The organism is Shouchella oshimensis (genome assembly GCF_004375095.1).
Taxonomy (GTDB): domain Bacteria; phylum Bacillota; class Bacilli; order Bacillales; family Bacillaceae_D; genus Shouchella; species Shouchella oshimensis.
On sequence record NZ_SNUX01000004.1, the window covers coordinates 691,260 to 748,930 of the forward strand.

Genomic DNA, 57,671 nt, shown 5'->3' on the forward strand with positions numbered 1-57,671 from the left:
TAATACTTGGTTCGTGAATGAAAGCTCTTGCAGCGGAAGTACGTTGCTTTTGCCCACCAGATAATTCGTTTGGGTATTTGTGGGCTAACTCCTCAATTCCAAGCTGGGTTGCAATTGTTTCAAACCTTGTTGTTGCTTCTTTTTTACTGATTTTCTGTACCGTTAAAGGAAGCAATATATTTTCTTTAACCGTTAATGAATCAAGTAAGTTGTATTCTTGAAAAATAAACCCTAATTCCTTTTTTCTAAACTCCGCAAGATGCTTTTCTTTCAAATGAGTTAGCTCCATCCCGTTAACTAAAATAGAACCACCACTTGCTTGATCAATCGTAGACAAAACGTTTAATAGCGTCGTTTTACCAGAACCAGAAGCACCCATAATGGAGACAAATTCACCTTGTTTAATTTTTAAGTCAATGTTTTTTAATACTTCTTGTTTATTCCATTTACTTCCATAGTTTTTTGTTAATTTGCTTGCCTGTAAAATGTCCATCGTAACACTCCTTCTGTCTTTACTTGTACCTTAAGTATAGGAGCTTCCTCTTTAAGATTCCTGCGAATTGGCGAACAATATACAAAAGCATGTGACAGTTTTGTCACATGCTAGTCAACTCAATGAAAGAATTTCTACGTGGGAAGAGTAGCTGAGCTGTCGTTCCTTCATTTAACGTAGAACGGATGCAAAGCCTAATCGACAACCCATCCGCTACTTTTTGTGCTAAATAAAGACCCATACCTGTAGCGGCTTGTTCATTATGGAGCGTTGTGGATGTAAAGCCTTTTTCAAAGATGCGAGGCAAATCTTGTTCGGCAATTCCTTTACCCTCATCTCTAATTTCAAGCACGGTCTGCTCATTTTTAACATAAGACCGAATGTAAATATTTCCAGAGTGAGTGTACTTTATCGCATTTGACAATAGCTGTCTAACGAGAAAGGAAAGCCACTTACCATCGCTTTGCACCATTAATTCATGTAGTTCAAGCTCAATGCCTATGCCTTTTTGCATACACCAATTTTGAAAGGTTCGAATTTCTTCATACAGTAAGCGCTCTAACTCAACTTTTTCCATATATAGATCATTTTCTATAAATTCCATTCGTTTTTGGTACAATTGTTGATCCAGTAGCAAATGTATACGTAGCCACTCGTTTTGCAACGCCGTCTTTGTTTCCTTGTCATCAAGTCGATCAATGACCAAACTCATCGTCGTTAAGGGGGTTTTCACTTCATGAATCCAAGCCATCATCTCATCTTTATCATGGTCGACTTGACGACGATGTTCAATATATTTCTGCGAAAGATGACTACGCTGTTCTTCAAAAGCTGTCTCGACTACTTCTTCAAATGGAGTTTCACCATCAGGTAAATCTGATAGTTGTTCATACTGATCGTACTGCTCCAACTGCTTATAAAAAGATGTCTCCTTATAATAACGGTAAATAAGAAATCCACAAAAAAGGATAACGGTCATTAATAAAGGATAGCCTACTTGCTCCAAAGACAAGCTTTGATCCAAATAAGCAATAAACAAAATTAATCCATGTACAAACAAAATAAAGCTAATCCATGCGCCTCTCTCTTTAAGATACCGTCTTATCATCATACACCTTCATCAACAGCCATATAACCTTGTCCAACCTTTGTTTCAATAAAGGTTCCTAGACCGATGACTTCTAATTGTTTTCGTAAACGATTCACATTAACCGTCAGTGTATTATCACTTATAAAGCGCTTATCGTCCCACAACTCTTTAATTAATTCATCTCGACTAACAATGTGGTTTCTCTTACTAAGTAAATTTTTCAGGATAAACATCTCGTTTTTTGTTAATTCTACTTTCCCATCGTTAGACGTTACGGTATTGTTTTCAACATTAATGATTGCGCCTTGCCACGTCTGCGTTGTTCTCTGTTCTTCATGATTATAATTATAAACACGACGTAATGTAGCTTGAACTTTCGCAACGAGCACATCCAAGTGAAATGGTTTTTGAATATAATCATCTGCCCCTAACTGCATGGACATCACGTGATCCGTTGGATGTTCACGTGACGATAGGAATAAAATAGGAACAGTAGACTGCGCTCGAATCATTCGACACCAATAAAAGCCATCATACTTTGGTAGTTGAATATCAATTAAGATAAGCTCTGGTTTTATGTGAATAAATGTCTCCATCACTTCTTCCCAATTCTCAATACCATAGACATGGAAATTCCACTGTTGCAACTGCTGCTTTATTTCTTCAAAAAGTGCTCGATCATCTTCAATTAACAAGATTTTAGACATCTTCTCACGACCTTTTACTTACCTCACATATTGCTTTTAGCATAATCTGATTCAAGACCAATTGCAAACAAGCTACAACAGAAAAGAGGCTGGGACATAACGAAAAGTAGTATTTGAAAAGACGAATAGTCTAAAATATGCTGAGTAGCACCGCTACAGGAGAATCCTTCGCTTTCCGGGAACACGGCCTCAGCCTCCTCCGTGGAAAACCGCCACTTCAGAGTCTTCAGACACGTGCTAATCCCTCAGGAGTCTTCGGATTCTCCTTCTGCTCATTTTCAGATAAAACAAACGACGAACGTTCCTATTTTCAGGAATGTTCGTCATTTTGATCTATCTACTTTTGTCCCAGCCTCCTGTTTACTAAGAACTTACACACCAATTCCTACTTGAAATTCAGCTTCAGTTGCTCGTTTCACTTCGTCCAAAGTGACGCCTGGCTGCAGTTCTAACAACGTCATTGCACCAGCTTTATATTCAAATACAGCTAAATCGGTAATGAGTAAATCAACCACACGTTTACCTGTTAACGGTAATGAGCATGCTTTCTTCACCTTTGATTCACCATATTTGTTTGTATGATCCATAATGACGACGGTTTTTTTAGCACCTTGAACAAGATCCATCGCTCCGCCCATCCCCTTGACCATTTTACCTGGTATCATCCAATTCGCTAAATCTCCCGTTTCTGAAACTTCCATTCCACCTAGAATGGCTAGATCAATGTGCCCACCTCTGATCATCGCAAACGATTCTGCACTATCAAAGTACGAGGCACCTTTTTTCGCTGTAACGGTTTCTTTTCCAGCGTTAATTAAGTCAGGATCGACTTCCTCTTCTTTAGGATAACGACCAATACCGAGTAATCCGTTTTCTGACTGAAGCATCACGCTTACTTCATCAGGAATGTGGTTTGCAATTAAGGTTGGCATACCAATTCCTAAGTTTACACACATTCCATCCCTTACTTCCTTTACTGCACGATCAATAATTCGTTTTCTTGATTCGTTCATTTTACGCCCCCTCCTCTAGTACAGTCCGTCGCTCAATTCGTTTTTCATATTCATGACCAACAAACACGTGCTGAACATATACACCTGGTAAGTGAATCTCGTCTGGTGCCAGCTCTCCTATTTCAACAAGTTCTTCTACTTCCACAATCGTCACTTTTCCAGCAGTCGCTACTAAAGGATTAAAATTTCGTGACGTTTTTCTGAACACAAGATTACCGAAACGATCCGCCTTCCATGCCTTAACTAAGGCCACATCACCAACAATGCCTCGCTCCATAATATAACGCTTGCCTTCAAACACTTTTTCTTCTTTCCCTTCAGCAACTGGCGTATCTACACCAGTTGCCGTATAAAATGCCGGAATACCAGCACCACCAGCACGAAGCCGCTCTGCTAATGTACCTTGAGGAACAAGTTCTACCTCAAGTTCTTGACTAAGAAACTGTTGCTCGAATTGTTTATTTTCGCCTACGTAGGAAGAGACCATCTTTTTTATTTGCTTATCCTCTAGCAATAGGCCTAAACCGAAATCATCAACACCACAATTGTTACTCACGACTGTTAATTCTTTAACCCCTTTTGCTTTTACTGCTGCAATTAAATGTTCTGGGATCCCACATAAACCAAATCCACCTACAACAAGTGTTTGCCCGTCCTTAATCTGACTCATGATTGCGTCTAAAGAACCTATGACTTTATCCATCATGTAACCTCCTTCAACTTAAAACAACTTATAAAAGCGCTTTCATATTTATTCTACCAGTTACACACTTTCTTTTCCAATGACGTTAAGGCGTATGCATTTGCAAAACTAGGCGTACCCCTTTTTCTCTTCTGAATAGACTAGTTATTAGCCTAGAAAAAAAGGGGAGTATCTAGATGTCAACCGACGTGAAGGCACTTTTTGGAGCATGGACACAAGCGATTGGCACAGTCATTGCGGCAGTTGCTGATACTCCCTCTGAAGCACTAACACCTGAGCAAATTAACGATCTTGGTCTTTATGGAAACGCACTCCAAGCTACAGGAAATGGCCTTCTTGCAGATACGAATGCATTTGGGTCACTCAATCAAATTGGAAACGCCATTCAAGCAACCGGTAACACGATCATTGTAGGCGCTCTAGCTTTGCCATGGGAAGAAAACCTGGAACAAAATTTAATTATAAAAGGAAATTTATTTCAAGCTGCCGGTGGCTCCGTTTCTTTTAATGAAGATTTAAAAGAAGACGTAAGCATGGCTGCTCTATATGCAGTCATTGGTGATTTTTTACAAGTAGTCGGAAACGGTATTCAAGCCTATGCAGCTATAGCTGATTTCATTGTTGATGATGACGAAGAATTTATTAACGCTGTAGGCAGCTGGATTCAAGCAACGGGCGCTGTTTTATCCGCATTAAGTGTATCAAAATCGTACACAACCTCTACTACAGAAGAACCAAATGCCGAACAACTTGTGAGTGAGAGTTAGCTATAAACGTAAAGTAAAACAATCGATGCGACATAACCTACAGCGACAATGGTTGACGGTAGCCAAAACAATCGACCAAGTTTTTCATTTTTCCATATACCGTATAGCACAACAACCGTTAATACTAGTAGAGCCACCATTGTAATCCAATTACTTAAACTGGCATCTCGAATTAATACACCATCACGATAAAAAAGGTCTGCTAAAGCAAGTAAATTTAAATTAAACATATTACTACCTACGATTAAACCAACAGCAGCACTGAATTGATTTTGTTTAACAGCTAAATAGACAATAGAGACTTCTGGCAAAGATGTAGCACCTGCGATAAGAATCGATCCGACAAAGGATTGACCTAATCCACTTTGAATGGCAATTTGATCTCCTAGAATTGTTAAATAGGAACCCGCTGCTAAAATAACGAGCGCCACAATAATAAAGCGAATGATAGCTCCTTTTAATGTCATTGTGACCTTTTTCGCTACAGGGGGTTCATCAGGCAAAAGATCTTTTTTATTTAAATAATACAACCCACCAAAATACAAGACCACAATTAGTACTACATCAATACCCATGCCAAAAACAGATAAAGGGGATCGTACAATAAGGGAGACGGCAATAATCATTGTTAAGATAAGACCTAAAGCCCCAGGCATCGCGTTTTTAGGCGCTAAATGGGTGTACATTCGTTTACGACGAAACCATAGATCTCCAAAAGCAAGCACTGTCAAATTAAACAAGTTGCTCCCAATTACATTCCCTACTGCTAAGTCCGGACTATTAATGACGCCAGCAGTAATATTTGTTGTTACTTCTGGTAAAGAGGTAGCACCTGCAATTAAGACTGCTCCAGTAAAAAAGCCAGTCATGCCTGTACGTAATTGAATCGTGTCTGCATATGTAGATAGTTTTATTGCTGCAAAAACGGTCACTGCTGCAAGAAGAATAAATAAGATATATAGCATGGTTAACTCCTTTTTTTACTCTATTTGGGTAGAGCACCTTTCAGACTTTTGTCTTCTTACATAGGATGCACAAGAAGCCGTTTTTTACGCTTTACTTGCTACAAGTTTGGAGGTACTTTTATGAACCTGATCAGTCGGTTGAATCAGACCCAGTTGGCACTAACCGAGCAACTGATAACGTATCAGCAAGAGGACGGATCATTTAAACTCTGCTTTGAATCAGGTACGATGACCGATGCATATATGCTCTTACTCTTGTCACATGTTAACCAAGAATACGACTTACAAAAGAAATTAGCTTATCGCCTCTTACGGACACAGTCTGAACATGGCTATTGGAAGCTGTATGAAGACGACTTAGGCCACCTATCGTCAACAATAGAAGCCTATACCGCTCTATATATTTCAGGGTTTGCGAAAAAAAGCGACCCATCTATGAAAGCAGCTGAATCATTTATCGTAAAAAAGGGCGGTGTAGAACAAGCACATATTTCCACAAAGACATTGTTAGCTCTGCATCATTTATACCCTTGGCCAACACTTTTTCCTCTGCCACTTTTTTTAATTCAATTACCAAAATGGATGCCATTCAGCTTCTATCGATATAGTGCCTATGTTAAAACCCATTTTGCAGCGCTACTCATTTTAGGTCATACCCGCTTCCATGTAAAAAGAAAACATAACCGGCACATTCAGCATCTTTATATAAGTTCAAAGCATCTCCAGTTACGCAAACGGAAACGGACAAAGTTGTCTTCGTACACAAAAGCCGCTTTTCAAAAAGCAGAAACCTATCTGTTACACCATATTGAACAAGATGGCACCCTGCACAGTTATTCAAGCGGAACGCTTCTCATGTTCTACGCATTACTTGCGCTGGGCTATAAAAAACAATCGCCTATTATGGAACAAGCTTTAGAGGGGTTGAAGACTCACCTCTATACAGAAGGAAAAGAGGGTCATATTCAAAATTCTCCTTCAACTATCTGGGATACAGCGTTAATTGCAACAGCCATTCAACAAACAAACACAGTTGAGAAGCAAACGACCATTGCTGCATCTGTTCACTATATTCTGGCCAATCAGCAGGAAAATGGCGGATGGGGGTTTTCGACAAGCAATTCAATCAACCCTGACGTAGATGACACACACGCATGCCTACGCTTGTTGTCTTCTTATCTCCATTTGCCCGAAACGAAGCGTGCTTGGCGAGCTGGTTTTTCTTGGCTATTAAGCCGACAGAATCGTGATGGGGGTTGGGCCGCGTTTGAAAAAGATAGCCGAGCTGCTTTGTTCATTCCACTTGAAAATGGAACAGATACCATTATGGATCCATCCTCTCCTGATCTAACTGGTCGAACGCTGGAATGCCTCGGTAACTATGGTCATTTATCCGCTAAACATCCTGCTGTTGAAAAGGCTATTAAGTGGCTTGAAAAACATCAGCAAAAAGATGGAAATTGGCAAGGAAGATGGGGAGTCTCCTATATCTATGGAACATGGGCTGCCGTTACAGGGATGCGTGCTGTTGGTGTACCGATTGAAAATGAAAGCTTACAACATGCTAGACGTTGGTTGGAGTCCATTCAACTACTAGATGGTGGTTGGGGAGAATCCTGTAAAAGTGATGTAGAGCAACGCTTTATTCCGTTGCAATTTTCCACAGTCGTTCATACAGCATGGGCATTAGACGCCCTAATCTCACTCTACGATCGACCGACAAAACAAATGGAGGATGCGCTTACGCTATTAATGGACTGGGTTCGTACTTCTTCAATCCGCTCGACTTACCCAACTGGAGGAGGGCTTCCTGGTCAATTTTACATTCACTATCATAGCTATCCCCTTCTTTGGCCACTTGTCACATTTACGAACTACAAGCACAAATATGTGAAAACAAAGGCGAAATAAGCAAGAAACTAGCCCTGTCCAAAGACTCCTTTGAATCATAAAGTAAAGTAACACACACGTGTTAAACCGACTGATTGATATGAAAGGAGTTCCCATGAGCACAATTGATCCTCAATTAATGCATGCATTTCGCTCTAAAATGAAAAACCCGCGACATTTCCACAATGTGTGCAAAATTTTATGTCGTCAACGACGTGAAGATTTAAAGCAGTACGGTCGTTGTTGTTCGATGATTGATGAATTATCTCATTGCTTAGGTGTACCTATTTCGAGAGAGCAACGAGACCGACATGCAAAATGGCTAATGAATTGCAATGTCGACCCTAGAAACCGTCAACATCGCCATGATATGTGGGGCCTAGTTACAGGTCGTTAACCGCAAAACAAAAAGCGTTTAGGCAAAAAAGCAATAAACCTTACGGAAATTGCCGAACTTGCTTAACGCTTTTTTTCTATTTAGACTGTTTTAACCGCTGTACGGTTGCTAATAGAAGGAATGAAAATAAGATGATGGAAGCCACCCAATAGAGTGCCATTAACGTATTCCCGGTTTCAACCGCTAAATAAATACTAATTGGAATCGTCTGTGTCACCCCAACAATGCTTCCTGCGAACATTAGAGTAGCGCCAAATTCACCAAGAGCGCGTGCAAACCCGAGCGTAAAGCCAGAAGCGAGGGATCGCCACGCCAACGGCAGGCTTACATAGCGTAAAACCGCCCATTCACTCGCACCCATTTGCCTTGCTGCGTCTTCAAGTTCATCGTCAACCGATTCAAATCCATTCATTAACACTTGATAAATTAATGGAAACGCTACTACAGTCGCTGCAATGACCGCAGCAACAACTGTAAACACGATTGGTTGATTAAACAATTGTTCGTACCACTGTCCGATAAGACTCCGTCGACCAAAGAGCACAAGCAAACCAAATCCAATAACAGTCGGAGGTAGGACAAGCGGTAGCATAAGAGTCGTTTCCAGCAGGATTTTTCCTTTGAAAACTCGTTTCTTTAACAGCCAGCTAGCCAGGAGTGCCAATAAGAACGCCAGTACACTCGCTATACTTACAACCTGTACTGAAACAAATATAGGTGTCCAAAACTCAGGGTCCATCATTTATTCACCTTTCTGAAACCCGTACGATTCAAACGTAGCTATAGCCTCATCCTGTTGGAGCCACTCATAGAGGACGGCCGCACTGTCATTCGTCGTTAGCAAGCCAATTGGATAATGGATAGAATCATGGCTATTTGCAGGTGCTTCCGCAACTATGGTTACTGCATCGCCAGCAACTCGTGCGTCCGTTTCATACACGATCCCTACATCAGCATTTCCTGTCTGAACATATGTAAGAACTTGCCGTACATCTTTTCCAACAATAAGCTTGTCCTCGATATCAGCGAAAATCCCCATAGATTCAAGGGCTTGTTTCCCGTATCGACCAGCAGGAACGGTCTCTGTCTCGCCGATCGCGAGCCCTTGATACGTAGCCGTAGTAAGGTCAGCCCAACTCGTCAATGATGGAGCGATTTCTGGCGCTGCAATTAAAACAAGCGTATTTTCTATTAACGTAGTAGAGCTTTCAACTCCTTCTACATCTACTACTTCCTCCATATCGGCGATGGAAGCCGATAAAAACAAGTCTGCGGGTGCACCTTGAAGAATTTGTTGGCGTAGCTGACCAGAAGAGCCATAGTTCACTGTTATATGTACATCGTGATTTTGTTCATAGCTTTCAATTAATTCATCTACAGCATCATTTAAGCTAGCTGCGGCCATGATCATCACTTCCTCTGTTTCATTAGATGAACAACCCGCTAAGATGATCCCAATAGCCGTAACAAGCAGCCCTTTCTTCAAAAAAATCCCTCACATTTTCTCTTTTTCCGTAGTATAAGGGATATCTAGTTCTATGTAAATCTACTAAGTCTCTACACTAGCGACAAAAAGCCGCACACACTAAGGGTACGGCTTTTGTTCCTTTACAGAAGAGGGATAGAAACTATTAACCCTTTATTCAACTGAAAACTGATAAATCGTTTGGTGTTTATAAACATCTTCCGGTTTCAACCAAATAGATGATAATCCTTTATGTTGAAGAGCAGCGGGGTGTCCTTGGGTTTCTAAACATAAGCCAGCATGCTTTTCTATTTTGTTTCCTTCTTTTAACAGCAACTCGTCTTCCAAGCTATTCCCTGTATAAAGGACAACACCTGGCTGTGTCGTTTTCATCTCAAGCTTACGACCAGATTCTTCATCATAAACAACAGCCTTGACCTCTTTAGTATGATCCAACAAAAAATAATGATCATATCCATTCTTTGCTACCTGCAGCTGATGATGTGTTAAATGAATTCTTTCACCAATTCTTTTTTCTGATCTAAAATCAAACGGTGTATAAGCAGTTGAACGAATAAATCCAGTTGGAGCAAGGGTTTCATCTAGCTCTAAAAAACTATCGCTTTCCAGCTGAATAACATGATTCAACACAGACCTTTTTACACTACCTGTAAGATTAAAATACGTATGATTCGTTAGTGTAACAGGCATCATTTCATCTACCGTGGCATGATAATCAATAATCCATTCATTTTCATTTGTAATGATGTATGTAATCGTAGTGGTTAGCTTTCCAGGATAATGATCCATTTCCATTTCTTCCGCTGTTAACATTGCGCCCACTCGATCTTCATGCTGAAAAAGGGTCACGCTAAACAGCTGTTGATGCAAGCCATTCCCTCCACCGTGTAGGTGATGATGGCCATCATTTGCTGATAGTGTATGCCTTGTTCCATTTTTCATAAAACAAGCATCCTTTATCCGACCCGCCACTGGCCCAATTAAAGCGCCAAAATACGGCTTATTTTCTTTATAATGAGAGAGGTCCGCATAAGAAAGGACGACATTTTCACGTACACCTCTCTTATCAGGAACAACCAATTCCGTGACGATGCCTCCAAAGTTAAGAAACGTTAGACACATGCCGTGATCGTTTTCAAGTACGGTTTCGACCCATCCGTTACTCATTTGCTGATTCGTTGCTTTCATGAAAAACCTCTCCTTCAACCTTTAAGGTAGAAATCCCTCTTTACTGATGAAAAGTTGATCTTCTGAAAAATAGTTAAGAAAACGACGTTTTACCTTCCATATGGTATCCCTCTCATACCATTTCTCTAGCCCTAGTTCAGTATAAATAGCAGACATTTTAAGCTTTTCTGTACGCTTGCCTCCTGAACCATCACCCATAAAAAAATCATCTATACAGACACGGTCAACCACATCTGCCAACTGTTCAGGAAACGCTTTTGAACTCGGCAACAGTGGCGCTATTGTTGCTTGGGTTGGAATCCCACCCTCTTTGAGACGTTGTAAAGCTTTTATTCTTCCTTTAATAGGTGGAGCCTGAGGTGCAAACTGCTTTCGAATGTCATCTGAATCAGTTTCAATCGTCATGCTGACACGTACGCGATTCCCTAAACGTTTCAATAAATCCATATCCCTTGTCACAAGGGCACCTCTCGTTTGAATAAATAAGAAGTCTGGTTGTTCCCTTACCATCGCTTCAAGCAATGATCGAGTGACTTGCTCTCGATGTTCAATTGGTTGGTAAGGATCGGTGCTTGAAGACATAAAGATTGTCACCGGCCCATGTTTCTTCGCACGACGTATTTCTTTCTCTAGAAGCTGAGCAATATCCCTTTTTATCGTAACCCAATCGCCCCACTCTTCCTCTTGAAACAGTTGAACTGGCATTTGCCTGACATAGCAATACGAACAAGCAAAGGAGCATCCCACATAAGGGTTTAAAGTGTGAGAATAGCCAGTCAAAAAACCACTCGCTTTTGTTAAAAGTTGCTTTGGATGCGATTCCCTTACAGAAAGGCTCTTCATTGTACTCACCCTCGCTTCCTAGAGAAATCGATTACACAATCGTCTTTCTCTATCACATACGCTTACGATTCCAATCAACCAATAACCCTAGCAAAAGCCCTAAACCAATGTACAGAACGAAAGAATTTGTAAATAAGCCAAACGAAAACCCTACGATCAGACCGATTATAGTTGCGCTACCTAGCCTTAACGGCCTGCGTCTTCTGCCATTCATTCTTTCTTCCCCTTACGTTTTTGTTACATGTAGTCTACCATGGGACGCGTAAACAGAAAAGTAATCCTACTCTTGATTACAGTAGTTGAAAAGCCATTTTCATTATGCTAATATGAGCATATAATCATATATAGAAATGAGGAAAAGCTATGTCAACATCTTATTATGATCTTGATCAAGAGACACTGTTCATTGTTTCTCAAAGCTTTAAAGCCTTAAGCGATCCAACCCGAATTCGAATTCTTCATTTATTAGCAAACAAAGAATGCTCAGTAGGGGAAATCGTTGAACAACTAGAACTAGGACAGTCTACTGTTTCTCATCAACTTCGATTTCTGAAAAATTTAAGACTTGTTAAATCAAGACGTGCTGGAACCACCATTTATTACTCACCTCAAGATGAACACGTACTCGACATTTTAGAAAAGACCATTGAACACGCCACACACGATTGAACAAAGTGAATCCTATTAAATAATAAGGGGGGTATACAATGGGTCATCACCATGGACATAGTCACCACCATTCAACTGGTCAAGCAAATAAACGAAATTTACTCTTTGCTATGCTCATTATTGGTAGCTGGATGTTTATCCAGTTTATTGGTGGGTTGTGGACAGGAAGCTTAGCCCTTTTAGCTGACGCAGTCCACATGTTTAACGATTTTGCTAATCTATTTATTAGCTTTCTTGCCATTACACTTGCAGCAAAAGCGGCAACAAAGACACGAACCTTTGGAAACCACCGCTACGAAGTATTATCCTCATTATTAAACAGCGTCATGTTGCTAGTCATTGCCTTTTTTATTGTTCGTGAAGCCATTGGTCGATTCATTGAACCTGAAGCAGTTATGGGTGGTGGCATGATCATACTAGCGTTTATAGGATTGCTTGCTAACCTTGGAGCCATGTATGTACTCATGCGGGGCGATGTAAAAAATAACTTGAATATGCGCGGCGCTTACTTACACGTTTTGAGTGATACATTAGGATCTGTCGCCGCTGTGATTGCAGGGATCATTATTTTAACAACTGGTTGGTATCTAGCCGATCCCATTTTAAGTATCCTGATTGCTTTTATGATTGCTCTATCAGCAATACGCCTTCTTAAAGACACGATTCACGTACTAATGGAAGGTACGCCATCGCATATTGATATTGACGAAGTGAACGCTGAACTACGTTCCATTGATGGCGTTAAACGTGTTCATGATCTCCACATTTGGACCATTACTTCTGGGATGGATCGCTTAAGTGCTCATGTTATCATTGATGCCGACAGAAAAATCGACTCTCAAGACGTACTTATGCATGCAAATGACTATTTCCGAAAAAAGCTTCATATCGAAAACACGACAATTCAAATTGAGCGTGAATAAGAAAGGAACAGCTAAACGCTGTTCCTTTCTGGCTGTACCTTTACATTGAGCAATGGATTTGGTTCGTACCTTGTCGCAAGCGAGTGGATGAAGAATTGAACTTCATTAAACAGCTTCTCTTCAATTTGATTTCGTTTTTTCTTCGCTTCTTCATCAGGCAAGAAGTGATGCGTGTTTGATGCTTGACACCATAATGGCAGTAGCCGAAACAACGTAGCAGCTTCATGATAAAAGTCAGCTTCGTAATGGGTAAATGGGATATCCAAGTGTAATCCGTCTGTACGTTTGACCATCCACTGTCCATTTACAAAAAGCAACTCTTCATTCTCTAGCTCAAAGACGATTTGAATGGCTTTTTGTCCTAAATGCAAGGTCGTTTTCGTCCCCATTAAATTATAAGTCTTTTTTATGTCATCGACTGCTTCGCCTGCTTGCCTTAATTCTTTTTCTACCGCTTTACACATCGCGATTAGTAAATCTTTATATTCATCATTCTCTGTTAGCTTTTTTTCTATTTGTTTAATCTTTCTCATCTTCATCAGTCGGGGATGTATAAATGCATTGTAAACAAGTAAGAGTAGCAACACAATTCCACTAATCCATATAAGCTCCGTCATGTTTAAACAGCTCCTGAACAGCAAAGTCTATCTTCCTATTATAAGGTATTTGACGAAGCCATGAAAAGGGATAGGAGAAAGGGAATGGTTTACATATAAAAGAGTAGGTAATCCACCTACTCTCCCTTCTTTATTCTCCTTCAATAATGGCCTCATAAACAGAATCAATCGTTTGCATGTTTGCTTGAAACCCATTGTATAACCAGCTACTAGTTCCAGAGCGGTTGTAGATATTCCCTTGGGCTACTGCTGGAATATTCATCCACACAGCTTCTGACTCTAACTTCTCAATTGTTTCCGGATCGCTATCAATTAAGAATAAGTAGTCCGCATCAAGCTCAGCTACCGCTTCCAAGGAAACAGGATTCCAGTGAGCTCCCGCATCTTCTGGTAATTCTGCAATTATGTTTGCAGGCGTGAGCTCTAAATCTTCAAAAAGTACAGCTCCACTCGCAACATCAGGTGCTACAACATAATAGTTACCACCAATTACCCATAAAGCTGCAACTTTGCTATCCCCGATTTCTGCTTGTAACTGTGCCTTTACATCCTCTACATGGGCATCATATTCATCCACTGCAGCCTTTGCTTCACTCTCTTTTTGTAATACATTTCCTAAAAGAGTCAAAGTCGCTCGCCAATCATCTTTTGTTTCATTATCAATAACGTAGGTCGGTGCTATCTTATTATATTGATCATAGCTCCCTCCTGCTGCTGAGTCTTCCCCCCAAGCAAAAATTAAATCAGGATCTGCCTCCATAACAGCTTCTAACGGTAGCGTCGAATCAATCGGTTCAACGCCTTCTAAATGCTCTTCTAAATAAACTTGCGTACTGGCTCTACTGGCAACTGACCATTGACGCACCGGTGTTACGCCGAGTGTGACAAGAGGATCTTCTACATACGAACCTATTATTCTTTCCGGATTAGCTGGGATGGTCACGTCATTTCCAACTTTATCGGTGACCGTTCTAGGTTGCTGTTGTTCTTGTGACTCTCCGTCGGTTGAATTATCGGAACCATCCGAACAAGCCACTAAAAAGGCCATTCCTAATGCAGTAAAAAGCAATGATCGATTCATTCGTTTAACTCCTTCATAGATCTACTACTGTTATAGTATTGATAATGATTTTCATTGTCAATACTATTTTTAGTAAAGCATAAAAAAAAGCCCTCAAATAAGAGAACATCACCATTTGCTAAAAACGTAATGATTCATGCGCATAACTTATATAAACATAAAAGCGATCAGAAAGGTAACCTTACTAGCTACTAGTCTACTCCTTAGTACTACTTAGAAAAAGGGTCTAGTTTAACCCTATTACTTTAGAAAAACAAACTGAGCTTGTTTGGTAAACAGCGTGTTTTTCTATTTTCTTCATTCCTATTGTCCCTTATACTTATCTGTATGACGCCTCTGTAGCTCTAGAAGGGAAGAGCGCCGGAAAACAAATTGTATAAACCGGGTCGCAAGGCAAGGGTTTCAGAAGCACCGAAAAGCAAATTAGCTGAGACAGGTGGAATTCCTGTCGGTGAAATTCCGTAGGGAAGCGTGTTCTCCCCTAGCCTACGCTTACGAAAGGAGTGCGGGTTCGAATCCCGTCAGAGGCTTTCCTATCCACATTTGATGAAATCAAAAAACCATATTTTTTATACCCAAATTCGATTTAACTGTTTTGAATAAAAAGCCAGGGCATTGCGATACTGAAGAATGTTTTGATCATGTGTTGTTTCAATTAAACACGTTAGTAACACTTCCATCCCTTTTTCATGTTCTCGTACGTTATAAAGCGTTAATGAATAGAAGACTTTCAAGGCGTTATCTTCTGGAAATCTAGCTAATCCCAATTCAAATGTTGCTTTAGATTCTTTGTACATTCCCAACGTACGATACGTACTGCCAAGTCCTAAAAAAGCACCTTTAACCTTTTCTTCATCTAAACCAAGCTCAATCGCTTTTTCATAATGAGGATACGCTTTTTTCTCTTCCCCTTTTGAATCATAGGTTGATGCGAGATAGTAGTGAACGTCACCATCATGAGGATTGTCTTTGAGCCAATGATGTAGTTGTTTAAGAGCATCACTATCGTTCCCTTCACGTAAAAACGAGTCAATGGTTTCTATCTGCTGTTGGTTCATAAGAATCTCCTTCACAAATCAATTTTACTCTTGTCTCTACTATAACAGATAAAGCTGATTAATTATCTAAATAAACTGAATTAACATACTTTATGTTGCACGTGAAACAACTGAGTAAATGAAAAATAACCCCTTTGCCCGTAAATCTACTTAATGATTTACGGAAAGGGGTTTTTAATCATTCATGTTCTACGATCATGGATACGTAAACCATTCGGATTCGTATTGAGGCCCGTCTTTTTCATACGTGAAACGGAAAGAAAGGGATTTGTTTTCTACATCAGGTATCATTAAAAACCACCTACCCTCTTCTTGCTGCATGCGCACATTTTCCTGATTCCCATTATTGATTCGATAATGAAGGTCCACATATCGGGCAGGAGAATTCGGCGTAAATGTAATCACTCGGTCTGATTGACTTTGTTCAATCGAAACCGTGAAATCTCCTCGTTCAATGACATTCCCGTCATCTCCTGGCTCTTCCGGCTCCTCTGGTGGATTTGTTGGTGGTGGCCCACTCCCTTCTTGACTGACATAATAACTATTTCCATCTACAGTCGCTTCATGTCCGTCCGAGAACAAGACTGTGCGTGCTTCATCGTCATAATTATAGGCAACATAGACACTTTCACCATCTTTATTAAAGACAGCGTAGGTCGGAATGTTTGCTGTGATTTCTGGATTTACTTGTCCGAGAGAAGCTAAACTTGTAATCCACTGATAGGTCTGTGCTTTTGTACTTCCTCTTTCAATAATCGTTTCATCCCCTGGATCAAACTCTGTGTAGTCATCAATCCTTTGCTCCATTTGTCTCTGGGCATCATTTGGATCGGTTAACGCACGGTAGCTCCAAACCATATTTGACCACCAATTCCAATCCTCTGACCCATTTGTTTGCTTTAACGCTTGATAAGCTCGCTCTACGTATTCAGGGTGATGGCCAAGGTAGAGAGCCCCTCCATGAATGGGTAGCCAGTTAATCGCATACTTTTCTACCGCTCCTGAATTCCACCATGTTGCGTGATCCATTTTTCCGCCCCAATTAATAGTGACAATTTCTGGTCCGTATTCAGGAGGGTGAATTTCATCATACACATCAAAGAAATATTCGTTAATGGCGCTCATTTCAGTTGTATACAAATAAATGGCTCGATCTAACAATTCTTGGTCGTTTGTTGCTTCTGCCCATAAAATAAGGTTGGTCCAAGCATGCATCGCTTCTGAGGAAGATTCTTGGTTATTACCAGAATCAAACGTCGCTAATCCATCTGCCCACGAATGTCCTGAATAAGGGTCAAACATACGTAAATACGGATACATCGGATCTTCACGATCAGCTGCAAAATCTCTTATAAGTTCGTTAACCATTCCTCCCCATTCATCATCTTGTGCCCAATCTGGGTTTGCCCTGGCTACTTCAGCTGCTGCTTTCACAAAATAACCGTAGTGAAAATGATGGTCATTGATTCTTACCGCTGAACCATGCGCTGCATGATAACCTAATAGGGTTCCCCAGTTTTCGTTATAGTAAAAAAGGTTTTCTCCTTTTATCGCATTGTTCTCATCTGTTGATCGTAGCCAATCTTCTAGATGGCCCTGTAATTCTTCTCTAAATTCCTCACCTAACTCCTGCTCACCAAGCTGATCAGCAAGAGGCGCTAAATTTGAAAGCTTTCCTAAATATTTTCCTAGCTCATACGTATCTTGACCAGTCGGATAATCATTTTTAGCTTCATGCAAGTAGCCACTTAGCCTGTCTGTATCAATACCTGCATTCGGTAAACTTGGCAACACCCCCGTATACGTAAGGCTTGTTTCAAACTCACTTCCTTCAATTAGCTTCATATCCCCTCGAATGGTAAACAAATTCATTCCGTCTACAAGATCTCCTGAAGATAAATGTCGGTATTGATGTGGATACAAGGCAAACAGCGTTCCGTTCTCTCCTCCTGCTACTGCTTCTGTGTTCGCAGAGTACGTTGTTTTCACTTCATTCGTCTCATGGTTTACAGCATAATCAGCTCGGGTCTCACGAACAACAGAATAGGCATGCTCGGCAAAAAGCGCCAACGTCTCTGCATCTGTATTTGGCAGTTTGGCTACACTAATAAATTCAGACGGATTCTCCCACTGTTGTCCGTTCGTTTCCCAGTTCGATCCTTCTGGTGCAAAGGCCGCATAATGTTTATTATCATGGGTTGAAAAGCCAATGATATGTCCTTGCTGCGCCCAAACTTGGGGATTTTGTGGAAAATCAATGACAGCATGTCCGCCTGTATATTCAGCGTAGATATATGGAATGCCCACACCGTATGTAAAGGCTAGTGATGCATTATCTTTTTCTGCTAACGATCGAACGTGCCAATCACCATAGTCATCTACTTTCGCATCATTAAAGTTACTTTCATTTGAGTGGCCAATCGTAAAATCAGTGGAAATGGCTCCAACGATATGCCATGTTCCTGCACCACTGTTCTCATGAACAACGACATTATGTGGAGCATCGTAAAAGACGTTCAGTCCCTTTTCGTTTTGTCTGACACTAAATGGATGGGGGTAATGATTATTTGCATACGTATCAACCGCAAGTGAACTCCACCATCGGTTAGTCGGCATTGGTCCTTCTACACGATCCGTTCGATAGATTGTTTCGGGAGGCTCCTTTTGTTGATCCGCGTAACCTGGATCACCGATGTTATCAAAATCAATTGGTGGATACTGTAAAGAAAAGCTTCCTTTCCCTACTTCTTTAACCGCTTGATTGGCGAAACTTGATTGAAACGGAAAGAGTACAATAAGTGCTAAAACGAACCAGAACCATCTTTTTTTCATCTAATTACCTCCAATTTGTTTTTTGTTTCATATCTACCTTCACATCTGCATAAAATGAGCATGTCCCCTTAATCACTTCCCCTACTCTACGCAGAAACCATTTCTGAATCCATCGAAAAACGTCGACCTTCTATTGGGAAATAAAAAAAGAATATACATTAGAAATAGTGACAATAGTGCTTACGATCAAGCAGGATGTGCTACGCTCTCTTACGCTACGACAACAAGCTACAAGAAATGGTTACAAAACACTTATTCTTTCACCAAAGAAGATTGGGAAACAAAAGCTTACTCATTTTATATGTTTTAGAAATTTGTCAAATGTGCTTTAAATACAAAAAAAACTACTCATTCGTTGAGTAGTTTCTTTAATAAAAATTATTGATCAGCTAACCACATGGACAAATTATCCACTTCATCTTCCTCTAATTGGGATTGAGCCGGCATGCTTCCTCGCCCATTTACAATGATCTCTCTAATCTCGTTAGAAGATAAGTTGTTGTTAGCAAGAGCAGGACCCGTCCCACCTTCATTTAAACCAGCATGGCATTGAATACAGCTTTGTTGATACGTCTGTTCAGCTAATGCCTCGTCGTACTCTCCAACTTCACTCGTTTCATCATCGGTTCCATTGTCCGTTTCTGGTGCCTCCGCTTCATCACCATTTCCACCACACGCCGTTAAAAATAACGTTAATCCAGCTAATACCATCCATTTTTTCATACACATTCTCCTTTTATGGTTACGGTTTCACCTTTTTAAAAAACCTGCTTAAAAAATATAAGCTAGTACCATTATTGTTAACCGATTTTTGAAGAAACTAACCTTCTTTTTCAGGGTCTAATGGATTATTTTTCTTTTTCCACCATAAACCGAAGATACGCATCCTCAACTTCTGCATACGTTAATTCGTACAAATGGGTATCTTTATATTTATAAATACCTGCCTTGAGCAGTTTATCAATCATTTTTTCTTGTCTTTTCTTAATAAGATCTTCTTCAACCATACAAACATCACCTGTTCTAAACAATTCTATCTCCATCATACCATATCTCCGTTTAAATTAAATTAATTTTACCTGATTAGTAGGATTTATAGATAAATAAAGTGATGTCATCTCCTTCACTTATCCTCAATCTATGTAGATATAAATATAAAATAACAGTATAAATTTATCAATAATTTAATCTACTTTAAAAAAACACCTCACCTTCTATTAATTGAAGGAATGAGGTGCAGTGTACTTATTTAGCAAAGTAAAGAATTAATCCTCATTAGTCTCTTCATCTACAACTGTAGAGTTTGATTCCTCAGGATCAAAGTTATTAAAGCCATTTATATCAATAAATTGCGCAATAATATCTTTATCTTTATCCGCAACAAGTAGATTAAATTCGGAAATATTAACAAAAATAGCATCTATTTCTTCTTTTGATAGTTTCTTCTCTACAACAAATTGAGTTTGGAATTTTGTATGATAATTTTTGGGAGTTTCTGCAGGAACAAATTCACTCTTTGAACCATTCAATAGCTCATGCAAATCATTAGGGTATTCTAAAGAAAAGTACAGTTCTTGGTAACCATTAGTCAATAGATCGTATAGATCTGTATCTATTTCGTAGCCCATATTAAAAAATAGTTCCACTTCTTCATCAACATAGTCTACGTTAAATGAAGTAATGTTAAATTTTGGAGGCAATATTTTATTTTCTAAAGAAATGGTTGGTTGTGTAGTCTCAGAATCTGTATCGTGATCTCCTTTGACTACACCTTCATTATTTTGACAACCGATTAACAGAAATACAGTAAAAAGTAATGGAATTGTCTTTATAAGCATGTGCACACCCTCCATTCATTCAAGTTACATGATTAATCCCCTCACGTGTCATCAACTTGTATAAATCATCAACCTCTATAGAGAGGGACAACCTTTGTATACGTTTGAAAGTTGGCTTTTTCATCTTCGTCTTTAAAAAAAGTAAGAATCTCTAAATACGTTACCCTCGACAGTTTCTCTTCTAGAAGACTTGTCATTGCCTTATCATTTACTGCTGAAAGTAACATCATATTTCCATAAAACCATTCAAATGCTTTTGAACGGAATCCCTTCTTTTCATTCCATTCGATATACTGGCAAGCACTTTCACTAAACCTGTATTTTTGCTCTATTAATTGCTGGATGACTTCTGATTGTTCCACGAAAAACGTACCCCTTTGTTCTTGCTAGTATCCTTAGTATAAAGGAGCAGACACTTCTAAGGAAATGGGGATTATAGGGAATCAAGGGTACGGTTTTACTTTCTTTCAATGAAGAAAACAATAAGAAACTCGCTTTGACTTTAAGCGAATTCCTATCGTTACAGTACAGCTAAGCCTATGCATTCTTTTTGGTTTTTGCTGTTTTTTTCTTTGCAGGGGCTTTCTTCTTTTTTGTTTTATCAATGGATGCTTGAAGAGCAGACATAATATCCGTTACATTTGAAACTTCCTTCGCTTTTTCTGTTGAGGTGACAACTTCCTCACCAGCCTTTTTCTTTTCAATTAAATCCATAAGTGCGTGCCGATACTCATCTTGATAGTTATCAGGATCAAACGATACCGTAAGTTGATCAATGAGCATTAAGGCTGCATCCAATTCTTTTTTTACGATCTTTTGCTCTTGAGGTACATTTGGAACATCTTCCATTTTCCTTACTTCGTCAGGAAAATGAATCGTTTCCATCATCAACCCATTTTCATATACGCGAACAATAGCGAGCTGTTCTTTAGAACGAATGATTATTTTGGCAACTCCAATCTTTCCCGACTGAACAAGCCCTTCACGTAATAACCCATAAGCTTTATTTCCACCAGAATCAGGTGCTAAGAAATAGCTTTTTTCAAAATAAATCGGATCAATCTCTTCTAATTTAACGAAATCAATAATTTCTACCGCTTTATCCTCTTGTTCTTTTTTGAGCTGTTCTAAATCCTCTGCATCGAGCACAACGAATTTATTTTTTGCATACTCATATGCCTTCACAATATCTTCGTTCTTCACTTCTTCATCGCAATCGGGACAAACTTTTTTATAGTTAATCGGGGTATGACATTTTTTATGAAGTTGTCTTAATTTAATGTCTTTGTTTTCCGTCGCGGTATGGAGCTTAACAGGAATCGTAACGAGACCAAAACTAATGCTCCCTTTCCAAACTGTATGCATGTAGTCACATCCTTTTCACCCTTAATATGGTGGAAAGACTGATAATTTATGTGCCGTTGGAAAAACTAATCTTATGAGGTGAGTTGAATGAAGCCAATGTTAGCTACAGCTGCAGCTACTGTTCCAAAAGGAGACCAATGGTCATATGAGGTAAAATACGATGGATTTCGCTGCTTGCTCCACTGGGACGAGGACGGACCAGCACTATTCAGTCGAAATGAAAAAGAATTATCAAAGGCATTTCCTGAAATAATTCAAGCCTGCCTACAGATTGAAGAGAAAATAAAAAAGCATCTCCCACTTATTATTGATGCAGAGATCGTATCATTAGCGAACCCTTACCAAAGTACTTTCTCTATTGTGCATCGTCGTGCAAAACTTCGCAGCAGCACACAAATTACGAACTATTCCCAACGCTTGCCTGTTTCTCTTATGGCTTTTGATCTATTAATGGAAAAAGGTCGATCTTTGACAGACCTTCCGTTAAAGGAACGTAGACGAAAGTTGAATTTACTTGAAAATCAAACACCAACGTTAGCCATTATTCAAACCTATAAAAACCCTAAAGAGATAGAGACCATTGTGAAGAAATACAACGGAGAAGGCATTGTAGCGAAAAAAAATACAAGCACCTATATTTCTAAACGATCCTCCCAGTGGGTTAAGATAAAGAACTATCGCTATGTTCATGTCATTTTAACCGAGTACGATAAACAAAATAGTTATTTCCAGGGCGCGGTGTATCAACAAGATACATTAGTTCCTATTGTTCAGTTTTCACATGGGTTACATGCTGACAATCGAAAAGCATTAGCCTCTCTTTTTGAGAAGAACGGGGAACGTGTCGGTCAAGAACGATGGACTTTACCTCCTTCTATTTGCGTGGAAGTTGGCTGCATTAGTTTTGATGGCGATCAACTTAGAGAGCCGTTTTTTCACTCGTTTTTATTAGAAGAAAGGGTAGAGGATTGCACGTGGCAAAACCTTCTTTCTCAGCTACAGCCCTTGCCTGCTAACGTGGTAGTTACAAGTGATGATAAACCTATTTGGCCAGCTATACAGTATACGAAAATGGATTATTTACAGTACTTACATGAGGTTGCATCAACTATGCTCCCTTTTTTAACAAATCGGCTGCTAACAACCATTCGTTATCCTCACGGTGCCGAAAGCGAAGCCTTTTATCAAAAAAATTGCCCAGATTATGCACCCGAATTTATCCATACACATAACCGTGACGGCATAAACTATATTGTTTGTAATTCACTTGAATCGCTACTGTGGTTAGGGAATCAGCTCGCACTAGAGTATCATCTTCCTTTTCAGAAAAAAGATCAATCATGCCCCTCAGAAATTGTGTTCGACTTAGATCCGCCTAGTGTGGAACAATTTTCTCTTGCTGTAAAAGCAGCTCTTGCTCTAAAGGAAGTGATTACTTCCTTTGGCTTAATGGTTTACATCAAAACGTCGGGAAATAAAGGCTTACAGCTATACCTGCCTTTACCAGAAGAAACCTTTACTTATCAAGAGACAAGGGTTTTCTGTCAGTTTATTAGTAGGTATGTGGTAGAACAGCATCCAGAACATTTTACACTTGAACGATTGAAGAAAAATCGCGCAAATCGATTATACGTTGATTATTTGCAGCATGACGAGGGAAAAACTCTTATTGCGCCTTATTCACCCCGTGGACATAGTGATGGTCTAGTTGCCACTCCTCTTTATTGGGAAGAGGTGACCAATCAGTTAAGCCCCTCCCTTTTTACACTGACTCATGTTGTAAACCGATTAAAACTGGAGGGAGACCCTTTTCGAACATTTCGAGAAAATGTGCAGGAACAAGGAAAGCGATTTTCAGATGTTCTTTTACATTTACAATCATTACTTTCTTAATCAGAAGACCGAATATAAAAGGAAGCCAACTCTACGTCGGCTTCCTTCCTTTTACTTATTCTTTGTTTGACCCTTTTTTGTTACCTTTTGCATATTTACCTTGTCTACCGTATTCTTTATTCTCTTCTTTTGAACGTTCATCTCCTCGCTTACCCATAACGATCGCCTCCTTAGTGATTTACATACTGAGTACCCGTCAGCGATTGAGCTAAACATCCTATTTGAACGTTTTTTCACAAAGATAGTTGGGCTAGCGTGTATTTGAATTACAAAGTTAGGAATGATTACGATTTACATTATAAAAAAATTTACCAACTTGCTTTTTTCACACCAGGAATTTGACCTTTATGCGCTAGTTCGCGGAAAGCAATTCGTGATAATTCAAAATCCCGGAGTACACCTCTTGGTCTTCCAGTTACGCGACAACGTCTCGTTAACCGTGCTGGAGAAGAATCTCTTGGTAATTTTGCTAGCGCAATATAGTCTCCTTTTTCCTTTAATTCTTTCCGTTTCTGAGCATATTGTTCAACAAGTGCTTGACGTTTCATTTCCTTTGCAACTTTTGATTTCTTAGCCATTTCTTTTACACCTCTTTCTTACAAATCGTAATGATTACGAATTATAGCAGTGTTTTTCTTTTTTGACAACCCTAAAGAGCCAGATACAATGACCTGGCTTATCGTACTTATTTTTTTCGAAACCCTGACAAACCAAAGTTAATAAATTGATGAATTAGCCGCGCCATCTCTTGAGGCGATTCTTTCTTCCCATTCACTAGCCAACTTTCAATTGTATCGACTCCTCCGCTTACAACCAAAAGCGGTATGTATTCGGATAGATCATCACCTAATTGATGTTCTTCCATCCATTTTTTCATAATAAACTCTTGAATAATTCCTATCACTCGTTTTTTAAAGGAGGTATCGCCGTTATCACTTAAAAGAATTTGGCATTGCTCACTCCGCTCTGCAACATATTCTAATATTTTGGTCGACATTTGCAAGACTTCATCCTGTTTTTTATAGTTATATTGATTGAGCGTGGCATACATATCATCAAAAAGCTCTTTTCCAATTTTATCGAGTAGATCATGGGCGTCAATATAGTGGCTATAAAATGTTGAACGGTTAATATTAGCCATTTCACATAATTCTTTTACGGTTACAGATGATATAGGCTTTTCCTTAAGCAGCTTCATTAAAGCCTCTTTTAATACCATTCTCGTAAACTGTTTTCTACGATCAATTTTTTCTGACAACGTGTTCACAACCTTTTCACCAATTTATCCAACATTATGTGTTTATCTGTTGCTCTCCTAACACATTTTATCCAACTGTTTGTTGTATAGACAACACCGTGTAGATATAATGTTAAAAGAATTTACGATATTGTCAATATAGGGTGGGGAAATGGATTGCTTGTTGAAAGAATTATAAAACATAAGAAATCTGTTGTGATGGTTTTTGCTGCGTTAACATTGTTAGCAGTCATTGGGCAATTTTTTGTTTCGACTAACTACAACATGGTTGATTATTTACCTGATGATGCTCCCTCTACAAATGCGCTAGAGGTAATGGAAAATGAATTTACAGCATCAATTCCTAACACAAATGTACTAGTAAAAGACGTCAGTATACAGGAAGCACTGTCCTATAAACATGAATTAGAGAACATGAACGGAGTCGAGGAAGTTCTTTGGCTTGATGACCTTGTTGATTTACAAATTCCACTTGAGATGGTTGACAATGCCATGCTTGAATCGTATTACAAAGACGGAAATGCCTTGTTTTCTTTAACCATTACAACCGGAGAAGAAGTAGAAGCAACAGATGCTATCTACGAACTTATTGGTGAGGATAACGCGATTGCTGGTGAGGCTGTCAATAATGCCACGTCTCAAAATATGGCGGTATCAGAAACCATCTATGCAGCTGCATTACTTGTCCCGGTTATTATCATTATTTTAGTTCTGTCGACTAATTCTTGGGCAGAACCCCTCTTTTTTCTTACTGCCATCGGAGTTTCTGTTTTAATTAACCTAGGTTCTAACATCTTTCTTGGTGAAGTGTCGTTTGTTACACAATCTGTTGCACCGATTTTGCAGCTTGCCGTTTCTCTTGATTATGCCATCTTTTTGCTACATAGCTTTAATGATGAATTAGCCAAAGGGAAGAAGCCTGAACAAGCAATGGCCGCTGCTATGAGAAATTCATTTCCTGTTATTTTCGTAAGTGCGGTTACGACGTTCTTTGGCTTTATGGCTCTAATGTTCATGAACTTTGAGATTGGTGCAGACTTGGGCTTAAACTTAGTTAAAGGAATTGTCTTTAGCTTCATCTCTGTAGTTGTCTTCCTACCTGCTCTTACGTTGTTTTTATACAAGTGGATTGAAAAGACACGTCACAAATCTCTTGTGCCTAGTTTTAAAGGGGTTGGAGCGAAATTACTGAAATTACGTTATCCAGCGCTTATCCTTGTGTTTTTGTTAATTGTTCCAAGCTTCATTGCACAAGGGAGTACCTCCTTTATTTATGGGCTAGGTGATTTACCTGACACAACTCGTGCAGGTGCAGATGCAGCACTGATTGAAGAGACATTTGGTGAATCAACACCACTTGTTGTTCTTGTGCCTAATGATGATATTGCAAAAGAAGCAGAATTGGTAAGTCAGCTTGAAGAGCTTGCTTATGTTGATTCTGTTATGTCTTATACGAACGTTGTCGGTACAGGGATCCCTGCTGAATTTCTTGATGAATCCATTATTAGTGAATTCCAATCAGAACAATTCAGTCGCATAATGGTTTTTACAGATGCAGGCGTTGAAGGCGATATTCCGTTCGGTTTGGTTGAAGATGTGCGTACATTAAGTGAAACGTATTATGGAGATACAGCTTATACACTTGGGGAAAGTGTGACGCTTTATGATATGAAAGAGACTGTCACCGTTGATAACCAAGTCGTTAATACCATTACGGTAGTAACAATTGCCCTTGTATTAATGATTACATTTCGGTCCATCTCCATTCCAATAATTCTGCTTGTTACAATTCAATCAGCTGTTTGGATTAATTTAGCCATCCCTTATATGACAAACGATTCGCTCGTATTTGTAGGCTATTTAGTTGTTAGTACGGTGCAATTAGCTGCAACCATTGATTACGGTATTCTTCTTATGGAAACGTACAAACACCATCGTCAAAAAATGCCAGCATACCCTGCAATGAAAAAAGCCCTTGATGAGAAACTATTTTCTATCATTATCTCAGCGGCGATTCTTTCAAGTGTTGGTCTTATTCTATGGATTACATCTACGAATCCAACGGTTTCTTCTATTGGATTATTGTTAGGTCGAGGTGCCATTTTAGCCTTTATCCTTGTTGTTGTCCTGTTACCGGCACTATTGCTTGTTGGTGATAAACTCGTGAAAAAAACGACGTATCGATCAAACTTTTATGAACAAGAGGAGGAGACGGAACGATGAGAAAAAGATGGACGATTGCCACTGCTGTATGTGTTCTTGTGTTTACACCCCATTCTTACGTTTCAGCAAATACTGAAGCAGATACAGGAACAATTGAAAGCAAAGATGAAGTTGTCTATGCCAATCTATTTGCTAATGGTGGGATCCAGGAACTCTACATCGTAAATGCGCTAACAGTTACTGAAGAAGGTCTTGTTTCTGATTATGGCTCGTACGATACCATTACGAATTTAACGGATTTGTCAGCAATTGAACAAAAGGATGAAGAAATTACATTAAACGCGCCTGTCGGGACCTTTCACTACCAAGGCAATATTCAAAAGGATCCCCAGCTACCTTGGGATATAGAGATTCGCTATCTATTGGATGGCGACCAACTAGACGCTGAGGAGATCGTTGGGGAAAGCGGAACATTTGAGCTTGAAATAGACATTACGCAAAACGATACGATGGATGAAGCCTTTTTTGACCATTACCTCCTACAGGTATCGGTTCCTCTCAATAGCGATCTTTTTACAGCGATTGATGCACCAGACGCGACTATTGCCAATGCAGGTAAGAATAAGCAGCTTGCTTTCACCGTCATGCCAGAAGAAGGAGCCGAACTCCGTCTTTCTGCTGAAGCATCTGCTATTGAACTTGAAAGTATTGAGATTTCAGCATTACCTTCTTCATTTGCAATTGATATACCGGATACGGAAGAATTAACAGGTGAATTTGATTCCTTAACTGGAGCGATTGGTGAGCTTGCTAACGGTGTCGGTGGCCTTAAAAACGGCATTCAAGAATTATCCTCCGGTTTAACAGAGCTGGGGAAAGGTTCTTCACAGTTTCAAACTGGTCTTACCGACCTGTCTTCAAGTGGGAGTGACCTCGTTACGGCTTCCAGTCAGCTGCAAGCTGGTTTAAATGAAGTGAATACCGCATTAAACGGAGCAGAAGATGACCTTAGCTTTGATATGGGTACAGAATTAACAAGCGGCATAGATGAACTTGTTGCAGGCTTACGCGAGCTGGCAGGAGGGCTAGATACACTCGGTGCCCATCATCAAGAAGGCTATCAGGCACTTGAAGAAGCCATGAATCAACTTCCAGCAGCTACACTATCAGAAGAAGCAATCGGTAAGCTATATGAAACGACAGAAGATCGTGAAACCCTTGATGTTTTAGTTGAATCTTACACAGCTGCGCAAACCATTAAAGGTACGTTTGATGCAGTCAAAGAAGCGTTTACCTCTGTCCAACCGGCGTTACAAGAAATGAGTACTTCCGTCAAAGACATGGCTGATGGGTTACATACAATGTCCCAATCCTTGTCTGCAGTCGCCGACTCGTTTGATGCAGATGCTGGCTTAGGTGAATTGACGAACGGCATTTCCCAGCTCGCCAGTCAATATAGCCAGTTTCATGAAGGTCTCGCTTCTTATACTGGCGGCGTATCTAAAGTAGCAAATGAATACAACCAAATCCATCAAGGGATTCAAGAATCTGCTACTGGATCATCACAGTTAGTAGATGGCGGCGCGTCCCTACAGGCAGGAATGAATGAACTGCATGATGCTACTGCAGAAATACCGGAACAAATGCAGCAAGAAATTGATGATATGATCGCCCAATACGATAAATCAGATTTTGAACCTCGATCGTTTGTTCACAAGAACAACAACGACCAAGTCGAGAATGTCCAATTTGTTATTCACACTGAACCTTTAACAAAAGACGAACCATCTCCTGAAGTGGAGGAGGAAGAGGAACTCAGCATCTGGCAACGTTTTTTAAACCTATTCCGCTTTTAAAAGGGACACAAAAAGAAGAGGCTGGGACATACTAAAAGTAGTATTTGAAAAGACGAATAGTCTAAAATATGCTGAGTAGCACCGCTACAGGAGAATCCTTCCGCTAATGTTCATATAAAACAAACGACGAACGTTCCTATTTTCAGGAATGTTCGTCTTTTTGGTCTGTCTATCTACTTTTGTCCCAGCCTCTTTCATTTAAGCTAAATGCTCTTGAGACGGTACGTATGACTCTTCTAGCTGTAAATCTCGAGCTGTCGATGCTTGGATTTCTTTGAATAAACTTGGATGGCTCATTAATAATTTTCCATAGGAAGGAACCATCTCTTTAATTTTTGCCTTCCATCTATCTATTTCTGTCGGAAAACATTTCTCTAAAATTTCAAGCATTACATGGACTGCTGTCGATGCACCTGGTGAAGCACCAAGTAATGCGGCAACAGAACCATCATCTGCTGTGACGACTTCCGTTCCGAACTGAAGTGTTCCCCTTCCCCCTGCTTCTGTATCTTTAATAACCTGCACACGCTGACCAGCAACGATGATTTCCCAGTCTTCACTTTTCGCATTCGGAATAAATTCCTTTAATTCTTCCATTCGCTTCTCATTTGATAACATAACTTGTTGAATTAAATAGCGGGTTAATCCTAATTCTTTAAACCCTGCTCCTAGCATGGTAAAGAGATTATTAGGCTTAACAGAACCAATCAAATCAAAGTATGAGCCGGTCTTAAGAAATTTAGGAGAAAATCCAGCAAACGGACCAAACAATAACGATTTCTTATTATCAATATAACGCGTATCTAAATGCGGAACCGACATTGGAGGAGCTCCTACTTTTGCTTTACCATATACTTTCGCATGATGCTGCTCTACTATTTCGGGGTTGTTACAGACTAGAAATAATCCGCTTACAGGAAATCCTCCAATTCGACGTGATTCAGGTATTCCTGTCTTCTGTAGTAACGGTAAACTACCTCCACCAGCACCAATAAAGACGAATTTAGCTGAATGATTTTCCGTTTCTCCCGTATTGATATTTTGAACTTTTACTTTCCAAGAACCATCGGCTGCTTTCTTCAAATCTTTTACACTATGCTCATAATGAACAGCGACGTTCTCATTTTCTAAATGGGTAAATAACTTACGTGTTAGTGAGCCAAAATTCACATCTGTACCTGTGTCAATTTTCGTTGCCGCAACAGGTCCATCGCCTTCTTCTCGACCTTCCATTACAAGAGGCATCCATTCTTTTAACACATCAGGGTCATCACTAAACGACATTCCTTCAAAAAGAGGGTTGTCTGATAACGCTTCCATACGCTTTTTTAAAAATAAGCCATTCTTTTCACCTTGAACCATACTAATATGTGGAATTGGCATAATAAATTCTTTAGGATTTTCAATTAGCTTTTTTCTTACAAGATAGGACCAAAATTGTCGTGAGAGTTGAAAATGCTCATTAACCTTTACAGCCTTACTTATATCAAGTGATCCGTCCGGCTTTTCCGACGTATAGTTTAATTCGCACAGTGCTGCATGACCTGTACCAGCGTTATTCCATTCATTCGAGCTTTCTTCCCCTGCACTTTTTAACTTTTCGAAAACCGTCACTTTCCAGTCTGGTGCTAACTCTTTTAATAACGTACCTAGCGTCGCGCTCATCACTCCAGCGCCAATTAAAATAACGTCTGACTTAGTTTCTCTATAGCTCATTTCGCTCATCCTTATGTCCATTAGTCATTAGAAAAACCTCTATTATCTAATAATAAACTATTTCTGACAGATAAAAAAGGTGTGAACTACCCAAAGATTGTTTTTTCTCAGAAAAACCCGAAATAACGGTGATTTCCTCTGTTTTCCCAGTATTCCACAACTGCGTTGAATATACACATCATAGTGCTTTTCACTACCATTTGGCAAGTAAAAGTTACACACTGCCTTTTTTCTGTAAAGACAATACGTTGATGGTTTCCTTCTAGTTTATGTCTCTTTGCTTATCCATATTAAAGTGAATTTAGAAGGACAAAGCTTTGACGCATTTGAAGAAAAAACCATATAATGAAATCATTCCAAATTTGTACATAAAGGATTGGTTGGATGAAAAAATTCTTTTTTTCTTTCTCTGCCGGGTTGCTTACTTCCATTACGGTAGTTTCATTAATTCGTTATTTTTTCTGAGATTGCTCAACCCTCACTTTTTAGAGAATAAGAAAGTAAGCGTGACTAAAGGTAGCTTGAAGAAAAAGGACTCCGGCTCGCGTCGGAAAGAAACTTGTGCATTTTTACTGTACAAGTTTTTTTGTATGTGGTTTTATTTTGTATTGCATTTACATACGTATAACGTAGGACAGGGAGGTGAGGCATTGTCAGTGGTTGACGGTCTTTTCTTTTTTTTGACAGTAATATGGGTGTCTGAATTTCTTTTTTTTCGAGGAAAATCAAAGCAAGAGCCTAGTGATTTGAAGGAAAACAAAAGCTTTCATTCGATCTTGGCGTGCACGGTTCTTAGTATTACGAGCTGTGTTCTTTTACATCAAATCGGTTGGACCCTGTTCGATCTTTCGATTCTTTCAAGCTTAGGCGTCGTTCTATATAGCCTTGGTATCGGCTTGCGGTATTGGTCCATGTTTGTCTTAAGGGATCATTTTTCAAGACATGTTCATGTAAAAGCAACAATGGAATTAGTTAGCCATGGCCCTTACCGTCTTATGCGCCATCCGCTATACACAGGCTTATTTCTTTGCGTTCTAGGCATCTCCATTTATCTTGGGACGATCATTGGGATCCTCCTTTCCGTTGTCATTATGACGCATGTACTCAAAAAACGAATGGTAATAGAAGAAAAAATGCTTACAGCAACACTGCCCAAACAGTATGAAGAATGGAAACAAAAACGCTGGATTTTGCTTCCTTGGGTCTATTAATAGAAAAAGGTGTGTGAGATATGATGAAAAAACGAATTGTGATCGTAGGCGGTGGCTTAGGAGGGTTATCGGCGGCAATTAGTTTAGCTTCACAAGGACACGATGTAACAGTGCTTGAAAAGAATGAACGTATAGGCGGCAAATGTAATATTCGCAGCGGTGCGGGCTATCAGTTTGACACTGGTCCATCAATCTTAACGATGCCTTGGGTGTTAGAAGCATTATTTAACCGAGCGGGACGTGACGTTCATGACTATATGGAAATTGAACGAGTTGAACCTCAATGGCGTACCTTTTTCGAAGACGGTGTATCGATTGATTTAAAAGGCGACTTACCTGACATGCTTGATGAAATAAAAAAAGTAGCCCCTGACGATGCTGCTCCTTTTATGAATTACTTAAACTACAGTGCACAAATGTATGAACTGTGCATGAAAAGCTTTTACAACAAAAGCATATCGGGTCTAAGTGAACTTCGTAAGCTTCATTCATTACGAGAGCTTATGGCGTTTGATCCGATGAAGACACTAAACGAAGGTACAGAACGGTACATTAAAGACCCGCATATTAAACAGTTTATTAATTTTCTCGTCATGTATGTTGGTTCGTCTCCTTATCAAGCGCCAGCTGTCTTGTCTCAGCTTGCATATGTTCAGTTCGGTCTTGGTAATTTCTACGTAAAAGGTGGCATGTACAACATTGTACGGGGAATGGAGCAATTGCTAACAGAACTAAACGTAACAATTCGTACAGAAACGCCGGTAAAAGGAATTATTCAAGTCGATTCCGTTGCAAAAGGGGTGCGCTTAGAGTGCGGTGAAGAAGTACATGCCGACATCGTCGTGTCAAATCTCGAAGCGATTCCAACCTATCGCCAGTTGTTAAAGGAGCATCCACAGCATAAGACACAGGCAAAGAAGCTAGAAAAGTTCGAACCTAGTGTGTCTGGACTTGTTCTCTTGCTCGGGTTAAAGCGAGAATACTCGCAACTCGCCCATCATAACTTTTTCTTTTCAAAAGATCCAGAAGAAGAATTTAAACAAATTTTTGAAGAAAAACGTCCTGCTGACGATCCAACTGTCTATATTGGCATTTCGTCTAAATCAGATCCTAGTCAAGCGCCAGAAGGGAAAGAGAATCATTTTGTTCTGACTCATGTTCCCCCACTCAAAGAAGGCGAGACTTGGGAAAAATATAAAACGAGCTATCGAGAAACGGTTATTAGCAAATTAGAGCGGAATGGACTAACCACTATAAGAGAGGATATTGAGTTTGAAATGACCTTTACACCAGATGACCTACAGTCTTTGTATGGCGCAAATGGGGGTTCCATTTACGGTGTTGTGGCAAACAAAAAGAAAAATGGTGGCTTTAAGATTCCTAGTAAAAGCGAGCTCATTTCTCAACTCTATTTTGTCGGTGGTTCCACCCATCCAGGCGGCGGTGTTCCAATGGTCACCCTCTCAGGTCAGCTTACAGCAGACTTAATTGCAGAAGAACTAACCATTCAGCAAAAAACAGCTGTTCGATGACAAAATAAAAAAGAAGAGGAACCGGCAACGACGTAGTTCGGTTCCTTTTTTATTAATAATCAATAAACAAATAACTAAAAACAGACAGACATAGAGATAGAAAGAGAATACTAGCAATGACAATCATATGTCGTTTTCGCTGCAATGCTACAATCGCAATGTATTCTCGCACCATCGCATTTGGCCAATAATAAAAAGCCGTTTTACTCCCAATTCCTTGGCTCTTTAAGCCTGCTTTTCTCGCATACAGACCTGCACGAAAGAGATGGAAATTATTTGTCGTAAATATGCTTTCGTAGTCGCCATCAGGACGTAACTGATCCATTCGTACTTTTGAGAACGCCATATTTTGATACGTGTTCAATGATTCGTTTTCTTGAAGCGTGTCCTCGGCAGGAATACCATGTTGTATCGCATATTCTTCCATTGCTTCAGCTTCAGATCGATTCTCATCTGATCCTTGTCCACCTGAAAAAATAATCTTAGGCGGGGTCGTTACCTTCTTCTGTTTATAATAAAAACCAATCGCTCTATTGATTCTACTTGCCAATAGTGGTGGTACACCATCGTTAACTAATCCACTTCCTAATACGATAATAAAATCTTGATTACGTTTTGGTCGATTAAATTGATACAAAACGTAAGCAGTAAAAAAATTCAATAAATGAATAAAAAAGTAGAAAGCAATCACGTACACACTACTAAACAAAGGTTGTAAATGTACAGAGACATATTGAGATAAATCCAGTCTATTTAAAAGAAACAAAAAGATTAATCCAAGACCAGTGAGTAATGTTAATGAGTTGGAACGTTTTTTCCCTTCTCGCTTTATTAAAAGTTTTGCATTGTATAAGAGACCAGCTACTAAAGCAACACTACCAAAAGGAATCAAAATGACTAGCGCAACGGCCGGAAACAAAATGAGATAATTTGAATACGGATAGTCCGTCCGCAGTACAAGCACAACACAAAACAATAAAAAAGAAAAAATACTCGAATTAAACAAAAAACCATTGATCATTCTTCTAGGATCTCTCTTGTATGAAAACAGAAACAAAAGAAACAATAAGGCAGAAAAAGCGCCTATCCATAGCATATAAACACCTCCTACTCGTTTTATAATGTATGGTAGCGATTAGCTCTGACGCGCCCAATCGGCAATCGCTTCAATATCTTCAGGCTTTGTCCTACAACAACCACCTATTACCCTAGCTCCTGCTTCATACCAGCTTTTTGCACTAGTAGAGAATGATTGACTTGGCATAACTTCGTTCCACTGCTTACTCGATGCATCATAGACTTCACCTGAATTTGGATAAACAATGATCGGTTTGGCCGTTTCATTCTTTATTTCATGTATCAGTGAATGAATAAAAGCCGGGGCGGAACAGTTTATACCAATTGCTGCTACTTGCTCCTCTTTTGCTAGCCATTGTGCACAATCTGCTATTCTTTCTCCGCTACTAATATGAACTCCATCTTGTGCACTAAAACTAACCCACGCATAAATGTGTGGAAATTCCTTTAATACCCTTATGAGAGCCTTCGCTTCTTTCAGACATGGAATCGTCTCACAAGCTAAAATTTCAGCACCAGCTTCACTGAACATACGAATCCGCTCTCTGTGAAACGAAACTAATTGATCTTCGCTTACTTGATAATCACCTCGATATTCAGAGCCATCTGCTAAATACGCACCGTAAGGACCTACTGATGCAGCCACTATAGGTTTAGGTCTTCCATATCGATTATCTTCATTGCTCCAAAAGTCATCACGAGCTTTAACCGCAATGTGAACAGATTCTTTAAGTAAACGAATTGCCTCAACTTCACTTAAGCCCCTATCCTTATACCCCTCTACTGTAGCTTGATAGCTAGCGGTAATGGCACAATCTGCACCCGCAGCAAAGTAATTTGTATGTACTTGCTTAATTAAAGTAGGCTCCTCCATTAACACTTTTGCGGACCATAATGGATCGTTTAAATGACACCCGTGGGTTTCAAGTTCCGTCGCCAAAGCACCATCTAAAATCATCATTGGAAAGTCAGTTAGAATTTTCTCGATTGGATTCATGTGATATCCTTCCTTTCTCATTAGATTGTTCTTGAAACTGGTTGTTGAACTATCTTAGTCCGAGTGTAAAGTTTTACATTTCAAATGATTGTGGATCATTTACAAGCATGATGTCTGCATTGAAAAAAAGCAGATAGAAAAAAGTATACCATTAATCAAAATGTTCCTCATTTTGTTTTTAGCAGCTTCAGGTAATTCTTCCGCAGTGGCTCCACCTGTAGCACAAAGTGGTTCTCATAGTTTGAAAAATCCTATCAACGATTAGTGTAATTGAAAAAAATTTAGCGCAAACGTTTGCTCTAGATTGATCAACCAGTGCTACATAAATTGTATTAAACGTATTTTAGTCCTAACGACCTATTTACGAACACAGTGTCCATAAGATATTAATAAATGAACAGCATATTTTCACCAATTTAAGGGCAATGCTTTTGGTTTTTTACAAACAACCCCGTCTTTTTATCTTAAAAGGCGGGGTTGTTTTATTTTATATACGTTTTATCACAATTTGTTGGAGGAGGAATAGAGTTGAACGATTTAAATGATCTTTTGAAAACGATTTCATTAAGCTTTATCTTTTTCTTGCTTCTTTCTTTACCTACTGTTGCGGAGGCTGACGTAACAAACAAAGTCAATTACTCAAAAGATGTGATTTACCAGGTTGTTACCGATCGATTCTCTGACGGGAATCCTGGCAACAATCCTTCAGGCGCTATCTTTAGTCAAAACTGTATAGATCTCCATAAGTATTGTGGTGGGGACTGGCAAGGGATTATAGACAAAATCAATGACGGTTACTTAACTGATTTAGGCATTACGGCACTATGGATTTCTCAGCCAGTCGAAAACGTTTACGCCCTACACCCAAGTGGCTATACCTCCTACCATGGATATTGGGCTCGAGATTACAAAAAGACAAACCCTTACTATGGGAATTTTGATGACTTTGATCGTTTAATGAGTACCGCACATAGCAATGGGATAAAGGTAATCATGGATTTCACGCCAAATCATTCATCACCGGCACTTGAAACGAACCCTAACTATGTTGAAAATGGGGCGATATATGATAATGGCGCATTATTAGGTAACTATTCAAATGATCAACAAAACCTCTTTCACCACAATGGCGGAACAGATTTCTCTTCATATGAAGATAGCATTTACAGAAACTTATATGATCTGGCAGACTATGATTTAAACAACACAGCCATGGATCAATATTTAAAAGAGTCGATTAAGTTCTGGTTAGATAAAGGGATTGATGGCATTCGCGTAGATGCCGTTAAGCATATGTCAGAAGGGTGGCAAACCTCTTTAATGAGCGAAATCTATTCGCATAAACCTGTTTTCACATTTGGAGAATGGTTTTTAGGGTCAGGAGAAGTTGATCCCCAAAACCATCACTTCGCTAATGAAAGTGGTATGAGTTTATTAGATTTCCAATTTGGTCAAACCATTCGTAACGTCTTAAAAGATCGCACAAGCAACTGGTATGATTTTAATGAAATGATTACCAGTACAGAAAAAGAATATAACGAGGTCATTGATCAAGTAACCTTTATTGATAATCACGACATGAGTCGTTTTTCGGTAGGATCATCTTCAAACCGTCAGACAGATATGGCCCTAGCTGTCTTGCTTACTTCTCGTGGTGTACCGACAATTTACTACGGGACAGAGCAGTATGTAACAGGTGGCAACGACCCTGAAAATCGCAAACCATTGAAAACATTTGATCGGTCTACCAACTCCTATCAAATCATCAGTAAACTTGCTTCACTACGCCAAACAAATTCCGCCTTAGGCTATGGCACTACAACTGAACGTTGGCTGAACGAAGACATTTATATTTATGAAAGAACGTTTGGCAATAGTATTGTATTAACTGCTGTAAATAGCAGTAATAGTAACCAGACGATCACTAATTTAAACACCTCTTTACCTCAAGGGAACTATACAGATGAACTACAGCAACGTTTAGATGGAAACACAATTACTGTTAACGCCAATGGCGCCGTAAATTCCTTTCAATTACGAGCAAATAGCGTAGCGGTTTGGCAAGTAAGCAACCCCTCTACGTCTCCTCTAATCGGCCAAGTAGGTCCTATGATGGGTAAGGCCGGGAATACCATAACAGTAAGCGGTGAAGGATTTGGTGATGAGAGAGGAAGCGTTCTCTTTGATTCAACCTCTTCTGAAATTATTTCTTGGTCAAATACAGAAATAAGCGCAAAGGTGCCTAATGTAGCAGGCGGTTATTATGATCTATCCGTCGTAACTGCAGCAAACATAAAAAGCCCTACTTACAAAGAGTTTGAAGTATTGTCAGGCAATCAAGTCAGTGTCCGCTTTGGTGTTAACAATGCCACAACGAGCCCAGGAACCAATTTATATATCGTTGGGAATGTGAGCGAGCTGGGGAATTGGGATGCTGATAAAGCAATTGGACCTATGTTTAACCAAGTGATGTACCAATACCCAACGTGGTACTATGATATTAGCGTTCCTGCCGGAAAAAACCTTGAATACAAATACATTAAAAAAGATCAGAACGGTAACGTTGTCTGGCAAAGTGGCAATAATCGAACCTATACGTCACCTACTACCGGAACAGATACGGTTATGATTAATTGGTAACAAAAGAGTAGATACAACCCCATTTTCTACAATTGAAAATGGGGTTGATTGATAGAGAAAATCCTATAAAACTTCCCCTCTTTAATCAAACCATTTTATTGAGTTGCGTAGATGTTGATAAAAAGTTCATTTTGCCAAAACCAATTGAAGGAAAATAATAGTACGTTACAATAATAAGTAGCAATTAGAGACTCTCATAAAAGAGGCTGGGACATAACGAAAAGTAGTAGTTGAAAAGACGAATAGTCTAAAATATGCTGAGTAGCACCGCTACAGGAGAATCCTTCGCTTTCCGGGGACACGGCCTCAGCCTCCTCCGTGGAAAACCGCCACTTCAGAGTCTTCAGACACGTGCTGATCCCCCAGGAGTCTTGGATTCTCCTTCCGCTAATGTTCATATAAAACAAACGACGAACGTTCCTATTTTCAGGAATGTTCGTCATTTTGGTCTATCTATCTACTTTTGTCCCAGCCTCTTTTAAAGATTGTTATTAACTAATAATGGTTCAATTATGCGATAAAGATCGCACGTTCATTCTTACTAAATTTTATAAATAGTTAATGATTAAATGCAATTATATAGTTAGCCGAATCAAATTGCTAATACTTCAAGGTATAGTTACTTAGTTAAAAACACCTTTTGCTACCTGAAGAAATTCTTTTACAGCAGGAGAAGCATTCACTATAGATTGACAAGCAAGTGCTACTTCACGACAGTTTTCTATGTTCAATTTATTTATTTTTATGTTTTGCTGCGTCTTCAAAAATAACTCTGGACCAATAGTCACTCCGAGTCCTTCTTGCACCATGTTGGCAATCGTTGTACAATCGTGCACTTCAAAACGAATAGAAGGCCTCAAATCCGCTTCATGGAATAACTCATTCACATGTGATTGATACATTCCAGTAGGCATAATAAACGGTTCATCAATTAGATCTTCCATACTAACTATTTCTTTAGAATGAAATCTGTGCTTTGTATGATATGCCACTACCATATTATCCTTTATCAAAGGAATTAAATCAAAATTGGACTCTACTTTTCTTTTCACAACAAATCCTATATCAACAATCCCCGACTTTAGCCACTCTGTAATTTCTTCATAACTTCCTTCAAACTATTTTGGGGTGTCTCTTTTGAAATGTTGCTAGCAATTTGGGTAACAGACAAGAAGAGGCACTTGCAAATGTACCGATAATGTCTTGTTTGTGGCTATGAAGGACTTGAAGAACCACCTTATGATGCGCTAGGAAATAGTAGCTTTGAAATTTGTAGTTGTTGTGGGTTTCAGTTCGGTCTAGATGATGAAGATAGGGATTATAGCAAAGAGGAACTATATAAAAGTTATCGTGAGGACTGGATTAAAGATGGATCTAAACCTTTTTCCGAATCCTTCCCAAACCATTTAATTGATTTCAATGGTTCTTTAAAAGCCCCTGTCCTCCATGAACAACTTAAAAACCTCGAAATGATCCCATGAAATTAAGCGTTCAATTCCGTTAAAGCACAACAGAATACATTTTTGTTGTGCTCTTTACCTTTCCTAAAACCTCATTTACTTATGGTACGGTTCTCTGTAACGTTGGATAGGTTAAAATAATAACAGTTTATAAAAATAAGGATGGCAGTTATTATGACTGATACCCTGTCAATGCGCCAAACCATATTTCCAATAGTTTCTTACATGTCCTCTATGCCTTTGATATCAAAGGATAAGGGGCATTTATATTATTTCTAGTGACCTTCGGTTATCGGATGTTTTCAGTAGTATGTGACTAGTTTTTCGTTGTAGTAAAGTTATTACATCAATAATCTCTACGCTAAACATTTCCATCATTATAAACTACAAAACTTGCAAATGTAGCTTCTTCGTTATTTTGCCCATAAAATATAATAACGCCTCCCATCATGCCATTGATAAACAAAGTGTAATTAAATTGTCTCAGTAGATTCGAAAATCTTCATTGGCTACTAGATTGATTATGAAAGTTCAAGATATAACAATATATCCATAGACTTTTATAAATTATACTTTACTCCTTTGTCTAAAATATCTGGAATTGGCCTTATCTGTTAAGTAATAATAGGTGCGAACGCCAGCTTGTCCATTTTCTCTTTTTCTTATAACCAAATCGGAACTCTCTAGTTTGTCAACTACTCTTCTTATTTTTTGCGCAGTACAATCCAGTTCCTGTGCTAATTGTGTTGCGTACTGTGGTTGTGATATTCTCAATGAATTCAAAGTAAGTAGGTCTATTTCTGGTAGTAAAATATCATGTTTCTCGCTTGGTATTCCAACGCTAACATGTTCTACATTACACTTCCCTTTTTTACATTTTGGACAAAGCATATCATAAAACTCTAACATCGAAAGTGCGTCCATTGGATATGTTTCTTCACAAGTGTTACATTTAATTTCCTTAGCTTTATTAAGGAATCCTTCTATGACTTCATTATAATTAAACCTTCTTTGTATAACATACTTCCTATCACTGCCTCTGCCATATGCAATATCCTCTTTCATACAAAGACCATAATTTAGACTAAAGAATGACATTAAGCTTTTGCTTTCTTGGTCTTTCTGCTCATTGTACTTTGTAATAAAAAAGTTTAATTCTAAAGTTTGAACTAATTCCTCATATTTATTCTTACTGATGTAAAAATGGCTTGTTGGAGGGTTACTACGGTCCTTTTTCCATATTTTTGCATCTGACATTTTTATTGCCGATTTATTTTTTCTAGCCTCAATTATTATGTCCTTTAATAAGTTATACAAATGGAATTTACTTAACTTTTCATTGAAGCTTTCTCTCATATATCGATTTTGTGTAAAAAAGGTTTCAATTGAGTCGGTATAATAACGCTCCGATGCTTGTTCAAGGTCACGAATAGTTATACCTCTTCCTTTTGAAACACTTTGTTGATTTGCATACCATAAAATCCAACCGATATTTCGTGGGACGTTTGACGTCGTTCGAAAAAGCGTAGCATGAAATTCATCATTAGATTGCTTACTATCAATAAAATGTTCAAACCTTATATTACAAAAATAGTTACTTCTTTTATCCAGCAATCTTTTAATATTATCTGCTGCCGCTTGTTCAGTTTCCGTGACTCGACTTGTTCGGTATAAATCGTAGTAATCCAACTTTATTTGGTCAATTTTAGTAGGGTCAATATCTCCCAAGTAGTACCTTCCCGGATATGCTGATATTTTAAATTTGAAGAATTCATCTGACCAGTTATTAAGCGGAGCAATAATAGTATCAACAAATACTTTCATTGCATTTTCGTCAATTTCAGAAAAATCATCTAAACAAATAAACACATATTTTATACCAATCTTTTGCAATATTGATTTTATCTTTTCAATGATTTCTGTTAAATTAAAGTATCTTAAAAAAACTTCTGCAAAAGCTTCTTGCTTGCTATCATTCTGGGATAGCTCCATAGAATGTTCATAATCTCCTTCTATACCTATTGAAGGATTATGACTTATTTTTGCTTTTGTACTAACTTTTGCCCTCTCAGTTTCCTTTTTTCCATCATCGAAATTATTAATTAACTGTTTGCTTTTAAGTAATGTAATATCCTGATAATTATCATGACCTAATGATTCAAAAATATTGTCTACTTCGGATTCAAACTTTGTTTTATCAGGACCAAAAAGACTAATAATTTTTGCCAACTTAAAACGTAGTGAATTGGTTTTTACTTCTTCTTTAATCTGTTTTAGAATGTACGATAAAAAAGATTTAGCAACCAAATACCTTTCTAAATCATCATTTTCCATTACACCTTTATATTCATTCACGTTATATGTAAAAGTTTTCGACTGTTCATATACGTTCTTAACATCAATATATAACGATAATTTGTCATTTGTTTTACGCACCTCATGCTGTAGTCTAGCTATGACCGTAGACTTCCCTGTACCCTTTCTTCCAACTAAAATAGTAGTATTCGGTTTCATACATGTTGAAAAAACCAATTGATTATGCAAAGGGTCAGAGTATAGTTTTTCAATAATTCTATCATCACTATTTATATCTGATAAATCAGCTCTACGGCTTTTCTTCAAAGAATCAACCATCTCAAAAAAGCTTGTTCGTAGCTCCTCGGGAAACATATAATCACCTCTAATAATTTATTATGTAATATAATTTCATACTCGCATCTATAGCTAAATAGCCTCTATACTTTATATAGTATCAAAAATCAGGATAAATTAACTACTATTCTTATTAATCCTCTTCATCTATTATTTCAGTTTACTTATATTGTCCAACCCATGCCTTCAGTGCAAAATAAATACGAGAGGGTGCAAGGTTTCATTAATTGTAATCTCATGTTCACTATTTAATGAGTTTATAGTGCAAGAGATTTTTGCTTGGTAATTTTGTTTAAATCTATAGCAAACAAAGCAATGAATGATTATCACAACAACATTCATAAGCAAGATATAAAGGAAGTTAAAAAACCAGACGAGACGGAGGAGAACTTAGCCTAATGAGGAAAAATTGCACAAAAAATATTTCAACTTGCCAACCAAGGATATGGGTATAAAAAAATAACAGGAATCATCAATCGTAAAAGATATAAAACGAAAAAAGGAAATGAGTTCTCCATTGCTACAGTTAAGGGAATATTAGACAATCCTATGTATATTGGAAAGCTCCGATTCAATTAACATGAAAATTGGGCTAAAAAAGAAGGCAAGGGAAAAACAAAGAACCTATCATAGTTGATAAGAATACACGAGCCCATTATCGATAAAGAATTATGAGATAGTGTACAACTAAAACGACAAGGACGCTCATATAAATCTGTACAGTCCTCCAAACTCTATTTTCTGTCCAGACTTATACGTTGCCCACAATGTGGTGCTGGAATGGTATTTGCAAAGTCCAAAGGTAGAACTAAAACATATCGTTATTTTGTATGTGGCAACTTCCATAACAAAGGTGCATCCGTATGCTCATCAAATAGTATTAACGCAGACATTGCTGAGGCACAAGTACTAGATGAAATTAAACGCATTGTAACGGACTCTAGTTTCATTAAACAACTGGTTGCAAAGCTCAACTAGGAAAGAGAACATGCCATTGAACCGTTAATTAAACAAAAGGAATGTATTGAATCAAGAATAAAACAAAATGAGACCTATATTACAAATACTACTGATAAGCTAATGAAAGACCCGATTTAGTTTCTTCCTTTGCAGAAAGATTAAAAGAGCAACGAAGTGAGAAAATGTCTAACCAAAAACAATTAGAGGAAGTTCAGGAAGAGCTTGCTAACATCAATACAAAACCAATTGATTTAATGGCGCTTCACCATCTAATTAAAAATATTGATGAAATACTAGAAAAAGTGAGTGGCGAAAAAAAGAAAGAACTTTTACGTATGATTGTGGAACAAATTGAGATTACGCCTACGGCTGAGAAAAGGAATCATGGCAGACAAAAAGGACGAGAGGTTACCAATATTAAGTTATACTTTGACTTTACTCCTGAAGCAGAAAAAAAGTTAAAAGGCCTGCTCCTAAAGATGGCAAGCTAGGCCCCTGATAAAAGTATTGATTTGTCACCCTTAAATAAAGTGAATCCGACAGAAAAAGAGCTAAGGGACACATTGAGGTCCCTTTCAGTTTTACCCTCACTTATGATAAGGCTCACCTCTATTAATCCGAAAACTCCTATAAACCTGCTCCAGCAAAACGAGCTTCATCAACTGATGAGGGAACGTCATTTTAGAAAAAGAAAGCAACTCATCCGCTCGCGCATAGACATCTTCAGAAAGTCCGAGTGACCCGCCAATCACAAAAGCGATTTTACTTTTGCCATATATACCGAGCTGCTCAATGCTTTTAGCAAGCTGCTCGCTTGTCTTCATTTTTCCTTCGATGGCTAGTGCGATGACGTACGTATCTGCATCCATTTTTCCAAGGATCCGTTCTCCTTCTTTCTTCTTGACGATACGCATGTCTTCTTCGCTTAAATGCTCTGGTGCTTTTTCATCTGCTACTTCAATCTCTTGGATTTTAGCGTAGGCGCTAAGTCTTTTTTTGTATTCGTCGATCCCTGAACGTAAATATTTTTCCTTCAGCTTCCCAACAGTAATGACACTGATATTCACTTGTGTATAACTTCCTTTCCTATTTCCTTTCTCCTGTTATCCTCTGTGTATAACACAAAAACGAAGAGGGTAACACTTATCCACATGATTTATCCACATATCAACAATGTGGGTATCTGATTATTTTGTTAGTGTATAGACTGCTTTTTCTTCGCAAAATTGGCATGTTCGTGGTTCTTTTGCTTGTTCGACAATGGGTGCCGTTTCCCATTCATCCACAGCGACATCCAACGCTAGTTCAATATGCTCTTCACATGCTGCTATCATCGTGCACGTCCTTCCATTTTTCGTTCTTTCAGTATAGCATTTTGTTATCCACAGTCCAAAGCGTTCTTGCAAAAAAAAGAACCCCTTTCGTTATGAAAGAGGTTCACTTACCGTCTTATACATCTGGTTGCTCCGTTAGTGTCACATCAACGGTTTCTTCTGTACCGCCACGATAAAGGGTAACAGAGATCGTATCACCAATAGTATTTTCACGATAGAGCATATGTCTTAAATCTTGTGCATTTTCAATGGTTTCACCATCAATACCAACAATGACATCTTGCTCTTGGATACCTGCGTTTGCAGCCGGGCTACCAGGGGAAACGTTCACTACCACAATTCCTTCGGTTACATCTTCAGGTAAGCCAAGGGATTCCTGCAGTGCAGCTGTTGGAAATTCATTTAAATTACGTAAGGTAATGCCTAGAGACGGTCGTCTTACCTCTCCTGTTGTCTCTAATTCTTCAATAACAGGCTGGACAATCGCAGATGGAATGGCAAAGCCTAATCCTTCCGCAACACCGGAAATTTTCATTGAATTAATGCCAATCACTTCACCATTTATATTAATTAATGCACCACCACTGTTACCAGGGTTTATGGCTGCATCTGTTTGCAGTACTTCGGCATTCCAATCAGCTTGACCGTTTCCAGTCGTATCAATTGGAATACTTCTTTCTGTTGCGCTAATAATCCCTTGGGTAACGCTACCAGCAAATTCTAGGCCCAGTGGGTTTCCAATTGCAATCGCTGGCTCACCAACGCTTAATGAATCGGAGTCACCGAATGAAGCAACTGTATCAACATCATCTGAACTAATTCGTAGTACAGCTAAATCTGTCAATTCGTCTTCACCAATCACTTCTGCTTCTACTCTCGTGCCATCGGTTAAGGCTACTTCTACTTCCGTAGCACCATCAATGACGTGTTGATTTGTTACGATGTATGCGTATTCCCCTTCTGCTTTATAAATCACACCTGATCCAGTACCACTCTCGCTTGCATCACCTTCACCGAATAAATCGGATTGCTGAAGATTAATGACACCAACAACCGCATCGGAAACTTCATTAACAATATCCGTTACAGCGGAATTGACATCTAAATTAATGACATTTGAATCGACTTGTTCCGTTTGAGGTTCAGCAATGGTATCTGTATTTTCTTCAACATTGTCATCGAATGGAGCTAGGTTTGACAATAATGGTGAAGCAATCAATACAAGCGCTGCACCGATAATTGCCCCGCCAAAAGCAGAAAATCCTGCAACTTTACCATTACTCGTTCCTTGCTTCGGTTCCTTATAGCGAGAATCATTTCCATCGTAATAACCCATTGCCCTTTACCCCTTCCATTTCAGCTCTCTAACCATTTTCCTACATTATACCCATTTAACCTAATTCTTCTAGGTTAAAACCGGGAATTAAATGATTTTTGTAGTTCTTTTAACATTTGTTTAGAAAGAGAGGCTAATCATGAGAAATAAACAAATTTTGTATGGTCTATTACGTAACTATTTACGTTTTTCGTTGCTTTTAAACCACGCATAATGCGGTTGGGCTATATGGGTCGGTATCATGAAGATGAATGGATTTCCCTACTTGATGACCTTCTTGTTCAAGCACTTGTTTAACGGTCATTCGTGCTAAGTCTTTCATATTGTTATCTAAACTTAAATGAGCAAGATACACATGAATCGGCGTATTATCGGCAATATCATGTAATGCAAGAGCTGCATCTTCATTTGACACATGCCCCATATCGCTTAAAATGCGACGTTTTACATTCCAAGGATATCTTCCGACTCGTAACATATTTAAATCGTGGTTCGATTCAAATACGTATGAGTTTGCACCCGCAATGGTTTTTGTTATCCGTTCGCTTACATAGCCCATGTCTGTTGCAATCACTAGTTTCCGTCCTTCATGACGGAAACAGTAAAACATCGGGTCAGCAGCATCGTGGGACACACCAAATGATTCTACTTCAAGGTCACCGAATTGTTTAACTGTTTCCTGGTTAAAATGGAATTTTTGATCGGTGGTTAACTGACCGATTTGTTTTTCCATCGCTTTCCACGTTTTTTCGTTTGCGTAGATTGGCAAGTTGTGTTTGCGGGCAAATATGCCTGCACCTTTTATATGGTCACTATGTTCGTGGGTCACAAGTAAGGCATCTAGTTGTTTTGGATCGCGATCAATCTTTTTAAAGAGCTCATCCATCTTCTTTCCAGTTAACCCTGCATCCACTAAAATTTTTTGCGATGCAGTCTCCACATACATCGCATTTCCGGTACTTCCACTTGCAAGCACACTGAAACGCATAGCCATCTTACGTCCTCCTTGGTTCTATTACTCTCTCAAAAAGAGGATCACTCACTTAACTCATCTTCAATTTCTTCATTTGTTTGTGATTCGTCTGGATACCACTGGTGCTGTTCTGACAGGATGGCATTCACTAGGTAAATTCTCATATCCTTTTCTTCTGCGTCAGCACCCGAACGATCGACCGTTACTGCCCACATAGGGGAGAAAAAGCGCGGCGTCTGATCAGATAAGCTATAATAGCCAAATTCGATACGTTCTATCGTATTATTCATTGATAAGTAGTGGTTATCTAATAGTACTCGTATCGCTGTCATATACGGGGTCATATCCCGTTCGTCTCGATTCTCACTGAAGCTATAGCGTTGTTGTTCATAGCCAATTACTTCATCATCGTCATTTAGTTCTACCGTTAATGCTTCATCATTATCGATGTACGTTTCTACTTGATTATAGAGTTGATTAAAATGAAGAAAATGGCCTTCTCGTCTAGAAAAGACGTATTCTTCACCATAAAGAACGTGCTCTGCTAATAAGGGTGCAAATGCTTCTTCTGTATTCGCATTTAAAAGTTGGCTAATGTTCATCGGCTCTTCTAACTCAACCCGAATCACATTTGAAGACTGACCAATCGTTTCCACTGAATGGCCGTTATTTTCTAGCTGTTCAATTTCCTCATCTGTAAAGCTTACTCTCGAACCCTCAAGCACGACCCCTCTTGCATCAGATGTATTTACATCTTCATCTGGGAGGGTAATGTTGTTATCGTCAAGACGCTCGACAATTTCAGGCGCTTGTTCAATACTTTGCAATTGACCTTCCAACACACGATCGACAAACTGCCAGCCTAAGAAGATATTTAACAGCAAGAATACTACAATAAAAATAGATTTTGTTCGATTCCAATTCATTCTGTTAACTCCTCGTCAGATCTAACAACAGCTTCCCATTCACCGTCCAGTTGATAAAACCACGTTGGGGTTAAGTCGGCACGCTTACTACTTGTCATCGTGGCTTTATAGCCTAAGCGAATATCGGTTACATCTTCCCATAAGATGGTTGAGCTTTTTTTTATCTGATTCACAGCATCTAAACCAGACGAAACTTCTCTCTCTTGCTCTGTATACCGATCTTCAAGCTGGAATAGAGGTCGCCCCATGCTCACAACCTGTGTACCTGCTCGGGTGACGTACATCTTCATACGATCTTGGTCACTACTCGTTGTGGTTAAACGGTGCTCAAATACTGGTAGATGATTCACATATAAACGAAATTCAGCTTGGTCCGTTGCATCTTTTTTATTCACTTGATCAATGGCATATTGATCTGTCCATCCACCTGTTACATTAATAAACTCTTGTGCAACTTCCACTATGTGACGATTGCTTTCTTCTTGACTATCGGTTGAGTACGGGTACGAATAATTTAAGTAAGAAATGGTACTATCATGGGTCACGGTTCGACTGCCATCTGTAAACAAATATTCCCCGTTTAATTGATTCGCCCTAGGCACATCCGTATCGTTAAACAACCGCTGATTAATCAGCATAGGCATCTCTTCATCGTTTCTTAATCTGTAATCATAAATTCGCACAACTTGCTTTTCAGTCGGCACGTAAATGTCATTGCGTAACAACAGATAAGTTGAATCATTTTCTTTCACAACCTCTGTTGCTAGTTCAGACTCAGTATCCGTCGCATAAATTAAATTCTTCAAATCACTTGCTGGCATTGTTGTACGTAATGACATAAATTCTTCTTTTTCAGAAGAGGCAAAGGTGAAATTAACAGTGTCCTCTTCTGTCACATAAACAAGTAATCGATTGACTTCCCGACTCGTATTCATTTGATCGTAATTGCCGTCAAAGTAAGCCAAGAGTGACTGTAACGGTAGCTCATCAGGAAACCGTAATTCAATTCCCTCTGCACTTGTTGTCACTGGGTCTGCTGATATCGCATGTTCAAACTGATATTGACGCAATGTCGTCAGCGTTTGATCATACCGATTGTTTAATGGATTCATTAGCGCATACCCTTCCAAGTCTTTGTGCAAAATCATTGAGCTAGGCTGAATAAGATCCGTTATTAATCGCTCTTCCCCTATCATGGAATCCGCATAATTTCCGCTTTCACCTGATTCACTCTCTAACGCTTGAAGATTTGGCTGATACGTCCATAGCTGGTAGGTAAAAAACAAACTTAAGCCAATTAACGCGACTAAAGTGGCTGTTTTAAACTGTTCGTATTTCACACTTTACCTCCTTTAAACGTAGAGTAAGGCAATGTTATATAGATGGTTGTTCCTTCGTTGTATTCACTATTCACCCAGATTTCTCCTTCGTGCGCCACAACATATTCCCGGGCAATCGCTAAGCCAAGACCTGTCCCACCTACATTTCTCGCTCTTGCTTTATCCACACGGTAGAAACGTTCAAAGATCTTGTCCTGAGACTCGGTCGGGATTCCCATTCCTTCATCTGATATACTGATTCTTGCTTTGTTTCCTTGATGAAGTAATGTAATGCTGACGTTTCCGCCTTCTGGTGAATACTTAATGGCATTCGATATAATGTTATCCAGCACTTGCGTTAATTTATCTTCATCAATTTTTGCAAATGTTGGCTGCTTGACGATGTGACGATGAAAAACAATATCCTTGTCCTTTACAATCATCTCAAAACGCTCGATAATTTGATGCAAGAATGAACCTAATTCAACCCAGCGTAAATCCATCTCGTAATCATTGGAATCAATACGAGAAAGCTGGAGAAGATCATTCACTAATCGAATCATACGGTCTGTTTCTTTTTGTGTAACGTTAAGAAAGTGCGGTGCAATTTCCTTGTCCTCTACGGCACCATCTGCAAGTGCTTCTAGGTAACTCTTCATCGTTGTTAGCGGTGTCCTCAGTTCATGAGAAACATTTGCCACAAACTCACAGCGTTCACTTTCTATTTTTTCTTTTTCCGTTACATCGTGAAGAACCGTAATTAACCCATTCATCGGTCCGTCATCTTCTTGGATAGCAGAGAAGTTTGCCTCTAATAAAACCAGTTCCTCACCATGACTAAAATCAAGTAAAACCGATTCATTTTTCTCGTACAAATCATAAATGCTTTGCGTTTCATCCATATTCAATACGTCCATAATTGGTTTTCTTAATACATGCTTTAAGGAAATACCTAATAATTCTTCTGCACGTCGGTTCATTAGAATAATTAAACCGCTTTGATCTGTAGCTACAACCCCGTCGGTCATATGAGCCAATACTGAACGAAGACGCTTCTGCTCCCGGTCTCTCATAAGCGTTGTATCATGGAGCTTATTCGTTAGCTCGTTAAATGACATTGCTAGCTGACCAAGCTCATCTGAGCCGTACACCTTTACTTGTCTTGAAAAATCCCCATGTCCCATCCGTAAAGCTTGCCTACGCATGTCCAAAATTGGCGCTGTAATGGTTCGAGCCACTAATATAATCACAAAAAATGTAATCAATAATGCAATGGTTGAGGCAACTATAAAGATCTGGTTGATCGACTGGGCTTGATCTGTCACTTCTTCAATCGAAGCTTCTACGTAGACAGCGCCTTGAAGTTCAGATGCTTCTGTATTACCTCCATCAAGAGAAGCGTTAGCAAAGTCTTCATTTGGTCGAATGGGCTGTGCTTTCACAAAATAACGTTCTTGGTTCTGCTCATTAATGCGCTGATCGCTCAATGAAGATCCACCTGTAATCGCTCTTCTAACAATTGTTTGCTCTGTTAACTGACCAATACGTGTCTGATCATTTGGATCAGAACTTGCAAGCAATACAAAATCTTTCCCGATAATTTGCGCTTTCCCGAACCGAATGTTTTCGTCTGTTTGTGGGAACGTTTCATTTAAAAGCGTGTTTAAATTTTCCTGCGTATCTGAATCCTCGTCAATTAATTCACGTGCGGCACTGACTGTAAGCAAGTTAACCCGATCGCTAATGACAGTTTCGTAGTTATCCATTAAACTTCGCTCAAGTGAATTTGAGAAATAAAAACCAATAATCTGCATGGCAAGAACAATAAGCAACATGTAGATAATAATGAGCTTAAAGCGTATGGACTTAAAAAAGCCTACGTTTTGATCCATTTACCTTACTCCTGATTATCCTGTGGTGCTAAGAAATAGCCAACACCTCTACGCGTCATAATCCAAGTAGGGTAGCTTGGGTTATCTTCAACTTTTTCACGTAAGCGTCGCACGGTAACATCCACGGTACGCACATCACCAAAATAATCGTAGCCCCATACGGCTTGCAAAAGGTGTTCTCGTGTCATCACTTGTCCAATATGCTTTCCGAGATAATGAATTAACTCAAACTCCCGATGTGTTAAATCAACCGCTTCACCACGTTTTCTTACTTGATACGCATCAGGATGAATAGACAACTCACCAATATGCATTTCTTTTGATGAAGAACCTGTTTCTTCGACTGCAACTTGCTGACGTCTTAGATTCGCCTTTACCCGTGCTAACAACTCCCGTGTACTAAATGGTTTCGTCACATAGTCATCAGCACCTAATTCTAAACCTAATACTTTATCAATCTCTGAATCTTTAGCCGTTAGCATAATGATTGGTAAATCAGATTGTTTACGTACTTCTCGACAGACTTCCATTCCGTCCTTATAGGGAAGCATAATATCGAGTAACATAAGATCCGGCTTACGCTCACTCACTTTTTCTAGTGCCTCGTTTCCATCATAAGCACACTCTACGCTAAACCCTTCTTTTTCTAAATTAAATTTCAATATATCTGCAATTGGCTTTTCATCATCAACAACTAAAATATATTTATCCATTCTTTTTACCTCCTGGATCAGTAGTATCTATTTATTTATTCCATTAAAATTTATGTCACTTAAACAAAACACCAGCCACTGCTGATGTTTTCACTACAAAAAATTGCCCGGGGAATAACGACATCCCTCGTACTAGTTTAACATATCTACCAAAAACAAAAAGAACTTTATGCATTCACATAAAGTTCTTTCGATGCCGGCCAGAGGACTTGAACCCCCAACCTACTGATTACAAGTCAGTTGCTCTACCAATTGAGCTAGACCGGCAAGTGGTGGCTCGGGACGGAATCGAACCGCCGACACACGGATTTTCAGTCCGTTGCTCTACCAACTGAGCTACCGAGCCTTACTTATTATACATCAAGATTATTTCAACAATGACGAAGAAAAAATGGCGGTCCGGACGGGACTCGAACCCGCGACCTCCTGCGTGACAGGCAGGCATTCTAACCAACTGAACTACCGGACCATTTGTGTATGTATTTATATAAAAGTGACCCGTACGGGATTCGAACCCGTGTTACCGCCGTGAAAGGGCGGTGTCTTAACCGCTTGACCAACGGGCCACTGTAAAAATGGTGAGCCATGAAGGATTCGAACCTTCGACCCTCTGATTAAAAGTCAGATGCTCTACCAACTGAGCTAATGGCTCAAATACCAAACTGAGCAGACGGTGCAATAAGCAAGCCGTGTTTCGTCATATCCTCTCGACGACAAGATTTATAATATCACATATAAATCATCTGCGCAATACTTTTTTTAAAACTTTTTTCTATAACGTGCTTGGCTCATAAATTCAGTCTTAAGCATACTGAAAAAAAAGGGAAAACGCAAGCTTTTCCTTACGCTTTCCACATAATTCATTATGCAAAGACACCACGAACAAGATTTGTTTGATTCCGATCCGGACCAACAGAGAATACGGTTAAAGGAATACCTGTTAATTGCGTAACTCGTTCTAAGTAATGACGCGCATTCTCAGGCAAGTCTTCCAATGTTTTGGCTCCTGTAATATCTTCTTCCCAACCTGGTAACTCTTCATAAACAGGCTCACACTCTGCTAGTACATTTAGACTTGCAGGAAATTCATCCATGATTTCGCCTTTATAACGATAGCTTGTACAAATTTTTAGTGTTTTAATCCCTGTTAAAACATCAATCGAGTTAAGAGATAAATCTGTAATCCCACTTACACGGCGAGCATGACGAACAACTACACTATCAAACCAACCAACACGTCTTGGTCGTCCTGTTGTCGTACCATACTCACGGCCAATCTCACGGATTTGATCACCCGTTTCATCATGTAACTCAGTTGGGAAAGGACCATCACCCACTCTTGTCGTATAGGCTTTAGATACACCAACAACATGATGAATTTTAGAAGGCCCTACACCAGATCCAATTGTCACTCCCCCAGCAATTGGGTTAGATGATGTAACAAATGGGTATGTTCCTTGATCAATATCAAGCATAACCCCTTGTGCACCTTCAAAAAGCACACGTTTTCCATCATCTAATGCATCATTTAACACAACAGATGTATCCACAACGTATTTTGCAATTTGCTGACCATACTCAAAGTATTCTTCAACAATCTCATCTACAGAGAATCCTTCTGTTTCATAATACTTTTCAAAAAGACGATTCTTTTCTTTCAGTACAGAAGCTACTTTTTCTGCAAACGTATCTTTTTCAAGTAAATCAGCAATTCGAATGCCAATACGGGCTGCTTTGTCCATATATGCAGGACCAATCCCTTTTTTCGTAGTCCCGATTTTATTAGCGCCTTTGCGCTCTTCTTCTACAACATCTAATTTTATATGATAAGGTAAAATAACATGCGCTCGATTGGAAATTCGTAAGTTACTTGTATCAACATCTCTCTCATGTAAGTAAGCAAGCTCTTCTACAAGTGCTTTTGGATCAATAACCATACCGTTCCCAATTACACACGTTTTATCTTTATAGAATATTCCTGAAGGAATCAAGTGAAGTTTATATTTTTTGCCGCCAAAAACAATTGTATGGCCAGCATTGTTCCCACCTTGATAACGAGCCACAACCTCTGCCTTTTCAGATAAATAATCTGTAATTTTGCCTTTACCTTCGTCGCCCCATTGTGTTCCTACAACAACTACTGAAGACATACTGACACCTCCACGCTCATTTAAAACCATTGTAAGTATAGCAGGTCAATTCCAGAGCGTCAATGAAATCCGAACATTGATCTCACTATTGACCTTTTCATTCGTTTAAAATCTAATTTACATTGGTGGCATGTCGTTTTCATCATGCCTACGGTCCAAATTAACGAATTTATTGTATTCTTTTACAAATGCTAGTTCAACTGTACCAACAGGGCCATTACGTTGCTTAGCAATAATAATTTCAATCGTGTTTTTGTTTTCTGTTTCCTTATCATAGTAATCATCACGATAAAGGAAAGCAACAATATCTGCATCTTGCTCAATACTTCCTGATTCACGAATGTCAGACATCATTGGTCGTTTGTCTTGTCTTGATTCTACTCCACGAGAAAGCTGAGATAACGCAATGACTGGCACCTCAAGCTCACGGGCGATTGCTTTTAACGTTCTTGAGATTTCAGATACTTCCTGTTGACGATTTTCGCCGCTTCGGCCATTTCCTTGGATCAGCTGTAAATAGTCAATCAGTATCATCCCTAATCCACTTTCTTGCTTCAATCGCCGACATTTCGCTCGTATCTCACCAACTTTTACACCTGGTGTATCGTCAATATAAATTCCTGCTTTTGATAAAGACCCCATTGCCATAGATAGCTTGTGCCAATCTTCCTCGTCCAAAGCTCCTGTACGCATACGCTGCGCATCGATGTTTCCTTCTGCACAAAGCATTCGTTGTACAAGCTGACTTGCACCCATCTCTAAAGAAAAGATTGCTACGTTTTCATCGGTTTTCGTTGCGACATTTTGGGCAATATTTAATGCAAACGCCGTCTTCCCTACAGAAGGTCTTGCCGCAACGATAATAAGGTCGTTTCGTTGGAAGCCTGCGGTCATTGTATCTAGTTCAGAGAAGCCTGTCGCAATCCCTGTAATATCACCACGAGATTGTTGGAGCACTTCAATTTGATCATACGTTTCTAGTAAAACATCTTTAATCTGAACGAAATTGGATGAATTTTTTTGTTGCGCTACTTCTAGAATTGTCTTTTCTGCATGATCGAGGATGGCACCTACCTCATCCTCGCTTGCATAACCGTCTTTAACGATATCTGATGCGGCACGAATTAAGCGTCTTAATAAAGATTTCTCTTCTACAATACGACTGTAGTAATCTACATTCGTTGCTGTTGGAACGGTTTCAGCGATATCTGTTAAATAAGCGACACCACCAATATCGTCAAGCCACTGCCTACCTTGAAGATCTGCCGTCAACGTGACTAAATCGACAGGCTCACCTTTTTCACTAATATCAAGCATCGCTTCATATATTCGTTGGTGACTAGCACGGTAAAAATCTTGCGGAAGAAGTCGTTCACTTGCTGTTGTGAGCGCCTGTTCTTCAAGTAAAATGGAGCCAAGGACAGCTTGTTCTGCTTCAATATTTTGTGGGGGCGTCCGGTCATTTAGAAGATCACTCATAAGGTTTACTCCTTTTGTAATAGTTAACGGAAATGAAGCTGACTCGTTTTGAGTCAGCTTCTCTTCTACATCCTTATACTTCCTTCACGTGAACATTTAATACAGCTGTTACCTCTGGATGAATCTTGATCGGAACTTTTGTATAGCCAAGTGAACGGATTGGTTCATCTAATTGAATTTTGCGCTTGTCAATTTTCTTGACTTCTTTTTGTAGGGCCTCTGCAATTTGCTTGGTTGATACAGCTCCGAATAATCGGCCACCCTCGCCTGCTTTTGCAGGAATGGTAATCGTTAATTCTTCTAATTTCTGTTTAAATGCTTGCGCGTCTTCAAGCTCTGCTTGTGCTTTTTTATCTTGGCTCTTTTTTTGTGCTTCAAGATCTTTAATGTTTCCGGAAGTAGCTTCCTTCGCTAATTGGTTTGGAAGCAAGTAGTTTCTTGCATACCCTTCCGCAACGTTTTTCGTTTCCCCTTTTTTACCTTTACCTTTTACATCTTTCAAAAAAATAACTTTCATCGTTCCGAACCTCCTTCAAATCCATCGTCTATCGCTTGTTCTAATCGATCTTTTACTTCTTCTCTCTCAGCATCTTCTAGTTGTGTTGCTGCGTTTGACAGATGTCCTCCACCGCCAAGACGTTCCATAATGACTTGCACATTGATATCACCAAGGGATCGAGCACTAACTCCGACTCGACCATCGCCTCTTTTACAAATAACAAATGAGGCACGAACGCCACTCATTGTTAAAAGCGTATCTGCTGCTTGCGCAATAATAATCTGATCATATGGCTCATCATCATTCGCCATTGCAATTGCATACCCGTCTCGGTAGACATACGCATTTTCCATCAGCTTAGAGCGGCGAACATAACTCGCTAAGTCTTCTTTTAAAAGCTTTTGTACAAGGGCTGTATCTGCACCATTTGCTCTTAGGAACGACGCAGCATCAAAAGTACGCGCACCCGTACGAACCGCAAAGCTTTTCGTATCAACGGTGATACCTGCAAGCAATGCTGTCGCTTCTAATCGATCCATTTTAAATTGCATCGGTTGATACTCTAATAATTCTGTAACAAGCTCTGCTGTTGAGGAAGCATACGGTTCCATATAAACAAGCACTGGGTCATGTACGAAGTCTTCACTTCTGCGATGGTGGTCGAGTACAATAATGCGGTCAACCATCTGCAATAGTTTAGGTTCAATGACCATAGATGGTTTATGCGTATCTACAATAACAAGCAACGTTTCTTTATCAGCAATCTGTACAGCTTCTTCAGGCGTAACAAATTGATTCCATAAATGTTCCTGCTGCTTGACTTCATCTAACAATCGTTGAACATCAGCATTTGTATCTTCTTCATCAAGTACAATAAAGCCTTCGCGATCATTTAAGTCTGCCAGTTTCAAGACACCAAGGGAAGCACCAATTGCATCCATATCTGGTCTATTATGACCCATGACAATCACTTTTTCGCTCTCTTTAACGAAATCACGCAAAGCATGGGAAATTACTCGCGCTCGGACTCGAGTTCGCTTTTCTACAGCGTTTGTTTTTCCTCCGTAAAATCGAACGCGTCCATTTTTCTTCTTAATGGCTACTTGGTCTCCACCTCGTCCTAAGGCTAAATCAAGACTGGATTGAGCTAATACACCAAGTTGTTTTAAAGAAGCTTCTTCTGTACCTACACCAATACTAAGGGTAATGGGTGCTTTTTCCTTCGCAGTAATCTCACGTATTTCATCAAGAAGTTCAAAACGATTCTCTTCTAACAGTAACAATGTCTTATGATTCATAACTGCTAAAAACCGATCTGACGATGTTCTGCGTAAGTAAATGTCATAATCATTTGCCCAGTTATTTAGTGCCGTAGTGACTTGGGCTAGCAAGCGACTACGAATTTGGTCGTCCATGCTTTGGGTTACTTCATCGTAATTGTCTAAATAAATATGCGCAATTAACGGTAGCATATGATCATACCGCTTCTGCGTTGTTTCTTTTTCTGTAACATCTACCACGTAAATCAGTCGTTCGTTTTGTTCAAACGTAAAATGATAATAGCCAGATTCAAACTGTATGGTTTCTTCTGCGGTATCATCTTGGATATACTGCTGTAAATCTTTATGGATAACAGTTACATCCATTCCATTTAACCCTGTTCCAAAACGCTCTTGTATAAATGGATTTGTCCATTGTATGGTTCCACTT

General features: G+C 39.2%; 52 protein-coding genes, 5 tRNA genes and 1 pseudogene (2 of these 58 cut by a window edge). 14 read left to right on the forward strand and 44 right to left on the reverse strand.

The features are described from left to right. The 5 genes from E2L03_RS18930 to E2L03_RS18950 form a co-directional block, all read right to left on the reverse strand. Positions 1–493 carry the 5' portion of an ABC transporter ATP-binding protein gene (locus tag E2L03_RS18930; protein ID WP_055736121.1) on the reverse strand. The gene continues 266 nt to the left of window position 1, outside the view, so the window shows 493 of its 759 coding nt (coding positions 1–493); its start codon is at positions 491–493; its stop codon lies off the left edge, out of view. A 103-nt stretch (positions 494–596) separates the two neighbouring features. Beyond that, positions 597–1,601 (reverse strand): sensor histidine kinase, encoded by a 1,005-nt coding sequence (locus tag E2L03_RS18935; protein ID WP_134260103.1) that lies wholly within the window; start codon positions 1,599–1,601, stop codon positions 597–599. Further along, positions 1,601–2,290, reverse strand: coding sequence for a response regulator transcription factor (locus E2L03_RS18940; protein ID WP_134260105.1), 690 nt, complete (start codon positions 2,288–2,290; stop codon positions 1,601–1,603). Before E2L03_RS18940 ends, E2L03_RS18935 begins: the two co-directional genes overlap by 1 nt. Before the next feature lie 371 nt (positions 2,291–2,661). Then, entirely contained in the window at positions 2,662–3,303 is a 642-nt protein-coding gene (locus tag E2L03_RS18945; protein WP_038484550.1) for a 3-oxoacid CoA-transferase subunit B, read from the reverse strand. Position 3,304: 1 nt separating this feature from the next. Then, the gene (locus E2L03_RS18950; RefSeq protein WP_124742901.1) at positions 3,305–4,006 is read right to left on the reverse strand and encodes a CoA transferase subunit A; all 702 of its coding nucleotides are present in this window, start codon (positions 4,004–4,006) and stop codon (positions 3,305–3,307) included. A 176-nt stretch (positions 4,007–4,182) separates the two neighbouring features. On the opposite strand from E2L03_RS18950, the gene E2L03_RS18955 reads away from it, so the two are divergent. Continuing rightward, complete coding sequence (locus E2L03_RS18955; protein ID WP_134260107.1) at positions 4,183–4,773, forward strand: DUF6944 family repetitive protein; 591 nt, start codon at positions 4,183–4,185, stop codon at positions 4,771–4,773. On the opposite strand, the gene E2L03_RS18960 is transcribed toward E2L03_RS18955, so the two are convergent. After that, a complete protein-coding gene (locus E2L03_RS18960; RefSeq protein WP_134260109.1) occupies positions 4,770–5,738 on the reverse strand; it encodes a sodium:calcium antiporter in 969 nt (322 codons plus the stop codon). The two genes, E2L03_RS18955 and E2L03_RS18960, sit on opposite strands and share 4 nt — an antisense overlap. Before the next feature lie 120 nt (positions 5,739–5,858). Between E2L03_RS18960 and E2L03_RS18965 the strand changes: the two genes are divergently transcribed. Together E2L03_RS18965 and E2L03_RS18970 are read left to right on the forward strand one after the other, a co-directional pair. Continuing rightward, positions 5,859–7,649: a prenyltransferase/squalene oxidase repeat-containing protein gene (locus E2L03_RS18965; RefSeq protein ID WP_134260111.1), complete on the forward strand. Its 1,791-nt coding sequence runs from the start codon at positions 5,859–5,861 to the stop codon at positions 7,647–7,649. Positions 7,650–7,743: 94 nt separating this feature from the next. Beyond that, positions 7,744–8,025 carry a hypothetical protein gene (locus tag E2L03_RS18970; protein WP_038484559.1) on the forward strand — a complete coding sequence of 94 codons (282 nt, stop codon included), beginning with the start codon at positions 7,744–7,746 and terminating at the stop codon, positions 8,023–8,025. Positions 8,026–8,101: 76 nt separating this feature from the next. Here the strand turns inward: E2L03_RS18970 and modB are convergent, their stop codons facing one another. The 5 genes from modB to E2L03_RS20615 all read right to left on the reverse strand — a co-directional run bounded on the left by modB (position 8,102) and on the right by E2L03_RS20615 (position 11,756). Then, positions 8,102–8,767, reverse strand: coding sequence for a molybdate ABC transporter permease subunit (modB, locus tag E2L03_RS18975; RefSeq protein WP_166740381.1), 666 nt, complete (start codon positions 8,765–8,767; stop codon positions 8,102–8,104). Next, a complete protein-coding gene (modA, locus tag E2L03_RS18980; RefSeq protein WP_038484565.1) occupies positions 8,768–9,511 on the reverse strand; it encodes a molybdate ABC transporter substrate-binding protein in 744 nt (247 codons plus the stop codon). 153 nt (positions 9,512–9,664) lie between these two features. Continuing rightward, the gene (locus tag E2L03_RS18985) at positions 9,665–10,699 is read right to left on the reverse strand and encodes an aldose epimerase family protein (RefSeq protein WP_124742905.1); all 1,035 of its coding nucleotides are present in this window, start codon (positions 10,697–10,699) and stop codon (positions 9,665–9,667) included. 21 nt (positions 10,700–10,720) lie between these two features. After that, entirely contained in the window at positions 10,721–11,542 is an 822-nt protein-coding gene (locus tag E2L03_RS18990; protein ID WP_038484571.1) for an SPL family radical SAM protein, read from the reverse strand. 52 nt (positions 11,543–11,594) lie between these two features. Beyond that, complete coding sequence (locus E2L03_RS20615) at positions 11,595–11,756, reverse strand: hypothetical protein (RefSeq protein ID WP_158318562.1); 162 nt, start codon at positions 11,754–11,756, stop codon at positions 11,595–11,597. A 149-nt stretch (positions 11,757–11,905) separates the two neighbouring features. On the opposite strand from E2L03_RS20615, the gene E2L03_RS18995 reads away from it, so the two are divergent. Beyond that, positions 11,906–12,211, forward strand: coding sequence for an ArsR/SmtB family transcription factor (locus E2L03_RS18995; RefSeq protein WP_055736111.1), 306 nt, complete (start codon positions 11,906–11,908; stop codon positions 12,209–12,211). A 38-nt stretch (positions 12,212–12,249) separates the two neighbouring features. Next, entirely contained in the window at positions 12,250–13,134 is an 885-nt protein-coding gene (locus E2L03_RS19000) for a cation diffusion facilitator family transporter (RefSeq protein WP_038484579.1), read from the forward strand. An 11-nt stretch (positions 13,135–13,145) separates the two neighbouring features. On the opposite strand, the gene E2L03_RS19005 is transcribed toward E2L03_RS19000, so the two are convergent. From E2L03_RS19005 to ku, 9 genes are all read right to left on the reverse strand, one after another. Beyond that, on the reverse strand, positions 13,146–13,751 hold the full coding sequence (locus tag E2L03_RS19005; protein ID WP_134260115.1) for a hypothetical protein: 606 nt from the start codon (positions 13,749–13,751) through the stop codon (positions 13,146–13,148). Between the two features lie 130 nt (positions 13,752–13,881). After that, positions 13,882–14,832, reverse strand: coding sequence for an ABC transporter substrate-binding protein (locus tag E2L03_RS19010; protein WP_124742907.1), 951 nt, complete (start codon positions 14,830–14,832; stop codon positions 13,882–13,884). 569 nt (positions 14,833–15,401) lie between these two features. After that, complete coding sequence (locus E2L03_RS19015; protein WP_134260117.1) at positions 15,402–15,890, reverse strand: tetratricopeptide repeat protein; 489 nt, start codon at positions 15,888–15,890, stop codon at positions 15,402–15,404. 195 nt (positions 15,891–16,085) lie between these two features. Beyond that, positions 16,086–18,722: a glycosyl hydrolase gene (locus E2L03_RS19020; protein WP_134260119.1), complete on the reverse strand. Its 2,637-nt coding sequence runs from the start codon at positions 18,720–18,722 to the stop codon at positions 16,086–16,088. Positions 18,723–19,100: 378 nt separating this feature from the next. Further along, on the reverse strand, positions 19,101–19,445 hold the full coding sequence (locus E2L03_RS19025) for a c-type cytochrome (RefSeq protein ID WP_038484590.1): 345 nt from the start codon (positions 19,443–19,445) through the stop codon (positions 19,101–19,103). A 125-nt stretch (positions 19,446–19,570) separates the two neighbouring features. After that, entirely contained in the window at positions 19,571–19,768 is a 198-nt protein-coding gene (locus E2L03_RS19030) for a Fur-regulated basic protein FbpA (RefSeq protein ID WP_078439982.1), read from the reverse strand. Between the two features lie 219 nt (positions 19,769–19,987). Then, entirely contained in the window at positions 19,988–20,560 is a 573-nt protein-coding gene (locus tag E2L03_RS19035) for a hypothetical protein (protein ID WP_134260121.1), read from the reverse strand. Between the two features lie 68 nt (positions 20,561–20,628). Next, positions 20,629–20,922 (reverse strand): hypothetical protein, encoded by a 294-nt coding sequence (locus E2L03_RS19040; RefSeq protein ID WP_038484595.1) that lies wholly within the window; start codon positions 20,920–20,922, stop codon positions 20,629–20,631. A gap of 175 nt (positions 20,923–21,097) precedes the next feature. After that, complete coding sequence (gene ku, locus E2L03_RS19045) at positions 21,098–21,925, reverse strand: non-homologous end joining protein Ku (RefSeq protein ID WP_134260123.1); 828 nt, start codon at positions 21,923–21,925, stop codon at positions 21,098–21,100. Between the two features lie 87 nt (positions 21,926–22,012). On the opposite strand from ku, the gene E2L03_RS19050 reads away from it, so the two are divergent. Next, positions 22,013–23,818 carry a DNA ligase D gene (locus E2L03_RS19050; protein WP_134260125.1) on the forward strand — a complete coding sequence of 602 codons (1,806 nt, stop codon included), beginning with the start codon at positions 22,013–22,015 and terminating at the stop codon, positions 23,816–23,818. 308 nt (positions 23,819–24,126) lie between these two features. Here the strand turns inward: E2L03_RS19050 and rpsN are convergent, their stop codons facing one another. Continuing rightward, positions 24,127–24,396 carry a 30S ribosomal protein S14 gene (gene rpsN, locus E2L03_RS19055; protein ID WP_035393467.1) on the reverse strand — a complete coding sequence of 90 codons (270 nt, stop codon included), beginning with the start codon at positions 24,394–24,396 and terminating at the stop codon, positions 24,127–24,129. A 107-nt stretch (positions 24,397–24,503) separates the two neighbouring features. Continuing rightward, positions 24,504–25,085 carry a TetR/AcrR family transcriptional regulator gene (locus E2L03_RS19060; RefSeq protein ID WP_243839550.1) on the reverse strand — a complete coding sequence of 194 codons (582 nt, stop codon included), beginning with the start codon at positions 25,083–25,085 and terminating at the stop codon, positions 24,504–24,506. A 189-nt stretch (positions 25,086–25,274) separates the two neighbouring features. Here E2L03_RS19060 and E2L03_RS19065 point away from each other — a divergent pair, with 189 nt between their 5' ends. Together E2L03_RS19065 and E2L03_RS19070 are read left to right on the forward strand one after the other, a co-directional pair. Further along, complete coding sequence (locus E2L03_RS19065; RefSeq protein WP_055736371.1) at positions 25,275–27,299, forward strand: efflux RND transporter permease subunit; 2,025 nt, start codon at positions 25,275–25,277, stop codon at positions 27,297–27,299. Next, the gene (locus E2L03_RS19070) at positions 27,296–29,095 is read left to right on the forward strand and encodes a phage tail tape measure protein (RefSeq protein ID WP_134260127.1); all 1,800 of its coding nucleotides are present in this window, start codon (positions 27,296–27,298) and stop codon (positions 29,093–29,095) included. The genes E2L03_RS19065 and E2L03_RS19070 overlap by 4 nt, the downstream gene beginning before the upstream one ends. Positions 29,096–29,293: 198 nt before the next feature. Here the strand turns inward: E2L03_RS19070 and mqo are convergent, their stop codons facing one another. After that, positions 29,294–30,811, reverse strand: a complete 1,518-nt coding sequence (mqo, locus tag E2L03_RS19075; RefSeq protein WP_134260128.1) for a malate dehydrogenase (quinone) — start codon at positions 30,809–30,811, stop codon at positions 29,294–29,296. Between the two features lie 656 nt (positions 30,812–31,467). On the opposite strand from mqo, the gene E2L03_RS19080 reads away from it, so the two are divergent. Then, entirely contained in the window at positions 31,468–32,022 is a 555-nt protein-coding gene (locus E2L03_RS19080; protein ID WP_243839556.1) for a methyltransferase family protein, read from the forward strand. Between the two features lie 23 nt (positions 32,023–32,045). Then, positions 32,046–33,554 carry a phytoene desaturase family protein gene (locus E2L03_RS19085; RefSeq protein ID WP_134260238.1) on the forward strand — a complete coding sequence of 503 codons (1,509 nt, stop codon included), beginning with the start codon at positions 32,046–32,048 and terminating at the stop codon, positions 33,552–33,554. A 52-nt stretch (positions 33,555–33,606) separates the two neighbouring features. Here the strand turns inward: E2L03_RS19085 and E2L03_RS19090 are convergent, their stop codons facing one another. Then, positions 33,607–34,650: a YdcF family protein gene (locus E2L03_RS19090; protein ID WP_134260131.1), complete on the reverse strand. Its 1,044-nt coding sequence runs from the start codon at positions 34,648–34,650 to the stop codon at positions 33,607–33,609. Positions 34,651–34,689: 39 nt separating this feature from the next. Continuing rightward, a complete protein-coding gene (mmuM, locus tag E2L03_RS19095; protein WP_134260133.1) occupies positions 34,690–35,628 on the reverse strand; it encodes a homocysteine S-methyltransferase in 939 nt (312 codons plus the stop codon). A gap of 528 nt (positions 35,629–36,156) precedes the next feature. Here mmuM and E2L03_RS19100 point away from each other — a divergent pair. Continuing rightward, positions 36,157–38,268, forward strand: coding sequence for an alpha-amylase family glycosyl hydrolase (locus E2L03_RS19100; RefSeq protein ID WP_134260135.1), 2,112 nt, complete (start codon positions 36,157–36,159; stop codon positions 38,266–38,268). Positions 38,269–38,891: 623 nt separating this feature from the next. On the opposite strand, the pseudogene E2L03_RS19105 reads toward E2L03_RS19100, so the two are convergent. Both E2L03_RS19105 and E2L03_RS20690 read right to left on the reverse strand, forming a co-directional pair. Beyond that, positions 38,892–39,465 (reverse strand): annotated as a pseudogene (locus E2L03_RS19105) (LysR family transcriptional regulator substrate-binding protein); the annotation flags it as partial. Positions 39,466–40,295: 830 nt separating this feature from the next. Further along, entirely contained in the window at positions 40,296–42,362 is a 2,067-nt protein-coding gene (locus tag E2L03_RS20690; protein ID WP_208394373.1) for a winged helix-turn-helix domain-containing protein, read from the reverse strand. Positions 42,363–42,788: 426 nt separating this feature from the next. Between E2L03_RS20690 and E2L03_RS20935 the strand changes: the two genes are divergently transcribed. From E2L03_RS20935 to E2L03_RS19130, 3 genes are all read left to right on the forward strand, one after another. Beyond that, complete coding sequence (locus tag E2L03_RS20935) at positions 42,789–42,959, forward strand: recombinase family protein (RefSeq protein ID WP_134260240.1); 171 nt, start codon at positions 42,789–42,791, stop codon at positions 42,957–42,959. 174 nt (positions 42,960–43,133) lie between these two features. After that, positions 43,134–43,358 carry a recombinase zinc ribbon domain-containing protein gene (locus tag E2L03_RS20940; RefSeq protein ID WP_367613697.1) on the forward strand — a complete coding sequence of 75 codons (225 nt, stop codon included), beginning with the start codon at positions 43,134–43,136 and terminating at the stop codon, positions 43,356–43,358. Positions 43,359–43,522: 164 nt separating this feature from the next. Beyond that, entirely contained in the window at positions 43,523–43,831 is a 309-nt protein-coding gene (locus E2L03_RS19130) for a hypothetical protein (protein WP_134260139.1), read from the forward strand. Positions 43,832–43,927: 96 nt separating this feature from the next. On the opposite strand, the gene rlmH is transcribed toward E2L03_RS19130, so the two are convergent. From rlmH to E2L03_RS19215, 17 genes are all read right to left on the reverse strand, one after another. Beyond that, positions 43,928–44,407, reverse strand: coding sequence for a 23S rRNA (pseudouridine(1915)-N(3))-methyltransferase RlmH (rlmH, locus tag E2L03_RS19135; RefSeq protein WP_134260141.1), 480 nt, complete (start codon positions 44,405–44,407; stop codon positions 43,928–43,930). 120 nt (positions 44,408–44,527) lie between these two features. Next, a complete protein-coding gene (locus E2L03_RS19140; RefSeq protein WP_078440283.1) occupies positions 44,528–44,674 on the reverse strand; it encodes a CxxH/CxxC protein in 147 nt (48 codons plus the stop codon). A gap of 115 nt (positions 44,675–44,789) precedes the next feature. Next, positions 44,790–46,010, reverse strand: coding sequence for a S1C family serine protease (locus tag E2L03_RS19145; protein ID WP_038484666.1), 1,221 nt, complete (start codon positions 46,008–46,010; stop codon positions 44,790–44,792). 199 nt (positions 46,011–46,209) lie between these two features. Further along, a complete protein-coding gene (locus E2L03_RS19150; protein ID WP_134260143.1) occupies positions 46,210–47,004 on the reverse strand; it encodes an MBL fold metallo-hydrolase in 795 nt (264 codons plus the stop codon). A 41-nt stretch (positions 47,005–47,045) separates the two neighbouring features. Continuing rightward, positions 47,046–47,909 (reverse strand): two-component system regulatory protein YycI, encoded by an 864-nt coding sequence (locus E2L03_RS19155; RefSeq protein WP_134260145.1) that lies wholly within the window; start codon positions 47,907–47,909, stop codon positions 47,046–47,048. Further along, a complete protein-coding gene (locus E2L03_RS19160; RefSeq protein ID WP_038484674.1) occupies positions 47,906–49,249 on the reverse strand; it encodes a YycH family regulatory protein in 1,344 nt (447 codons plus the stop codon). Before E2L03_RS19160 ends, E2L03_RS19155 begins: the two co-directional genes overlap by 4 nt. After that, entirely contained in the window at positions 49,246–51,120 is a 1,875-nt protein-coding gene (walK, locus tag E2L03_RS19165) for a cell wall metabolism sensor histidine kinase WalK (RefSeq protein WP_134260147.1), read from the reverse strand. Before walK ends, E2L03_RS19160 begins: the two co-directional genes overlap by 4 nt. Before the next feature lie 5 nt (positions 51,121–51,125). Further along, positions 51,126–51,833, reverse strand: a complete 708-nt coding sequence (gene yycF, locus E2L03_RS19170) for a cell wall metabolism response regulator VicR (RefSeq protein ID WP_038484680.1) — start codon at positions 51,831–51,833, stop codon at positions 51,126–51,128. 194 nt (positions 51,834–52,027) lie between these two features. Further along, a tRNA-Thr gene (locus E2L03_RS19175) sits at positions 52,028–52,100 on the reverse strand. A 3-nt stretch (positions 52,101–52,103) separates the two neighbouring features. After that, a tRNA-Phe gene (locus E2L03_RS19180) sits at positions 52,104–52,179 on the reverse strand. Between the two features lie 46 nt (positions 52,180–52,225). After that, positions 52,226–52,302 (reverse strand) — tRNA-Asp (locus E2L03_RS19185). Positions 52,303–52,327: 25 nt separating this feature from the next. Continuing rightward, positions 52,328–52,399, reverse strand: a tRNA-Glu gene (locus E2L03_RS19190). Positions 52,400–52,409: 10 nt separating this feature from the next. After that, positions 52,410–52,485 (reverse strand) — tRNA-Lys (locus E2L03_RS19195). Positions 52,486–52,696: 211 nt separating this feature from the next. After that, positions 52,697–53,983, reverse strand: a complete 1,287-nt coding sequence (locus tag E2L03_RS19200; RefSeq protein WP_038484683.1) for an adenylosuccinate synthase — start codon at positions 53,981–53,983, stop codon at positions 52,697–52,699. Positions 53,984–54,100: 117 nt separating this feature from the next. Beyond that, positions 54,101–55,462, reverse strand: a complete 1,362-nt coding sequence (gene dnaB, locus E2L03_RS19205) for a replicative DNA helicase (protein ID WP_038484685.1) — start codon at positions 55,460–55,462, stop codon at positions 54,101–54,103. Positions 55,463–55,535: 73 nt separating this feature from the next. Then, positions 55,536–55,979 (reverse strand): 50S ribosomal protein L9, encoded by a 444-nt coding sequence (gene rplI / locus E2L03_RS19210; RefSeq protein WP_038484688.1) that lies wholly within the window; start codon positions 55,977–55,979, stop codon positions 55,536–55,538. Beyond that, a protein-coding gene (locus tag E2L03_RS19215; protein ID WP_038484692.1) for a DHH family phosphoesterase crosses the window boundary here: on the reverse strand, positions 55,976–57,671 show its 3' portion. 275 nt of this gene lie beyond the right edge of the window; the window shows 1,696 of its 1,971 coding nt (coding positions 276–1,971); its start codon lies off the right edge, out of view; the stop codon is at positions 55,976–55,978. The genes rplI and E2L03_RS19215 overlap by 4 nt, the downstream gene beginning before the upstream one ends.

Coding starts and splice junctions, on each gene's coding strand:
- E2L03_RS18935 (WP_134260103.1), bottom strand. CDS start 1,601: ATGATAAGACGGTATCTTAAAGAGAGAGGCGCATGGATTAGCTTTATT.
- E2L03_RS18940 (WP_134260105.1), bottom strand. CDS start 2,290: ATGTCTAAAATCTTGTTAATTGAAGATGATCGAGCACTTTTTGAAGAA.
- E2L03_RS18945 (WP_038484550.1), bottom strand. CDS start 3,303: ATGAACGAATCAAGAAAACGAATTATTGATCGTGCAGTAAAGGAAGTA.
- E2L03_RS18950 (WP_124742901.1), bottom strand. CDS start 4,006: ATGGATAAAGTCATAGGTTCTTTAGACGCAATCATGAGTCAGATTAAG.
- E2L03_RS18955 (WP_134260107.1), top strand. CDS start 4,183: ATGTCAACCGACGTGAAGGCACTTTTTGGAGCATGGACACAAGCGATT.
- E2L03_RS18960 (WP_134260109.1), bottom strand. CDS start 5,738: ATGCTATATATCTTATTTATTCTTCTTGCAGCAGTGACCGTTTTTGCA.
- E2L03_RS18965 (WP_134260111.1), top strand. CDS start 5,859: ATGAACCTGATCAGTCGGTTGAATCAGACCCAGTTGGCACTAACCGAG.
- E2L03_RS18970 (WP_038484559.1), top strand. CDS start 7,744: ATGAGCACAATTGATCCTCAATTAATGCATGCATTTCGCTCTAAAATG.
- modB (WP_166740381.1), bottom strand. CDS start 8,767: ATGATGGACCCTGAGTTTTGGACACCTATATTTGTTTCAGTACAGGTT.
- E2L03_RS18985 (WP_124742905.1), bottom strand. CDS start 10,699: ATGAAAGCAACGAATCAGCAAATGAGTAACGGATGGGTCGAAACCGTA.
- E2L03_RS18990 (WP_038484571.1), bottom strand. CDS start 11,542: ATGAAGAGCCTTTCTGTAAGGGAATCGCATCCAAAGCAACTTTTAACA.
- E2L03_RS20615 (WP_158318562.1), bottom strand. CDS start 11,756: ATGAATGGCAGAAGACGCAGGCCGTTAAGGCTAGGTAGCGCAACTATA.
- E2L03_RS18995 (WP_055736111.1), top strand. CDS start 11,906: ATGTCAACATCTTATTATGATCTTGATCAAGAGACACTGTTCATTGTT.
- E2L03_RS19000 (WP_038484579.1), top strand. CDS start 12,250: ATGGGTCATCACCATGGACATAGTCACCACCATTCAACTGGTCAAGCA.
- E2L03_RS19005 (WP_134260115.1), bottom strand. CDS start 13,751: ATGACGGAGCTTATATGGATTAGTGGAATTGTGTTGCTACTCTTACTT.
- E2L03_RS19010 (WP_124742907.1), bottom strand. CDS start 14,832: ATGAATCGATCATTGCTTTTTACTGCATTAGGAATGGCCTTTTTAGTG.
- E2L03_RS19015 (WP_134260117.1), bottom strand. CDS start 15,890: ATGAACCAACAGCAGATAGAAACCATTGACTCGTTTTTACGTGAAGGG.
- E2L03_RS19020 (WP_134260119.1), bottom strand. CDS start 18,722: ATGAAAAAAAGATGGTTCTGGTTCGTTTTAGCACTTATTGTACTCTTT.
- E2L03_RS19025 (WP_038484590.1), bottom strand. CDS start 19,445: ATGAAAAAATGGATGGTATTAGCTGGATTAACGTTATTTTTAACGGCG.
- E2L03_RS19030 (WP_078439982.1), bottom strand. CDS start 19,768: ATGATGGAGATAGAATTGTTTAGAACAGGTGATGTTTGTATGGTTGAA.
- E2L03_RS19035 (WP_134260121.1), bottom strand. CDS start 20,560: ATGCTTATAAAGACAATTCCATTACTTTTTACTGTATTTCTGTTAATC.
- ku (WP_134260123.1), bottom strand. CDS start 21,925: ATGCATACAGTTTGGAAAGGGAGCATTAGTTTTGGTCTCGTTACGATT.
- E2L03_RS19050 (WP_134260125.1), top strand. CDS start 22,013: ATGAAGCCAATGTTAGCTACAGCTGCAGCTACTGTTCCAAAAGGAGAC.
- rpsN (WP_035393467.1), bottom strand. CDS start 24,396: ATGGCTAAGAAATCAAAAGTTGCAAAGGAAATGAAACGTCAAGCACTT.
- E2L03_RS19065 (WP_055736371.1), top strand. CDS start 25,275: ATGGTTTTTGCTGCGTTAACATTGTTAGCAGTCATTGGGCAATTTTTT.
- E2L03_RS19070 (WP_134260127.1), top strand. CDS start 27,296: ATGAGAAAAAGATGGACGATTGCCACTGCTGTATGTGTTCTTGTGTTT.
- mqo (WP_134260128.1), bottom strand. CDS start 30,811: ATGAGCTATAGAGAAACTAAGTCAGACGTTATTTTAATTGGCGCTGGA.
- E2L03_RS19085 (WP_134260238.1), top strand. CDS start 32,046: ATGAAAAAACGAATTGTGATCGTAGGCGGTGGCTTAGGAGGGTTATCG.
- E2L03_RS19090 (WP_134260131.1), bottom strand. CDS start 34,650: ATGCTATGGATAGGCGCTTTTTCTGCCTTATTGTTTCTTTTGTTTCTG.
- mmuM (WP_134260133.1), bottom strand. CDS start 35,628: ATGAATCCAATCGAGAAAATTCTAACTGACTTTCCAATGATGATTTTA.
- E2L03_RS20690 (WP_208394373.1), bottom strand. CDS start 42,362: ATGGTTGATTCTTTGAAGAAAAGCCGTAGAGCTGATTTATCAGATATA.
- E2L03_RS19130 (WP_134260139.1), top strand. CDS start 43,523: ATGTCTAACCAAAAACAATTAGAGGAAGTTCAGGAAGAGCTTGCTAAC.
- E2L03_RS19140 (WP_078440283.1), bottom strand. CDS start 44,674: ATGATAGCAGCATGTGAAGAGCATATTGAACTAGCGTTGGATGTCGCT.
- E2L03_RS19145 (WP_038484666.1), bottom strand. CDS start 46,010: ATGGGTTATTACGATGGAAATGATTCTCGCTATAAGGAACCGAAGCAA.
- E2L03_RS19150 (WP_134260143.1), bottom strand. CDS start 47,004: ATGGCTATGCGTTTCAGTGTGCTTGCAAGTGGAAGTACCGGAAATGCG.
- E2L03_RS19155 (WP_134260145.1), bottom strand. CDS start 47,909: ATGAATTGGAATCGAACAAAATCTATTTTTATTGTAGTATTCTTGCTG.
- walK (WP_134260147.1), bottom strand. CDS start 51,120: ATGGATCAAAACGTAGGCTTTTTTAAGTCCATACGCTTTAAGCTCATT.
- yycF (WP_038484680.1), bottom strand. CDS start 51,833: ATGGATAAATATATTTTAGTTGTTGATGATGAAAAGCCAATTGCAGAT.
- E2L03_RS19200 (WP_038484683.1), bottom strand. CDS start 53,983: ATGTCTTCAGTAGTTGTTGTAGGAACACAATGGGGCGACGAAGGTAAA.
- dnaB (WP_038484685.1), bottom strand. CDS start 55,462: ATGAGTGATCTTCTAAATGACCGGACGCCCCCACAAAATATTGAAGCA.
- rplI (WP_038484688.1), bottom strand. CDS start 55,979: ATGAAAGTTATTTTTTTGAAAGATGTAAAAGGTAAAGGTAAAAAAGGG.